Annotated in this window: 48 protein-coding genes and 8 pseudogenes (2 of these 56 only partly in view); 27 read left to right on the top strand and 29 right to left on the bottom strand. The window is 69.1% G+C overall.

What is annotated here, in order from left to right; all coding sequences use genetic code 11:
* Together CES90_RS45055 and CES90_RS45050 are read right to left on the bottom strand one after the other, a co-directional pair.
* Positions 1 to 657, bottom strand: a pseudogene (locus tag CES90_RS45055) (IS256 family transposase); its annotated part reaches 494 nt to the left of the window's first position; the annotation flags it as partial.
* 83 nt (positions 658 to 740) lie between these two features.
* Positions 741 to 950: pseudogene (locus CES90_RS45050) on the bottom strand (IS5/IS1182 family transposase); the annotation flags it as partial.
* A 50-nt stretch (positions 951 to 1000) separates the two neighbouring features.
* On the opposite strand from CES90_RS45050, the gene CES90_RS45045 reads away from it, so the two are divergent.
* The gene (locus CES90_RS45045) at positions 1001 to 2218 is read left to right on the top strand and encodes an ROK family transcriptional regulator (RefSeq protein ID WP_189787922.1); all 1218 of its coding nucleotides are present in this window, start codon (positions 1001 to 1003) and stop codon (positions 2216 to 2218) included.
* Between the two features lie 60 nt (positions 2219 to 2278).
* Here CES90_RS45045 and CES90_RS45040 read toward each other — a convergent pair whose 3' ends face one another.
* From CES90_RS45040 to CES90_RS45030, 3 genes and pseudogenes are all read right to left on the bottom strand, one after another.
* The gene (locus tag CES90_RS45040) at positions 2279 to 3388 is read right to left on the bottom strand and encodes a Gfo/Idh/MocA family protein (RefSeq protein ID WP_189787921.1); all 1110 of its coding nucleotides are present in this window, start codon (positions 3386 to 3388) and stop codon (positions 2279 to 2281) included.
* 152 nt (positions 3389 to 3540) lie between these two features.
* Entirely contained in the window at positions 3541 to 4092 is a 552-nt protein-coding gene (locus CES90_RS45035; RefSeq protein WP_189787920.1) for a Gfo/Idh/MocA family protein, read from the bottom strand.
* A gap of 434 nt (positions 4093 to 4526) precedes the next feature.
* Positions 4527 to 4805 (bottom strand): annotated as a pseudogene (locus tag CES90_RS45030) (IS701 family transposase); the annotation flags it as partial.
* 30 nt (positions 4806 to 4835) lie between these two features.
* On the opposite strand from CES90_RS45030, the pseudogene CES90_RS45025 reads away from it, so the two are divergent.
* Positions 4836 to 6220, top strand: a pseudogene (locus CES90_RS45025) (hypothetical protein).
* 97 nt (positions 6221 to 6317) lie between these two features.
* Here CES90_RS45025 and CES90_RS45020 read toward each other — a convergent pair.
* The 4 genes from CES90_RS45020 to CES90_RS45005 all read right to left on the bottom strand — a co-directional run bounded on the left by CES90_RS45020 (position 6318) and on the right by CES90_RS45005 (position 11715).
* Positions 6318 to 6977 carry a flavin reductase family protein gene (locus CES90_RS45020; protein WP_189785334.1) on the bottom strand — a complete coding sequence of 220 codons (660 nt, stop codon included), beginning with the start codon at positions 6975 to 6977 and terminating at the stop codon, positions 6318 to 6320.
* A gap of 53 nt (positions 6978 to 7030) precedes the next feature.
* Positions 7031 to 7855, bottom strand: a complete 825-nt coding sequence (locus CES90_RS45015) for an enoyl-CoA hydratase/isomerase family protein (RefSeq protein ID WP_189785335.1) — start codon at positions 7853 to 7855, stop codon at positions 7031 to 7033.
* 154 nt (positions 7856 to 8009) lie between these two features.
* A complete protein-coding gene (locus CES90_RS45010) occupies positions 8010 to 10262 on the bottom strand; it encodes an acetate--CoA ligase family protein (RefSeq protein WP_189785336.1) in 2253 nt (750 codons plus the stop codon).
* A gap of 232 nt (positions 10263 to 10494) precedes the next feature.
* On the bottom strand, positions 10495 to 11715 hold the full coding sequence (locus CES90_RS45005) for a flavin-containing monooxygenase (protein WP_189785337.1): 1221 nt from the start codon (positions 11713 to 11715) through the stop codon (positions 10495 to 10497).
* 419 nt (positions 11716 to 12134) lie between these two features.
* Here CES90_RS45005 and CES90_RS45000 point away from each other — a divergent pair, with 419 nt between their 5' ends.
* Genes CES90_RS45000 through CES90_RS44985 form a run of 4 tightly spaced genes read left to right on the top strand, consistent with a single transcriptional unit; the run spans position 12135 to position 14577 of the window.
* Positions 12135 to 12581, top strand: coding sequence for a DoxX family membrane protein (locus CES90_RS45000; RefSeq protein WP_189785338.1), 447 nt, complete (start codon positions 12135 to 12137; stop codon positions 12579 to 12581).
* Positions 12581 to 13024: a Zn-ribbon domain-containing OB-fold protein gene (locus tag CES90_RS44995; RefSeq protein ID WP_189785339.1), complete on the top strand. Its 444-nt coding sequence runs from the start codon at positions 12581 to 12583 to the stop codon at positions 13022 to 13024. Before CES90_RS45000 ends, CES90_RS44995 begins: the two co-directional genes overlap by 1 nt.
* Positions 13025 to 13048: 24 nt before the next feature.
* Positions 13049 to 13672 (top strand): GNAT family N-acetyltransferase, encoded by a 624-nt coding sequence (locus CES90_RS44990; RefSeq protein WP_189785340.1) that lies wholly within the window; start codon positions 13049 to 13051, stop codon positions 13670 to 13672.
* 50 nt (positions 13673 to 13722) lie between these two features.
* Positions 13723 to 14577 carry a class I SAM-dependent DNA methyltransferase gene (locus tag CES90_RS44985; protein ID WP_189785341.1) on the top strand — a complete coding sequence of 285 codons (855 nt, stop codon included), beginning with the start codon at positions 13723 to 13725 and terminating at the stop codon, positions 14575 to 14577.
* A 13-nt stretch (positions 14578 to 14590) separates the two neighbouring features.
* Here the strand turns inward: CES90_RS44985 and CES90_RS44980 are convergent, their stop codons facing one another.
* From CES90_RS44980 to CES90_RS44965, 4 genes are all read right to left on the bottom strand, one after another.
* Entirely contained in the window at positions 14591 to 15304 is a 714-nt protein-coding gene (locus CES90_RS44980; protein ID WP_189785342.1) for a pyridoxine/pyridoxamine 5'-phosphate oxidase, read from the bottom strand.
* Positions 15305 to 15314: 10 nt separating this feature from the next.
* Positions 15315 to 15893, bottom strand: coding sequence for a YrhB domain-containing protein (locus CES90_RS44975; RefSeq protein WP_189785343.1), 579 nt, complete (start codon positions 15891 to 15893; stop codon positions 15315 to 15317).
* Positions 15890 to 16315, bottom strand: coding sequence for a pyridoxamine 5'-phosphate oxidase family protein (locus CES90_RS44970; protein WP_189785344.1), 426 nt, complete (start codon positions 16313 to 16315; stop codon positions 15890 to 15892). The genes CES90_RS44975 and CES90_RS44970 overlap by 4 nt, the downstream gene beginning before the upstream one ends.
* Positions 16316 to 16421: 106 nt before the next feature.
* Entirely contained in the window at positions 16422 to 17624 is a 1203-nt protein-coding gene (locus CES90_RS44965) for a thiolase C-terminal domain-containing protein (RefSeq protein ID WP_189785345.1), read from the bottom strand.
* Here CES90_RS44965 and CES90_RS44960 point away from each other — a divergent pair.
* Genes CES90_RS44960 through CES90_RS44950 form a run of 3 tightly spaced genes read left to right on the top strand, consistent with a single transcriptional unit; the run spans position 17623 to position 19770 of the window.
* Positions 17623 to 17934: a hypothetical protein gene (locus tag CES90_RS44960; RefSeq protein WP_189785346.1), complete on the top strand. Its 312-nt coding sequence runs from the start codon at positions 17623 to 17625 to the stop codon at positions 17932 to 17934. The two genes, CES90_RS44965 and CES90_RS44960, sit on opposite strands and share 2 nt — an antisense overlap.
* A gap of 40 nt (positions 17935 to 17974) precedes the next feature.
* Positions 17975 to 19279 carry an acyl-CoA dehydrogenase family protein gene (locus CES90_RS44955; protein WP_189785376.1) on the top strand — a complete coding sequence of 435 codons (1305 nt, stop codon included), beginning with the start codon at positions 17975 to 17977 and terminating at the stop codon, positions 19277 to 19279.
* Positions 19279 to 19770 carry a nitroreductase/quinone reductase family protein gene (locus CES90_RS44950; protein ID WP_189785347.1) on the top strand — a complete coding sequence of 164 codons (492 nt, stop codon included), beginning with the start codon at positions 19279 to 19281 and terminating at the stop codon, positions 19768 to 19770. The genes CES90_RS44955 and CES90_RS44950 overlap by 1 nt, the downstream gene beginning before the upstream one ends.
* 141 nt (positions 19771 to 19911) lie before the next feature.
* Here the strand turns inward: CES90_RS44950 and CES90_RS44945 are convergent, their stop codons facing one another.
* Positions 19912 to 20559, bottom strand: a complete 648-nt coding sequence (locus tag CES90_RS44945) for a TetR family transcriptional regulator (RefSeq protein WP_189785348.1) — start codon at positions 20557 to 20559, stop codon at positions 19912 to 19914.
* A 317-nt stretch (positions 20560 to 20876) separates the two neighbouring features.
* Between CES90_RS44945 and CES90_RS44940 the strand changes: the two genes are divergently transcribed.
* The 7 genes and pseudogenes from CES90_RS44940 to CES90_RS44910 form a co-directional block, all read left to right on the top strand.
* Positions 20877 to 21752, top strand: coding sequence for a VOC family protein (locus CES90_RS44940; protein ID WP_189785349.1), 876 nt, complete (start codon positions 20877 to 20879; stop codon positions 21750 to 21752).
* A 348-nt stretch (positions 21753 to 22100) separates the two neighbouring features.
* Positions 22101 to 24479 (top strand): outer membrane protein assembly factor BamB family protein, encoded by a 2379-nt coding sequence (locus CES90_RS44935; protein ID WP_189785350.1) that lies wholly within the window; start codon positions 22101 to 22103, stop codon positions 24477 to 24479.
* A 15-nt stretch (positions 24480 to 24494) separates the two neighbouring features.
* Positions 24495 to 24944 (top strand): Scr1 family TA system antitoxin-like transcriptional regulator, encoded by a 450-nt coding sequence (locus CES90_RS44930; protein ID WP_229914085.1) that lies wholly within the window; start codon positions 24495 to 24497, stop codon positions 24942 to 24944.
* A 10-nt stretch (positions 24945 to 24954) separates the two neighbouring features.
* A complete protein-coding gene (locus CES90_RS44925; protein WP_189785351.1) occupies positions 24955 to 25146 on the top strand; it encodes a DUF397 domain-containing protein in 192 nt (63 codons plus the stop codon).
* 146 nt (positions 25147 to 25292) lie between these two features.
* Positions 25293 to 25814, top strand: a complete 522-nt coding sequence (locus CES90_RS44920) for a hypothetical protein (RefSeq protein WP_189785352.1) — start codon at positions 25293 to 25295, stop codon at positions 25812 to 25814.
* A gap of 11 nt (positions 25815 to 25825) precedes the next feature.
* Complete coding sequence (locus CES90_RS44915) at positions 25826 to 26410, top strand: hypothetical protein (protein ID WP_229914086.1); 585 nt, start codon at positions 25826 to 25828, stop codon at positions 26408 to 26410.
* Between the two features lie 149 nt (positions 26411 to 26559).
* Positions 26560 to 26676: pseudogene (locus CES90_RS44910) on the top strand (acyltransferase family protein); the annotation flags it as partial.
* 94 nt (positions 26677 to 26770) lie between these two features.
* Here CES90_RS44910 and CES90_RS44905 read toward each other — a convergent pair.
* Positions 26771 to 27316, bottom strand: a complete 546-nt coding sequence (locus tag CES90_RS44905) for a hypothetical protein (protein ID WP_189785353.1) — start codon at positions 27314 to 27316, stop codon at positions 26771 to 26773.
* 189 nt (positions 27317 to 27505) lie between these two features.
* Here CES90_RS44905 and CES90_RS44900 point away from each other — a divergent pair, with 189 nt between their 5' ends.
* Entirely contained in the window at positions 27506 to 28444 is a 939-nt protein-coding gene (locus CES90_RS44900) for an ISAs1 family transposase (protein ID WP_232791379.1), read from the top strand.
* A gap of 107 nt (positions 28445 to 28551) precedes the next feature.
* Here CES90_RS44900 and CES90_RS44895 read toward each other — a convergent pair whose 3' ends face one another.
* The 5 genes and pseudogenes from CES90_RS44895 to CES90_RS50795 all read right to left on the bottom strand — a co-directional run.
* Positions 28552 to 30237, bottom strand: a complete 1686-nt coding sequence (locus CES90_RS44895; RefSeq protein ID WP_189782656.1) for a ribonuclease J — start codon at positions 30235 to 30237, stop codon at positions 28552 to 28554.
* A 150-nt stretch (positions 30238 to 30387) separates the two neighbouring features.
* Positions 30388 to 31287: a 4-hydroxy-tetrahydrodipicolinate synthase gene (gene dapA, locus CES90_RS44890; protein ID WP_189782655.1), complete on the bottom strand. Its 900-nt coding sequence runs from the start codon at positions 31285 to 31287 to the stop codon at positions 30388 to 30390.
* 211 nt (positions 31288 to 31498) lie between these two features.
* A pseudogene (thyX, locus tag CES90_RS50805) lies at positions 31499 to 31948 on the bottom strand (FAD-dependent thymidylate synthase); the annotation flags it as partial.
* A 3-nt stretch (positions 31949 to 31951) separates the two neighbouring features.
* Positions 31952 to 32878 (bottom strand): annotated as a pseudogene (locus CES90_RS50800) (HNH endonuclease); the annotation flags it as partial.
* Positions 32858 to 33148: pseudogene (locus tag CES90_RS50795) on the bottom strand (FAD-dependent thymidylate synthase); the annotation flags it as partial. The pseudogenes CES90_RS50795 and CES90_RS50800, both read right to left, overlap by 21 nt.
* Positions 33149 to 33335: 187 nt before the next feature.
* On the opposite strand from CES90_RS50795, the gene CES90_RS44880 reads away from it, so the two are divergent.
* A complete protein-coding gene (locus tag CES90_RS44880) occupies positions 33336 to 33890 on the top strand; it encodes a hypothetical protein (RefSeq protein WP_189782653.1) in 555 nt (184 codons plus the stop codon).
* Between the two features lie 80 nt (positions 33891 to 33970).
* On the opposite strand, the gene CES90_RS44875 is transcribed toward CES90_RS44880, so the two are convergent.
* From CES90_RS44875 to eccD, 6 genes are all read right to left on the bottom strand, one after another.
* Positions 33971 to 34423, bottom strand: coding sequence for a tetratricopeptide repeat protein (locus CES90_RS44875; protein WP_189782652.1), 453 nt, complete (start codon positions 34421 to 34423; stop codon positions 33971 to 33973).
* Between the two features lie 5 nt (positions 34424 to 34428).
* Positions 34429 to 35181, bottom strand: coding sequence for a 4-hydroxy-tetrahydrodipicolinate reductase (gene dapB / locus CES90_RS44870; protein ID WP_189782651.1), 753 nt, complete (start codon positions 35179 to 35181; stop codon positions 34429 to 34431).
* Between the two features lie 23 nt (positions 35182 to 35204).
* A complete protein-coding gene (locus CES90_RS44865) occupies positions 35205 to 36584 on the bottom strand; it encodes a M16 family metallopeptidase (RefSeq protein WP_189782650.1) in 1380 nt (459 codons plus the stop codon).
* The gene (locus CES90_RS44860; protein ID WP_189782649.1) at positions 36581 to 38803 is read right to left on the bottom strand and encodes a polyribonucleotide nucleotidyltransferase; all 2223 of its coding nucleotides are present in this window, start codon (positions 38801 to 38803) and stop codon (positions 36581 to 36583) included. The genes CES90_RS44865 and CES90_RS44860 overlap by 4 nt, the downstream gene beginning before the upstream one ends.
* 390 nt (positions 38804 to 39193) lie before the next feature.
* A complete protein-coding gene (rpsO, locus tag CES90_RS44855) occupies positions 39194 to 39481 on the bottom strand; it encodes a 30S ribosomal protein S15 (protein WP_033529274.1) in 288 nt (95 codons plus the stop codon).
* A gap of 197 nt (positions 39482 to 39678) precedes the next feature.
* Positions 39679 to 41148, bottom strand: a complete 1470-nt coding sequence (eccD, locus tag CES90_RS44850) for a type VII secretion integral membrane protein EccD (RefSeq protein WP_189782648.1) — start codon at positions 41146 to 41148, stop codon at positions 39679 to 39681.
* Positions 41149 to 41310: 162 nt separating this feature from the next.
* On the opposite strand from eccD, the gene eccCa reads away from it, so the two are divergent.
* From eccCa to CES90_RS44815, 7 genes are all read left to right on the top strand, one after another.
* Positions 41311 to 45273 (top strand): type VII secretion protein EccCa, encoded by a 3963-nt coding sequence (gene eccCa / locus CES90_RS44845; RefSeq protein ID WP_189782647.1) that lies wholly within the window; start codon positions 41311 to 41313, stop codon positions 45271 to 45273.
* A gap of 69 nt (positions 45274 to 45342) precedes the next feature.
* Positions 45343 to 45861, top strand: coding sequence for a hypothetical protein (locus CES90_RS44840; protein ID WP_189782646.1), 519 nt, complete (start codon positions 45343 to 45345; stop codon positions 45859 to 45861).
* Entirely contained in the window at positions 45861 to 47387 is a 1527-nt protein-coding gene (locus CES90_RS44835) for a WXG100 family type VII secretion target (RefSeq protein ID WP_189782645.1), read from the top strand. Before CES90_RS44840 ends, CES90_RS44835 begins: the two co-directional genes overlap by 1 nt.
* 105 nt (positions 47388 to 47492) lie before the next feature.
* On the top strand, positions 47493 to 48830 hold the full coding sequence (mycP, locus tag CES90_RS44830; protein ID WP_308437852.1) for a type VII secretion-associated serine protease mycosin: 1338 nt from the start codon (positions 47493 to 47495) through the stop codon (positions 48828 to 48830).
* A 69-nt stretch (positions 48831 to 48899) separates the two neighbouring features.
* Positions 48900 to 49322 (top strand): hypothetical protein, encoded by a 423-nt coding sequence (locus CES90_RS44825; protein ID WP_189782643.1) that lies wholly within the window; start codon positions 48900 to 48902, stop codon positions 49320 to 49322.
* Between the two features lie 5 nt (positions 49323 to 49327).
* Entirely contained in the window at positions 49328 to 51106 is a 1779-nt protein-coding gene (locus CES90_RS44820; RefSeq protein ID WP_189782642.1) for an alpha/beta hydrolase, read from the top strand.
* On the top strand, positions 51103 to 51678 hold the full coding sequence (locus CES90_RS44815) for a hypothetical protein (RefSeq protein WP_189782641.1): 576 nt from the start codon (positions 51103 to 51105) through the stop codon (positions 51676 to 51678). Before CES90_RS44820 ends, CES90_RS44815 begins: the two co-directional genes overlap by 4 nt.
* 443 nt (positions 51679 to 52121) lie before the next feature.
* Here CES90_RS44815 and CES90_RS44810 read toward each other — a convergent pair whose 3' ends face one another.
* Positions 52122 to 52430, bottom strand: a complete 309-nt coding sequence (locus CES90_RS44810) for a hypothetical protein (protein ID WP_229914372.1) — start codon at positions 52428 to 52430, stop codon at positions 52122 to 52124.
* A gap of 724 nt (positions 52431 to 53154) precedes the next feature.
* Here CES90_RS44810 and CES90_RS44805 point away from each other — a divergent pair.
* Positions 53155 to 54216 (top strand): zinc-binding dehydrogenase, encoded by a 1062-nt coding sequence (locus CES90_RS44805; protein ID WP_189787558.1) that lies wholly within the window; start codon positions 53155 to 53157, stop codon positions 54214 to 54216.
* Between the two features lie 763 nt (positions 54217 to 54979).
* Complete coding sequence (locus CES90_RS44800) at positions 54980 to 55570, top strand: TetR/AcrR family transcriptional regulator (protein WP_189787557.1); 591 nt, start codon at positions 54980 to 54982, stop codon at positions 55568 to 55570.
* Between the two features lie 140 nt (positions 55571 to 55710).
* Here the strand turns inward: CES90_RS44800 and CES90_RS44795 are convergent, their stop codons facing one another.
* Complete coding sequence (locus tag CES90_RS44795) at positions 55711 to 56517, bottom strand: class II aldolase/adducin family protein (protein ID WP_189787556.1); 807 nt, start codon at positions 56515 to 56517, stop codon at positions 55711 to 55713.
* 40 nt (positions 56518 to 56557) lie between these two features.
* Positions 56558 to 57184: the final stretch of an aldehyde dehydrogenase family protein gene (locus CES90_RS44790; protein ID WP_189787555.1), read on the bottom strand. Its footprint extends 915 nt past the window's final position; the window shows 627 of its 1542 coding nt (coding positions 916-1542); its start codon lies off the right edge, out of view — the gene reads right to left on this strand; it ends in the stop codon at positions 56558 to 56560.

Genomic DNA, 57184 nt, shown 5'->3' with positions numbered 1-57184 from the left:
CAGCCAGTACTTCGCGCCCTCACCGCCGTCGCCGGCCCAGATCCCCAGGATGTCCCGGGTCCCTTCGGTGGTCACGGCCATCACGACGTAGACCGGCCGGTTCGCGACCTGACCGTCCCTGATCTTGACGTTGATGGCGTCCACGAACAGGACCGGGTAGACGCGGTCGAGCGGCCGGTTCTGCCATTCGGCCATTCCCTCCATCACCTTGTCGGTGATCGTGGAGATGGTCTGCTTGGACACCTCCGCCCCGTAGACCTCGGCCAGGTGCGCGGAGATCTCCCCGTGGGTGAGGCCCTTCGCGGACAGGGAAAGCACCATTTCGTCCACGCCGGACAGGCGGCGCTGCCGTTTCTTGACGATCTGCGGCTCGAAGCTGCCGGCGGTGTCCCGGGGCACCCTGACCTCGACCGGGCCGACGTCGGTCAGCACTGTCTTCGCACGAGTGCCGTTGCGGCTGTTGCCGTTGTTCTTTCCTGCCGGATCGTGCTTCTCGTAGCCGACATGGTCGGTGATCTCGCCCTCCAGCGCGGACTCCAGCACTCGCTTGGTCAGCTGTTGCAACAGCCCACCCTCGCCAGTCAGCTGCAGGCCCTCGCTGCGGGCCCGGTCGACCAGCATCGCGACGAGCTGTTCGTCCGACGCGGCCGACGGCATCGCACCACCGGCTGGCTCCTCGACAGACTCGCGCTCGATCGTCATCTCTCCCACTTGGCGTCTCTCCTTGATCAGCAGATCCGCGGGTTGCGTTCGACGATCTCGACATCGATGCCCAGACCGGCGCCGTGCGCGACGACCTGGTTCTTGAAGCCCTGGTCGACCAGGGCCTTGCGGACGGTGCCGCCGGTGTGCCCGGCGACCTGGTCCAGCAGGACGATGCCCGCAGTGTTGACGTGGGTGTTCGCGGCGAGGACGACGACCGCGATGACCAGGCCGAGGACGTCCACTTGAGGAGCAGGTCGGCGCATCCTTCGGCGAGGCAAAACGATAGCCTTGGCCCATGCCACCCGAGACCCGTGAGCCGATGCGCCATGCCGGTATGCGCGAACGGAACCTGGCGGTGCTGCTCGGTGTGATCGCCGCGAACCAGCCGGTCACCCGGGCACGGCTCGCCGCGCTCACCGGTTTCACCAAGACCACCGTCTCGAACCTGATCGCGGTGCTCGCCGAGGCCGGCCTCGTCCACGACGGGGACATGCTGCACGAGGGGGACCGAGGGCGCCCGGGCATCGGGGTCTCGGTCAACGGCACCGGCGCCGCGGGGCTCGGGCTCGAGGTGAACGTCGACTACCTGGCGGCCGCCGTGCTCGACCTCGGCCGACGGGTGCGCTATCGGCTCCTGGTGGCGGCCGACAACCGCAACCGGAAGCCCGCCGAGATCGCCGTCGCGCTGGCCCGACTGGCCGGACAGGCGTTCGACTCGGCGGCGGAGCAGGGTCTGCCGGTGATCGGGGCGACTGTGGCGCTGCCCGGTCTGGTCGACCGCTCCGGGATGTTCCGCGCCCCCAACTTCCCGTGGGACGACGTGCCCGCTGCGGCCTTCACCGACCTCGGCCTGTCCGGGCTGAAGCTGCCGACCAGGGCCGAGAACGAGGCCAACCTGGCGGCGCTCGGGGAGCTGTGGTTCGGGGCCGGGCGCGCCAACCTGGGCGACTTCGTGCACGTCTCCGGAGAAATAGGCATCGGCGCAGGCGTGGTGCTCGACGGCCGGGTGTTCCAGGGGGCGCATGGCTACGCCGGCGAACTCGGCCACCTGCAGGTCGACCCGGCCGGCGAGCCATGCGCCTGCGGCGCCCGCGGCTGCCTGGAGCGCGCCGCGGGCCGGGACGCCATCCTGCGTGCGGCGGGCCTCGGCGACATGCTCGCCGACCACGCCCTCGCGGGACCGCTGGAGCCGTTGTCCGCGCTGACCACGCTGCTGGACTCCGGCGACCCGGCCGCGACCGAGGCGGTCGGCCGGGCCGGTGAGGCGCTGGGGCGGGCGCTCACGGACGTGGTCAAGGTGATCGACCCGGACACGATCGTGCTCGGCGGGATCTTCTCCACGATCGCCCCCTGGACTCTGCCCTCCGTGGAAAAGGCGCTGCGGGCCGGCGGGCTCTACGGGCAGGTCCCGACTGTGGTGGTCTCGTCGCTGGGGGAGCACGCGGCCGTGCTCGGCGCCGCGGGACGGATCATCGAGCACCTGTACTCCGATCCGGCGCTGCTGCTGCGCTGAACGCGCGACGGCCCGCCCCGGCCCGCAGGTGCGCGTCGTTCCGCGCGCGGCAGCTGCGCCTCACCCCTGGCCCAGTTCCTCCGGGCGCGCCGCGGCGGGGATCGGCTCGGGGAGCGGGGAGTCGCTGACCACAGGGCGGCTGTCACCGGACTTGGCCGCGGCGAGCAGGGCCTCCATCACGTCAAGCACGTGGTAGGCGAGTTCGGCGCTCGCCCGGTGCGGCCGCCCCGTCGCGATGGCGTGCGCCATGTCCGCGACGCCGATGCCCCGCTCGCCGTCCGCGTAGCCGCCGAGAACCGGCGCCGTATGCCAGGCGGGGTCCGCGGCGTGACGGACCCGGACGTCGCCGGTGAAGCTGTTCGGGTCGGGCGCCGACACGGTGCCCTCCGTGCCGTACACCTCGATCCGGGGCAGCGTGCTGTCCCACACCTCGAAGCTCATCATCAGGGTGGACAGCGCACCGCCCTGGTGTTCCAGCACGCCGGTGACATGGGTCGCCACCTCCACCGGGAATGTCGTGCCCGCGCGGGGACCGCTGCCGATCGTGCGCGTCCGGCGGGGGCTGCCGGAGAGGCCGGTGACGCGGCGGACCGGTCCGAGCAGCAGCACCAGCGCGGTCAGGTAGTACGGGCCCATGTCCAGCAGCGGCCCGCCGCCCGGCCGGTAGTAGAACTCCGGGTCGGGGTGCCAGCGTTCATGACCGGGCGTGGTCATGAAGGCGGTCGCCGCGACCGGGACGCCGATCTCGCCCTTCTCCACGCACGCCCGAGCCGTCTGGATGCCGGTGCCCAGGACGGTGTCCGGAGCGCAGCCCACCCGGACCCCTGCGGCGCAGGCGGCGTCGAGGATGGTGCGGGCCTCCTCGACGGTGGGTGCGAGCGGCTTCTCCCCATACAGGTGCTTGCCCGCCGCGATCGCAGCCAGGGAGATCTCCAGGTGCGCCTCGGGAGTGGTGAGGTCGAGGACGAGGTCCACCTCGTCCGAGGCGCAGAGATCCTCCGGGGTCGTAGCGCGCACCTCCGGGAACCGTGCGGCGACGGCCCTGGCCCGTTCGGGGCGGCGGGCCGCCACCTGCACGGGACGTACGTTCGGCAGCCGGGACAGTGTCTCCAGGTACGCGCCGCTGATGTTGCCGGCGCCCACCACGCCGATCCGCAACGGGCCGCTCATGTCGTCTCCTCCTGTGGAATGGCCGTGAGGCAGTGAACCTATCGGCGAAGCGGTCCTCCCCGGCCCACTCGGCCGGGGAGGACCGGTGGCCGTCGAGCCGGCCGACACGGAACGGGCGGACGGGACGGCCGGGACTGCCGGGACGGACGGCGTCAGGCCGGACGGGACGGAGGCGGCACCTCCTCCATAACGCCCCGGCCCTCGGAGAGCCGGAGACTGACGTCGAGCACATGGAGGCAGAAGCCTGCGCTCAGGAAGGGCTCCCCCTTGCTGAGGACCGCCGAGGCAAGGTCGGCCACGCCCGCGCCGACCGTGAGGTCGTGGGTGTCGTCGTAGCGGTAACGGGTGGGCGGCGCCACGAAGGGCAGCTGTTCGGGCTCGCCGAGATAGGCGTTGGTCTTGCCGCTGGTGGGGACGTTGCGGCGCAGCACGACCGGCGCCGAGGCCTGCCACACGTCGCCCACCGACAGCACGCCCCGGTCGCCGATGACGGTGAGTGACAGATCGGTCGGCGCCACCCAGCCGACGCTGAGTCGGCACACGGCGCCACTGGCGAACTCGAGGAACCCGAGGGAGACATCCGGGGCGAGCTCGCCCGGGTCCGGCCACTCGCCGCCCAGCTGGAGCGAGGTGTGCGCCGCCATCCGCACCACCGGGCCCAGCATGGCCACCAGCCAGCTGAGCTGGTAGCCGGCGTGCTCCATGACGCAGCCGTTGGCGACCTCGTCCCGGTAGGACCCAGCACCGGTTCGTGAGTGGGCTTGCACCGGTAGGGGAGCCCCCGGCGGGAGCCGACGAGCAGGCGTGGCTCGCGCCCTGACGGAACGTACCGCAGTGTTCCCGCGGCGTCCCAGGTGTAGCGTCCGCCCCGGCCCTGGGTGAGCAGGGCCATCATGTCGAAGAAGGCGAGCCCCATGCCCCGCACCAGCGCGTCGGAGCCGGGCGGTAACACCGAGAGGTCGGTCTCGGCCACTAATACTGCAACGGTGTCTGTTCTGAGTGCTGGGCAGTTTTCAGGGGCTGTGGCCTCGTCGCTTGTAGTGGCTGATGCGGGCTTGGTGTTGGCGTCGTCGTCGCCAGTGTGACCAGTGCAGGATGTGGTCGGTCGGGGTGGGACGGCGATCGGTGAGGCGGGTGATCAGGCGTCGGATCTCGGCGAGGCTGAGGTGGATGAGCTGGGAGGATCCGTTTCTGCTTTGTCCGTGTCGAGCTGGCGGGCCCGCAGGACGGTGAGGCAGGCGTGGGCGGCCATGGCGAGGGTCATGTGGCGGTGCCAGCCGGGATAACGGCGGACCTGGTAATCGTCCAGGCCGCACTCCTGCTTCGCCGTCTGGAAGCATTCCTCCACGGCCCATCGGCTGCCCGCGATGCGGATCAGCTGATCCAGGGTGGTCTCGGCGGGACAGTAGGCGATGTACTAGTAGTGCTTCGTTAGGTTGTGGGCTGTCTGCGGCTGCTCCGAGGGCTGGGCAGGGGGTGTCCGCAGGTGGTGCAGGTACCCCAGCTCGCGCACATCCAGAGCCTTCAGGCCGGGATCGAGACGATCGCCCACCGGCTGTCTGTGCCCGTGGGTGAGAAGGGCACCAGGCAGGCTCCAGGCGGCTACCGCAGCACGCGGGAGTGGTTCGCCAAGTCACGCCGCCTGTGTGTGCTCGAAGACCGGCTTCAGGCAGTGCGGGCGGACCGTGAGGCCGGGGTCGTGCGCGTGGTGCGTGGCGGGAAGCGGCTGCTGAACACCCGCCACCATCTTCAGCAGGCGCAGCTCACCGAGGAGCAGTGGCGCTTGCGGTGGCAGGCCGGGCGCCGGTTCCTCGCCGCGACGGCGAGTCCGGCAAAAGGTTCGGCAACGAGACGATCCGCGTCACCCCCGGCGGCGAGGTCTCGATCAAGCTGCCCGCGCCGCTGGCGCACCTGGCGAACGCCCCGCACGGCCGGTACGTCCTGGCCGCCCGGGTGTCGTTCGCGCACCGGGGTGAGCAGTGGGCCGACCGCGTCACCGCCAACCGGGCCGTGGCCTACCGCATCCACGAAGACACAGCCCGGGGACGCTGGTATGTGACCGCCTCCTGGACGATCCCCCCGGTGCAGACCGTGCCGCTGGAGGCGGCCCGCGCCAGGGGCCTGGTCGGCGTGGACACCAACGCCGACCACCTGGCCGCCTGGCGCCTGGACACCCACGGCAACCCCGTCGGCGAACCACTCCGCTTCGGCTACGACCTCACCGGCACCGCCGCCCACCGCGACGCCCAGGTCCGCCATGCCCTGATCCGCCTGCTGCACTGGGCCAAACGCCACGGCCTCGCCATCGCGGTCGAGGACCTCGACTTCACCGCCGAGACCACCCGCGAGAAGCACGGCCGCCGCAAACGCTTCCGCAACCTCATCTCCGGCATGCCCATCTCCAGGCTGCGGGCCCGGCTGGTGTCCATGGCGGCCGAACTCGGCATCCCCGTCGTCGCCGTCGACCCGGCCTACACCTCCAAGTGGGGTGCCCAGCACTGGCACAAGCACCTCACCACCAAGGACAGGAAGACCACTCGCCACGACGCGGCAGCGGTGGCGATCGGAAGGCGCGCCCTGGGGCACCCGATCCGGCGACGGACGGCACCGCCCCCGCACGACCGGAGTGATCGTGCGGGGCATCGGACCGTCCAGGCTGGCTCGGTGGCCCCGGGGCGTGAGGGAAACCGCCCCCGTATTCCCGGACCACGGACACGATCCGTGCGCGCCGGACACAGGGCGAACGCGGTGGACCAGAACGCCCAACACCGTTCGGGGCGTTCGGCTGAGCACGGGTCCTGGAAACAGGACTCGCTCCCGCTCAGACTTTAGGAACGGTGGGTTGGTGGTGATGGGTTAGGTGGGCTGGTCGGGGGCTGGTTGGTCGGAGAGGCGGGCCGAGGAGGCTTGGAGAAGGCCTCGGGGATGCCTAGACGAAGCCGCCGAACCGGCCCCGGTGGAACAGCAGCGGTGCGTTCGCCTCGCTGTCCTCGCCGTCCTCGCTGTCCTCGCCGTCTTCTCCGGTCGTGCCCAATGCCTCCACCCTGCCCACCACGATCAGGTGGTCGCCGCCGGTGTGTACGGCGTGGATCGTGCAGTCGATCCAGGCGGGGGCGCCGGTGAGGCGGGGGGAGCCGGTGGCGGGGGCCGGGTCGTGGGGGACCCCGGCGAACTTGTCCGCGCCGCTCACGGCGAAACGGCGGCACAACTCGCCCTGGCGGGCGCCGAGCACGTTCACGCAGAAGACGCCGGCGCGGGCGATGCGGGGCCAGGTCGTCGACGTACGGCCGACCATGAACGCGACCAGCGGCGGGTCGAGGGAGAGCGAGGAGAAGGACTGGCAGGCGAAGCCTGCGGGGCGGTCGTCGTCCGTCGCTGAGGCGGGGGCCGTGATCACTGTGACGCCGGTCGCGAAGTTGCCCAGTACGCGCCGGAATTCGGCCTGGTCGACCGGTGCGCGTTCGTCCTCTCCGACGCAGCGCAGGTCGGGGCGCGGCAGTGCTTCGACGACCGGTTCCGTGGCCGTCATGCGGCCTCTGTCCGCCCTCAGGTAGCGGACGGCGGCGGCTGCCATTCCCGCATGTCCCATCACATCACCCATTGAAACTGACGAACCGTCAGAAGTGAAGCGTCAGGCGGGACTCAGCGGCCCTCGAAGCGCGGTGCCCGTCGCTCCACGAAGCTCGCCACGCCCTCCTGCGCGTCCGCCGTCGTCATGTTGATCTCCTGCGCGGCGGCCTCGGCGGTGAAGGCGGTGGTGCGGTCGGTGTCGAGGGAGGCGTTGACGAGCTGTTTGGTGAGGGCGAGGGCGCGGGTGGGGCCGGTGGCGAGGCGTTCGGCCCACTCGCGGGCGGTCTTCTCCAGGTCCTGGGCGGGGACGACACGGTTGACCAGACCGAGGCGTTCCGCGTCGGTGGCGGGCAGGGCGTCGCCGAAGAACATCAGCTCCTTGGCGCGCTGGGGGCCGATCAGGCGGGGGAGGAGGTGGGCGCCGCCGCCGTCCGGGACGAGGCCGCGGCGTACGAACACCTCGATGAAACGGGCCTCTTCGGCCGCCAGGACGAGGTCGCAGGCGAACGCGAGGTGCGCGCCGATGCCGGCCGCCGTGCCGTTCACCGCCGCGATCACCGGTTTCTCGCAGTCGAGTACGGCGGCGACGAGGCGCTGGGCGCCGAGGCGGATGGTGCGGGCGACGTCGCCGGGGAGGAGTTCGGTCGGCTGGGGTGCGCCGCGCAGGTCGGCCCCCGCGCAGAAACCGCGGCCGGTCCCGGTGATCACGACCGCGCGTACGGCGGGGTCGGAGGAGGCGTCCGAGAGCAGCTGGATGAGCCGTTCCCGCTGGTCAGGGGTAATGGCGTTCATCGCCTCGGGGCGGTTGAGGGTGATCCACGAGACGGCGTTGTCAGTGGCGTGCAGTATCAATGAGTCACGGGATTTTTCGGGAGGTTCAAGGGGGGAAGCGGACATGTGGGTGCTCCTGTTCTTACGTGGAGTGATCGTCGGGCTCGGCGTCGGGCTCGGCGTCGGGCTCGGGGTCGGGCTCGGCGTCGGGCTCGGAGTCCGGTGGCCGGTCCGGTCGGTCCGGTGGTGGTCGGCCCGGTGGTGTTCGGTCCGGTGGTGCTCAGCGGCACACCGCCAGCGCGTCCAGCGCCACGGCCCCCTGCCCCCTCGGCAGCACCATGAGCGGGTTGATGTCCAGCTCCGCGATCTCGTCCCCGAGTTCGAGCGCCATGCGCTGGACGCGGAGGACGACCTCGACCAGGGCGTCCACGTCGGCCGGGGGAGCCCCGCGGACCCCGTCCAGCAGGGCCCGCCCGCGCAGTTCGGTCAGCATCGCGCGGGCCTGGTCCTCGCCGAAGGGCGGCACGCGTACGGCGGAGTCGCGCAGCACCTCGACGAGGACACCGCCGAGCCCGACCGTGACCGTCGGTCCGAAGAGGTCGTCGTGGGTGACGCCCACGACCATCTCCACGCCCTGCTCGACCATCTGGCAGACCAGTACGCCGTCGAGGGAGACGTCCTCGTAGCGGGCGATGTCCGTCAGTTCGCGATAGGCGTCGCGGATCTGGCTGGCGGAGGTCAGGCCGATCTTCACCAGGCCGAGCTCCGTCTTGTGGGCGATCCGTGCCCCGGACGCCTTCATCACCACCGGGTAGCCGACCAGGCTCGCGGCGCGTACGGCCGCCGCCGCGCTGGTCACCAACTGCTCGCGCGGCACGCGTATCCCGTACGCGCGCAACAGCTGCTTCGCGGCATGCTCGCTCAGCTGCTGCCCCGGCCGCATCAGAGCCTGTGCCTTACGGAAGGAGGGCGAGGGGGAGCGGGGGGCCTCGTCGAAGGGGGAGCGGTAGGCGGCGGTGAAGCGGCTGTGGTCGAGGTGGGCGCGGACAGCGGTGATGCAGTTGGCGAAGGTACGGAAGGTCGCCACCCGGGACGACCCGAGCAGCGTCTCGCGGTACGCGGCCTCGGTGCCCACCGGCGACCCCCACACCACGCACACCAGCTTGTCCGTCCGCTCCGCCGCGTCCACCAGATCCTGGGCGAGCTTGTCGCTCATCGGCGGGAAGGGGCCGGTGATGGGGCAGATCAGCACGCCCACCGCCGGGTCGTCGAGGATGGCGTCGAGGATGCGGGGGCCGCGCCAGTCGCCCACGGGGTGCCCGCCGTTGTCGACGGGGTTGGCCACGCTCAGGTAGTCGGGGATCCACTGGTGCAGCTCGGCCTGCTTGGTCTCCGAGAGGGTGGGCAGGGGCAGCCCGGCTTCCGTGGCCAGGTCGGCGAAGTGCGCGCCCGTGCCGCCCGAGATCGAATAGACGACGACGCCGTCGCCGTGCGGTTGCGCCGACTCTGGGGCGCGTGTCCGCCGGGCTCGTGCCAACAGGGTGGCCGTGTCCTGGAGTTCGTCGAGCCCGTCGACCCGTATCACGCCGTACTGCCGCATCGCCGCGTCCACCACCGCGTCCGCGCCGGTCAGCTTGCCGGTGTGGGAGGCGGCGGTGCGGGCGCCGGTCTCGGTGCGGCCGACCTTGACGGCGACGACGGGGACACCGCGCCGGGCGGCCCGGTCGGCGGCGAGGAGGAAGGCGCGGCCGTCCTTGAGGCCCTCGACGTAAGCGGCGATGGCGCCCACCTCGGGCCGCTCGGCGAAGTAGGAGATGAAGTCGGCGGTCTCCAGATCGGCCTCGTTGCCGGTGGGGGCCCAGTGGGAGAGGCGGATGCCGAGTTCCTGGAGGGAGAAGACGGGGCGGCCCTGATGCCCGGACTGGGTGATGAGCGCGATCGCCGGCCCGTCGAGGTCGTCGCGGAACCGCTCGAAGGCGTTGAGGTTGGTGTTCGGCCCGAGCAGCCGCATTCCACCGGACCGCGCCACAGCGGCCGCCAGCCGCTCCTGCGCGGCCGCGCCCTCCGCACCGGTCTCGGCGAACCCGGAGGCGAAGGCGACGGCGAACTTCACCTTGGCCTCGGCCAGTTCACCGATGAGGGGAAGGGGATCGGAGACAAGGAGCACGGCCAGATCGACCTGCTCGGGCAGATCGGCGACGGAGGGGGAGCAGGGGATGCCGAAGACCGACTCACGTGTGGGATGCACGGGGTGCAGCCGGGCCCCGACCCGCTCGGCCCAGGCGATCAACTGCCGGGTGATACCGGTGTTCGGCCGCCCCTCCGCGTCCGAGGCGCCGACGACCGCGACGGACTCGGGCCGGAAGAACCGGTCCAGATCGGGGACGGCGGCGTGCAAAGGCCGCCCGCTGACGTCCAGATCACCATCCTCGGCAGGCCTGCCGTGTACGACCTGCTGCGGATGCTCGCCGCAGGCGATCACCCGGGCCCGGCGGGAGTCGGTGGTGAGGGTGCCGTGGGTTGATCCAAGCATCGGTCCGCCCGCTCCTGTGTGACAGCCAATTCACTGACGTGACGCGCTCACGTTTCCCGTAACTGACACAGCGTCAGATTTCAGGCTACTGAACTGATTCGATGTCAGGAATGGGGCGCGCAGGCAAAGTTACGCGGCGGTACGGGTGGTGTACGGGGGTTGTACCCACCGTGCGCGATCGGAACCGAGGACAGATGGGGCGGATGGGAACACTCGCGTGCCGAGGCGGCGTTCAGCGTGCGGCGCGGCCCTCCACGGTGAGCGCGTCGCGTGTGGCGACGCCGCCCCTGCGGGCGACGGTCTTGGCGATCTTCTCGGCGTCGATGGCTAGTTCGCGGAACATACCGCTGATCGGGTTGGTGTAGCCCTGGAAGTAGAGACCTAGCGCGTTGGCCGGGGTGCGGGCGCCGTGGACGAGGGGTCTGCCGCGCCCGTCCAGGACACCGAGGTGTCCGACGAGCCCCTCCAGGGCCCGCCGGTAGCCGGTGGCGGCGATCACGGCGTCGGGCTCGATACGGCTGCCGTCGGCCAAGGCGACCTTGCCGTCCTCGAATCCTTCCACAGCCCCCACGACCTCCACCCGCCCCTTCCGTACGGCGTCGATGAGGCCGACGTCCTGGACGGGGATGGACCCCTCGTTCACGCGGGAGTAGAGGCCGGTGTCGGGGCGGGCCAGACCGTGCGCGGACAGGTCGGGCACGCTGAGCTTCGCCATCGGCTTGGCGAGCCGGTCCACCAGGGCGACCGGGAGGTGCCGTACGAGGACGCCGGTGTACTGGGCCGCCCAGCCCGCCGTGGACCGGCGCACGATGTGCGGGGCGGTGCGCACGGCCAGCCGTACGCGCTCCGCGCCGCCCTCGACGAGGTCGACGGCGATCTCGGCGCCGGTGTTGCCGATGCCGACGACGAGGACGTCGCGGCCGGCGTAAGGCTTGGCGTTGCGGTACTCGGAGGCGTGCACCAGCTCACCGCGGTACGTCTCCCGGCCCGGCCAGTCGGGTACGTGGGGGGTGTGGTTGTAGCCGGTGGCGACGATCACCGCGCCGCCGGTGAGCTCGCGCCCGCCGGTGGCGTGCAGCAGCCAGCCGGTGCCGTCCGCGCTCCGCTCCACCCGGAACACCTCGACGCCGGTCACGATCTCCAGTTCGTGCACCTCGGCGTACTTCTCCAGGTACCGCACCACGTTGTCCCGCGACACCCACCGCCCGAACCGGCGCGGCATGGGCAGACCGGGCAGCCCCGACAGCCGCCGGGTCGTGTGCAGGTGCAGCCGGTCGTAGTGCCGCCGCCAGGACGCGCCCACACCGTCCGCCTTCTCCAGCACGACGGCCCGTACACCCCGCGCCCGCAACGCGTACGCCGCCGCGAGCCCGCCGGGGCCGCCACCGATGACGTAGACGGGGCGCTCGGAGGCTGGGTTCGCGGATTCCGTGGATGCTCTGGAGTCAGCCATGTGCCCGAGGGTATTCGCGCCCTCACTTGATGGGTCTCGGTCAAGACCGGAATTGGTTGCGGATTCATCACGGCTGTAGGAGGGGTGGGTGGGGTCTGTGGCGTAGGTCTCCCGGAGTGTGGGAAGGCGATGACGTACGTGGTGACGGTGCGAGGTCAGCCGTAGTCGCCACGGCTCGGCCAAGCCCCCTTACGCGGTCGTCCTCGTCGGGGAGCGGCAGGACGCCACGAGCTCACGTCCTCGGCGGACAGGCCCGGGCCTTGGTAAGCACTACACCCCTTAGGGGTGCAGTCCTGAGGTGGCGTATTGCCCTGTGAGGTTCCGTCCGTCGGTCCTTGTCTCTTGCGCATCCACCCCCCATCCGCTGAACTGACGTACCGTCAGATACTCCACGCGGATGCGGAAGGGCGGCGACGTCCATGGACTCGATCTGGCTCACCGGTGGTGAATGGCTGGCCGTCCTTCGGATCGGGCTCGGGCTGTGGTGGCTGGAGAGTTGGCGGCACAAGGACAAGAAGACCTGGTTCGAGGGGGCCGGGATCGCGTGGGCGGCGGATGTGGCGGGGAAGCATCGGTGGGAGGCGGTGCGGAGCGGGTTCGACGTGGTGGTCAAGCCACGGCCGAAGACGATGGCGTACGTCGTCGCCTACGCGGAACTCGCCCTCGGGCTCGGCCTGATCCTCGGCTTTCTGACCCCGATCGCGCTGGTCGGCGGGCTGTTGCTCAACCTGCTCTACCTCGTGCTGATGATCCACGACTGGGCCGAGCAGGGGCAGAACTCGATGATGGCGCTCATCTCGGTGGTGGGGCTGTTCGGGATGTCCTGGCAGTCGTGGTCGGTCGACGCCGGGCTGGGGCTGTTCTGATGGGCGGCGGCGGTGGCGGCGCCGTAGGCGGTGGTGTTGGCGGTGGTCGGTTCGATCTGCCGGAGGTCGACGGCTTCACCCGTACGTACTGGGACGCGGCCGCCGGCGGGCGGCTGCTTCTGCGGCGCTGCGGGGCGTGCGGACGGGCCCATCACTATCCCCGCGAGTTCTGCCCGTACTGCTGGAGCGAGGACGTGCGGTGGGAGGATGCCTCCGGGCGCGCCACGCTCTACACCTGGTCCGTCGTCCACCGGAACGATCTGCCGCCGTTCGGTGAGCGGACGCCGTACGTCCCCGCGGTCGTCGATCTCGTCGAGGGGCCGCGGATGATGACCGAGATTGTGGAGGGGGAGGAAGGGGCGCTGCGGGTGGGAATGGGGCTTCAGGTGGTGTTCCGGGACGCGGGGGAGTTCGCGGTGCCGGTATTTCGGGCGCGGGAGTGACGGCGTACGGGTTTCAATGGCCGCGTGGCCCGTACTGATGATCGATCCTCCGCCGTTCCCCGTCCGTACCCCCGCTCCGATGTGCGCGGGCACGGTCTGCGGCTCTGTTCCTGGGACCCCGAGTCCGACGCGGATGTCGACGCGTGGTTCCGGGGGCGTGATGATCCGGAGTTCCGGCGGTGGAACACGCCATGGGTGCTGGACGAGGGGCTCGACGGGGCTCGAGCCTCGTTGCGGCAGCGGGCCGAGTCCGACGCGGAGGGGCGGACGGCGACCTTCCGGGTCGTGGACGAGGCGAGCGGGGTGACGCTCGGGCAGGTCGGGTTCAGCGCCATCGAACCGTTCATGCGCAGGGCCATGGTCGGCTACTGGGTGCTGCCCGAGGCCCGAGGCCGCCGCGTCGCCACCCGGTCCCTCCACCTCGCCGCCCGCTGGGCCTTCGCCGAACTCGGCCTCCACCGCATCGAACTGGACCACGCCCTGGGCCACGACGTGTCCTGCCGTATCGCCGAGCGGTGCGGGTTCCCGGCCGAGGGGACGTTGCGCGACGCGATGTTCGAGCAGGGGCGGCACGACGCCTTCCGGGACTCCCACCTGCACGCACGGCTGGCCACGGATCCGGACCCGGAGCCGGGAGGGGTCGAGTAGCGGCGGAAAATCGCGTGCGGCTGCCGGCGGGGCGTCGGTACGGTCCCAGAATGCGCGAAACGGGATATCGCGAGCAGGAGCACCGCGAGCAGGAGCACCGTGAACAGGAGCACCGCGAGCAGGGATACGGCGACGACGGATACGCCGAGGTCGACGACCCCGACGGCTACTTCGGTGAAGCCATCGCCGCCCACTACGACGACACCTCCGACGAGATGTTCAGCCCCGAGGCCATCGACCCGGCCGTGGAGCTCATCGCCGGTCTCGCCGAGGAACATGGCAGCCCCGGCACCCCCCGCGCCCTCGAGTTCGGCATCGGCACGGGCCGTATCGCCCTCCCCCTTGCCGGCCGGGGCGTCCCGGTGCACGGCATCGACATGTCGCGGGCCATGGTGGAGCGGCTGCGCGCCAAGCCGGGCGGCGCGGACATCGGCGTCACCATCGGGGATTTCGCCACGACCAGGGTGGACGGCGACTTCACCGTCGCCTACCTCGTCTTCAACACGATCAACAACCTGACCACGCAGGACGCCCAGGTGGACTGCTTCCGCAACGCCGCCGCGCACCTCGTACCCGGCGGCTGCTTCGTCATCGAGGTCGGCGTGCCGGACCTGCGCAGACTGCCGCCGGGGCAGAACGCGGTGCCGTACCACGTGGGGCCCGATCGGCTGGGGTTGGACACGTACGACGTGGCCACGCAAGGGATGCGCTCGCACCACGTGTGGGTCGTCGACGGGCGGACGGAGTACTGGTCGCTGCCGTTCCGCTACGTCTGGCCGGCCGAGCTGGACCTCATGGCCCGGCTCGCGGGAATGCGGCTGCGCGACCGCTGGGCGGACTGGAACCGGGAGCCGTTCACGAGCGAGAGCACGAAGCACGTGTCGGTGTGGGAGAAGGTCACCTGACTGGGCAGTACAGCTAGGGCCACAGCATCTCCGTGGACCAACCATCCTCCTTCCGCCGGTAGTTGAGCCGTACGTGCCGCCGCCGGGCGTCCCCCTGGAAGAACTCCACCTCGTCCGGTTCCACCACGTACGCCGTCCAGGAGGGCACCGGCGCATCCGGCTCGCGCTCGGCCCGGGCCCAGGCGGCCTCCGACGCGCGCTCCAACTCCTCGTAGGAGGAGAGGACTTCGCTCTGCCGCCCGGTGAGGGCGGCGGCCAGCGCACCGGTGGACCGGGCGTGCAGGTCGGCCTGCGCGACCGAGGCGGGCTCGATGACCACGCGGCCCCGCACCCGTACCTGGCGGCCCAGCACGGGCCAGTAGAAGCCGAGCGCCGCGTACGGGCGGGCGGTCAGCTGTCGTCCCTTCCGGCTGCCGGAGTGCGAGGCGAAGTGCCAGCCGCGCGCGTCCACGTCGTGCAACATCACGATACGTACGTCCGGCTGTCCCTCCCCATCCGCTGTGGCCAGCGACATGGTGTGCGGCTCCATCTGCCCTGCCGCCACCGCCTCCGCGAACCACCCGACGAACAGCGCCGACGGCTCGGCGGGCGCGGCGGCCGGGTCGAAGGCCGGCAACTCGGTGACCTGCGGATCCCACACCCGCAGCGCCCGCAGGGACCGTAGGAACCCGGAGGAGAGGGAGGAGGGAGCCGGGGATGGCGAGAGGGAAGGCGTGTCGGCAGTCATGCCCCGATTGTCATCCCTCGGCCTGCCGCTCCGCCCGCGCCTCCCGGAGGGTCCGTACCGCGTCAACCGGGTTGAGAGGCAGCACGAGTTCCCTGCCGGCGAGGGCGACCAGCCGCGCGGGCACGTCCTCGCCGCCCCGCAGCGCGGTCACGTAGGCGACGGCCTCCCCGGGGCGCAGTGTCGGCACGGCCGCCCGCAGCACGCGCGTGGCGTGGAGCCGTCCGCGCGTGGCGGCGATCTCGCGGATCTCGTCGTGCAGGTCGTCCACGGCGGTGCGTACGGTCTGCCCTCGGACACGGACGCGGTAGTCGTCCTCCCAGGCCCCGGTCATGGCGGAGACCACGCCGACCGAGTGCAGCCCACCGTCGACGCGGTCGACCAGGTACGGTCCGTTGCCGATCAGCATGGTGTGCCGGTCCCCTGTGCGCACGTACTCTGCGGACTGGTAGCGGACGATCCAGACGAGCTCGTGCCGTTCCGCATCCGTCACGGTGACGGGGATGGGGTCCAGCCCCCGTGCCAGTTGCTCCTGATCCTCGCGGGCCAGCTGTTCCTCGACGATCCGGATCGCGGCGTCCCGTTCGATCACACCGTGCCCAGGTCGGAGGAGACCCACCGCTCGGGGCGCATGCGGATGATGACCTGTTCGCCGTGGTTCTTCGCGGCGAAGTCGACGTAGCCGTCGACTTTTTCGGGCGGGAGGTAGCGGGCGGAGATCTCGCGGAGGTGGTCGTGGGTGGCAGGGGTGGTGTCGATGACCGGGCCCTCGACGGAAACGTAGCGGATGGTGGGTTCGAGGCGGTCGATCATCAGGGAGAAGCGGCCCGCCGCCTGGATCAGCCGGTTCTTGCGGGTGTCCAGCCCGGTCATGATCCAGACCTCGCCCCCGGGTTCGTACTGGTACCAGATCGGGACCGTGAGCGGCGCCCGCCCCTCCCCGGCGTCCACCGCCAAGGCGGCCACATGCGCCTCGGCCAGAAACTCCTCGCGCTCCTTGCGGGACAGTGCCATGTCACTTCCTCCGGGGAACCGCTACGGGGACGTCGTCAAGTCTGCCGATTCCGTTCAGCGCGCCGTCCCCATGTCCTATTCCGGAGAAGGGGGGCCGAAGCCAACCTCACCCACGCCCCAGCACCACCGTCCCCGAAGAGCAGAACCACCCGCCCGTCCCGGACGCCACCGCCAGCCGGGGCAGATGGCCGTCGGCGGCCCGGACCTGGCGTTCGCCCGCCTCGCCGCGTAGTTGCCGTACGGCCTCGACGAGGAGGAAGAGGCCGCGCATGCCCGGGTGTTGGGCCGACAGCCCGCCCCCGTCCGTGTTCACCGGCAGATCCCCGGTCAGGGTCAGGCGGTTTTTCTCCATGAAGGCGCCGCCCTCGCCCTTCGCGCAGAAGCCGAGGTCCTCCAGGGTCACCAGGGTCATGTAGGTGAAGGCGTCGTAGATCTCGGCGAAGTCGATCTCGGAGGGGTGGACGCCTGCGCGTTCGAAGGCGAGGCGGCCGCTGATGGCCGCGGGGGAGGTGGTGAAGTCGGGCCACTCGGACATGGTGGTGTGGGAGACGTGCTCCCCGGTACCGAGGATCCAGACCGGAGCCGTGGGGCGGCAGTCGCGTACGTACTCCTCGGCCGCCAGGAGGACCGCCGCGCCGCCGTCGGAGCGTAGGCAGCAGTGGAGCTTGGTGAAGGGGTCGGCGATGGGAGGCGAGGAGAGGACGTCGTCGACGGTGATCGGGGTGCGGAACATTGCCTCGGGGTTCGCCGCCGCGTTCGCGCGGGCCTGGACGGCCACCGAGGCCAGCTGTTCCAGCGTCGTGCCGTACTCGTGCATGTGGCGGCGGGCCGCCATCGCGTACTTGGCGATCAGGGTGTGGCCGTAGGGGACCTCGAACTGGAGGGGGCCGCGGGCGCCGAAGGAGAGGTTGCCGGTGCGGCGGCCCGCCTTGATGTCGGCGCGGGCCGTTGAGCCGTAGACGAGAAGGACGACGTTCGCGTGGCCGGCGGCGATCGCGTCCGCCGCGTGGGCCGCCATGACCTCCCAGGTCGAGCCGCCGACGGAGGTCGAGTCCACCCAGGTCGGCCGCAGGCCCAGGTACTCGGCCACCTCCACGGGGGCCAGCGTGCCGAGGCCTGCGGAGGCGAGGCCGTCGATGGCCGTGTGCTCCAGGCCCGCGTCCGCCAGGGCCCGGCGGGCGGCCTGGGCGTGGAGGGCGTACGGGGTGGTCGCGTCGTTCACACGACCGCAGTCGGAGAGGGCCACGCCCACGATCGCGACCTTCCTGCGGCGGTGCTGCCGTGGTCCGCGGTCGGTCACAGAAGCCATGGAAGCCGAGGAAGCCGGGGAAGCCGGGGAAGCCGAGGAAGCCGAGGAAGCCGAGGAGGCCGCCGGGGAAGCCGGGGAAGCCGGGGAAGCCGGGGAAGCCGGGGAAGCCGGGGAAGCCGAGGAAGCCGAGGAAGCCGAGGAAGCCGAGGAGGCCGCCGAGGAAGCCGGGGAAGCCGGGGAAGCCGGGGAAGCCGAGGAGGCCGCCGAAGAAGCCGGGGAAGCCGAGGAAGCCATGAATCTGACGGTACATCAGGTAAGGGGCTGTGCATCCGGGGGTGCCCGGCCTAATATGACGAGCCGTCAGATGTGAGTAAGCAGATGGGATGAGGAACCAGCTGGGGGGCCTGCCCATGGACGCCCGCTTCACCGCCGAGCAGGAGGAAATTCGGCGCACTGTCAGGGAGTTGCTGCTCAAGCGGTGCGGTCCGGAGGAGGTCCGGGCGGCCGTGGGGACGGGCGAGGGGCACGACGCCGCGCTCTGGGCCGCCTTCGGTGAACAGCTCGGGCTGCCGGGGCTCGCTCTTCCCGAGGCGTACGGCGGTGTCGGCTGCTCTCTTACCGAACTTGCCCTGGCGGTGGAGGAGTTGGGGCGGGCGCTCGCGCCTTCTCCGCTCCTCTCCACCTCTGTCCTCGTGGCCCCCCTTGTTCTCGCCCTCGGCACCGAGGCCCAGCGCGCCGAGCTGCTGCCCCGCGTTGCCTCCGGCGAGCTGACCGCCGCCCTCGCCGTACCGGGGCCGTCTCTCGGCGTCGCGCTGGCGCTGACCGGTGACAACCGGGGGGAGTGGGCGGGGGGCGGACGGGCCGGGGGTGTTCAGGCGCGGCGCGTCGAGGGAGGCAGGGGCGGGTGGCGGTTGTACGGCGAGGTCGGGCAGGTGCTCGACGGGCACAGTGCGGGGGTGCTGGTCGTCGCCGCGCATGCCGGGGGCTTCGCTCGGTCGCGGACGTTGTTGTTCGTGGTGCGGGGCCCGGCGGCGGCGCCGGGGCTGGTGCGGGCGCGGCAGACCTCGCTCGACGAGACGCGGTCGCAGGCTCGGCTCGAACTCCGGGATGTGGAAGGGGAGTTGCTGGGCATCGACGACGGTGGCGGGGGCGAGGTGTTGGAGGCCCTCTCCGGAGTGGGCGAGGGGGCCGCCGCCGTGCTGGCCGCCGAGGCCGTGGGGGCCGCCGACCGGGCGCTGGAGCGGACGGTCGCGTATGTGCGGCAGCGGGAGCAGTTCGGGCGGCCGATCGGATCGTTCCAGGCGGTGAAGCACCGGCTCGCGGATGTGTACGTACAGGTCCAGGCGGCCCGCTCCGCGGCGTACTACGCGGCCTGGGCGGCGGCCGGCGACGGCAAGCGGGAGCGGGTCGGCGGGCTGGCGCTCGCCCAGGCCCTGGAAGCGTTGCGGATCGCCGCCGGGGAGGGTGTTCAGCTGCACGGCGGGATCGGGTTCACCTGGGAACACGAGGCCCAGCTGTACTTCAAGCGGGCGGCGGGGGACGAGCTGCTGTTCGGGCCGGTGCATCGGCTGCGCGGGCGGGCGGCCGACGTAGCGGGGGTCTTCGAGTCCGCGTCCGAGTCCGCGTCCGAGTCCGCGTCCGAGTCCGAGTCCGAGTCCGCGTCCGAGTACGAGTACGATTCCGGGTCCGGCGATCGCGAGGAGGTGCGGGGCTGATGGCTTCGAGGAGTGCGCGGGGCATGGGTGTGCGCTGGGTGCAGAAGGTGTCCTCCGCGCCGGCGTTCGCGCGGGTCGCACCGCATGTCATCCCCGCGCTCGACCGGGCGGTGCATCGGGTGACGCGGGGCCGGGTGCTGCTGAGCGCGCAGTTGTTGCCGGGAGTCGTACTGACCGCCACCGGCGCGAAGAGCGGGGTTCCGCGTCGTACGCCGCTGGCCTGTATGCCCGAGGAGGGCGGCGGGAGTTGGATCCTCGTCGGCTCCAACTTCGGGCGGACGGACCATCCCGCCTGGACCGGGAACCTGCTGGCCCACCCCGACGCCGAGATCAGCTGGAAGGGGCAGGACATCCCGGTCACGGCCCACCTCCTGGAGGGCGAGGAACGGGCGGCCGCCTGGAAGGAGTTGCTGTGCTTCTGGCCGCCGTACTCGACGTACCAGGCGCGGGTGGAGCGGGAGATACGGGTGTTCCGGATCGTACGGCGGTGATGTGGGCCGGCGGCCCTGCGGCCCTTCGGCCCTGCGGCTCGTCTGAACGCGGCAGGCGGCACACCTCCCTGAGGGTGCCGCCTGCGTGACAGGAATCGCGTCCGGGGGCGTCCCGGGGATGCGCCTCGTCGCCCCGCCCGGTTACCTCGTGGGCTTCTTGCCCGTGATGCCCAGGTGCACCAACAGGGCGAGGTTCGGCTTGAGTTCGGCCTGTTTGACGCCCCAGGTCTGGAAGCCCTTCTGGTGCGAGGAGACCGAGGCGAGCATGGCGACGAGGGAACCGGCGAGGGCCGCCGGGTTCACGTCCTTGTCGACGCGGCCCTTGGCCTGGAGGTCCCTGACCGTGTCCGCGAGGGAGTTGGTGACCGAGGTCAGGATCTTCATGCGGATCTTGTAGAACCGTTTGTCGCCCTCGGAGGCGCCCAGGTCCACGACTCTGAGGATCGCGTCGTTCTTCCGCCAGAACTCCAGGAAACCGTCGACGAGTTCCTGCGCCGTCTGCCATCCCGCCTTGCCGACCCAGGAGCGGCCTTCGAGGAGGCTGGTCAACGTGGCGCCCTCGGCGGCCATTTGCTCGGCGATCTCGAGGACGGCGCCTTCGACGTCCGGGAAGTACTGGTAGAAGGTTGCGGGTGAAGTGCCCGCTTTTCGGGCGACATCAATGACTTTGACGTCCCGGTAGGGCGACGAGCTGAGCATCTCGCTGAGGCAGTCGAGCAGCTTCTGCCGAGTCGCCTGCCCTCGCCGGCCGGCCACGCGGCCGTCGACGGTACGTACTTGTCCTGTCATGCCGTCAGCTTACCGAGGGGTGATCGAAGCGCTATTCGGCCGACTGCAAATGGGGCGTACGGGCTTCACCAAGGGGTTCTTGTCGGTGGGTGGTGGGGGATTTGGCGGGTTTCTTTCGCCCGCTGCGCCCCTTCCCAGGGGCGCAGCACCCCCTGGCCCCCGCTGATTCCGCGTGCCCGGCGCTCAAGTTGCGCCTCCGGCGCGGGTGTGGTGGCAGGTGCGGCACCCGTGTACGCGATGTGCCCGTGCCCCCCGGCAGGAGCCCAACGGTCGTCTTCAACGCGCGCACCCCCTGAACCCACCGTTAACTTGGCCCTATGGCCGAGAACGCCGCGTACGCCGTGTACGCCGAGGGTGTCCCCTGTTGGGTGGATGCTCAGCTGCCTGATGTGGAGGCGGGGAAGCGGTTCTACGGCGAGCTCTTCGGGTGGGAGTTCCGGGTGGCGCCCGGCGACGGGGCGCACGAGGTGTGGGCGTATCTCGGGGGCGATGCCGTGGCCGCGCTCGCGCCGAAGCCGGACGGACGGATGCCCACCGTGTGGACGCTGTACTTCGCCACGCCGGACGCCGTGGCGCTCGCCGCGCGGATCACCGAGGCCGGCGGCCAGATCGTCATCCCGCCCACCCCGCTCCTCGACCTCGGCACGACCGCGCTGGCCACCGACGCGGAGGGCGCGGTGTTCCGGATCTGGCAGGCGGGGACGCACGCCGGGTTCGGGCGACGGCACGAAAACGGAACGTTCGTGTGGGCCGAGTTGTACACACGGGACACCGCGGCCGCCAACTCCTTCTACGCGCGTCTGTTCCACGAGGCGCTGTTCGGCCCGGACGCCCGCCCCGACTTCGGCCGCGCCGCCCTCACCGACGTGTTCCCGGCCGAGATGCCGCCGCACTTCCTCGTCCACTTCGGGACGGACGACTGCGAGGCGACGCTCGGGGTCGTCAGCCGGCTCGGCGGGCGGGTGCAGACCGGGCCGTTCGAAACGTCGTATGGAAATGTGGCGGTCGTCACGGACAACCAGGGCGCGTCGTTCGCGCTGCTCCAACGGAGTGACGGGAGTGAGTGGCGGGAGGCGCCGCGAGAAGCGGATCAGGCGGAGCGACGCCCGGACGAGCTGCGGCAACAAGGTGACGTGCAGGGGCGTGAACAGGGGCGTGAACAAGGGCGTGAACAGGGTGAAACAGGGGGGTGACCAGGGGAATGACCAGGGGAATGACCCGCGAGGTGGCCCGGGAGCCGACCAGCGCGAGAACGCCGGATGAGCGGTAGGGGCGTGGCTGCGGACGCGCCGGTCGGAGGGGGTGTGCGCCGGTGGTACGCCGGACGCCGTCGTGTTCCATCATCCGGGCTCCCGCTTCCCATAGGGCGGACGACGTGGTTTTGTCCTGAGACACCCCGATCCGCGCCCGGGTTCGCAACCTGCCCCCGGTACAGGAAGAATCGGGGTGCGTGCCGCCATGGCGGTGCGGTGGTGAGACGCTGCACGGGGTCGCGTACACAACGTGGGTGACGCGGGCCGTACGGGGAGGTGGCAGGGCAAGTGGTGGATCAGCTGACGCAGCACGATCCGCGGCGGATCGGGCCGTTCGAGGTGCTGGGACGGCTGGGTGCCGGCGGCATGGGGCTGGTCTATCTGGCGCGCTCGGCGTCGGGTCGGCGCGTGGCGATCAAGACGGTGCGGACGGAACTGGCGGAGGACCAACTCTTCCGGGTCCGTTTCACGCGCGAGGTCGAGGCGGCCCGCGCGGTGTCCGGTTTCTACACGGCGGCGGTGGTCGATGCCGACCCGCGCGCCGCCGTGCCGTGGCTGGCGACCGCGTATGTCCCCGCGCCCTCGCTGGAAGAGATAGTGAATGACTGCGGTCCGCTGCCCGTCCAGGCCGTACGGTGGCTCGCGGCGGGTGTCGCCGAGGCGCTGCAGTCCATCCACGGCGCCGGGCTCGTCCACCGGGACCTGAAGCCCTCCAACGTCCTCGTCGTCGAGGACGGGCCCCGGGTGATCGACTTCGGTATCGCCTCCGGTGTTTCGAACACCCGTTTGACGATGACGAACGTCGCCGTCGGTACGCCCGCATACATGTCGCCCGAGCAGGCCAAGGACTCGCGGAGCGTGACCGGCGCCAGTGACGTCTTCTCGCTCGGGTCGATGCTCGTGTTCGCCGCCACCGGGCACGCGCCGTTCCACGGGGCCAACCCCGTCGAGACCGTCTTCATGCTGCTCCGCGAGGGCCCCGACCTCTCCGGCCTCCCGGACGACCTCCGCCCGCTCATCGAGTCCTGTATGCAGATGGACCCGACCGGCCGGCCCAACCCCGCCGACCTCCAGGCCCAGCTCGCGCCCCACCTCTTCGGCTCCGGTTCGGACGACAGCGGTACGGCGTCGGCGTGGCTGCCCGAGAAGGCGGTGGCCCTGATCGAGACCCGCCGGGGCGGGCGCCCGGCGCCCAAGCCGCACCAGACCTCCGGTAGCCGCGGTGGAGGCGGGGGGCGACCCGCCGCCCCCGTACCGCCACCCCCGCCCTCGTACGACCCCGCGCCCGTGTCCCCCGTGTCCCCCGTGTCCGTCGGCGCTCCCGACGCCGGGCCGGTGCGGCTGGCCGGCGCCCAGGTGCCCATCGGGCCCGGGCCCCGGGTCGCCGACGCCCGCGCGGCCGCCGTGAAGGCGACCCCTCCCGAGGCGGGCCTCGCCGCGTCCTGGTCCCGGCCGCGCGCCGGCGTGAACGGCGCCGACCCCGCCCCCTCCATGACTGCCTCGCCCGCCGTTCCCGCCCCCGAGCCGACCTCCCCCGCCGGCTGGCGCCCCTGGCGGTTCCGTATGTCGAACGACGTCTGGGGCACGCCCTCCGTCGCCGACGACCTCGTCTACGTCACCTCCTTCGAGGTGCACGCCCTGGACGTGGCGACCGGTCGGCGCCGCTTCAAGACCCGGGACGTCGCCTGGTCGATGGCGGTCGCGGACGGCCGTATCCACGCCTCCGACGGCCCCACCCTCTTCGCGCTCGACGCACGCGAGGGCAACGATCTGTGGCGGCTGTCGACGGACGCCTGGGTGTACTCGCTGAAGGCCGACCGGGGCACCGTCGTCACCGCGACCCGGGGCGGCGGCGTACAGGGCTGGGAGGCCTCCAACGGGCAGAAGCTCTGGGAGCTCACCGGCACCCAGACCGACTTCGAGACCCCCGAGGCCGGGCCCGTCGTGGCCGACGGCACCGTGTACGTCTGGAAGGACGCCCGGCTGCGCGCCCTGGAGGCCCGCACGGGCGACGAGCGCTGGTCGTACCCCATCGGCGACGCCGCGTCCTGCGGCGGGGTCCCGGTACGGCTGACCCCGGCCTCGGACGGCTATGTGTACGTCTCGGCCGGCAGCCGGGTCCTCGCCATCGACGTGGCGAGCGGCCACGTCCGCTGGCACTTCGAGGCGCCGGCGGTGTTCCTCTCCGCGCCCACATTCGCGCCGGGCCCGGCGGTGACGGGCGGCGGCGTCTATCTCGCCGACTACCTCGGCACGGTCTACGCCCTCGACGCCACGGACGGTCGCGACCGATGGCGCATCGCGACGGAGTCCCGCTCCTCCCTGGAGCCGGTACTCGTCGCCGCCGGCCACGTCCACGTCGGCAGCGGCAAGGGCCTCTACACCCTCGACGCGGTCACCGGAACGCCGAAGTGGCGCTTCCAGGCGGGCGGCGAGATCGTGGGGGCGCCGTCGGTGGCGGAGGGCCGCATCCACTTCGGCTCAACGGATCACTTGCTGTACACGCTCAAGGCGGACGACGGCCGCCTGCGCTGGAAGCTTGCGACGGGCGGGGAGATCACCGGGTCGCCCGTGGTCAAGGACGGGGTGGTGTACGCATGCAGCAAGGACCGCTGCGTGTACGCCCTGGACGCGGAGAAGGGGACGGGGACGGCGCGGACGTCGTGAACTGACGCCCTACCTGTGCCCGGTCACGTTCCACGCCTGGCTCGACCACGTCCTCGCCTGCGGCGACTGCTCGAGGGACGCCAGGCCAAGATCGAGGAGGGCGGCGCGACGTACGCGGCCATCGTCTGGGAGGCGGTCATCGCGCACCCCATGAAGAGCGTCGAGATCCACCGGGAACAACTGTCCGCGATCCTGGAAGTCGGCAGGCGGAGGAACGTAACCGTGCAGGTACTGCCATTCAGCGGGGCGGCATTGGCTGCCTCGACCTCCGCCTTTTGCGCGTTCAGCTTCGACACGGAACCGACCGTCGAAGCGGTGGCGCTGGAGAACCTCAGGGGCACGTCGGTGCTTGAGGGAACGGAGGACCTCACGGCTTACTCGAACGCGTTCGACCAACTACGATCGGCAGCACTGGCACCGGAGGCGAGCATGGAACTCATCCGGAGCGTACTGCGGAGTATCTAGGAAGCAGATCGTGACCGACGTTATAGGCCCCTTCCGGAAATCCTCGTACTCCGGAACCCAGAGCAACTGCGTCGAAGTCGCCCCCACCACCGGCGGCCGAGCCATCCGCGACAGCAAGAACCCCCACGGCCCCCTCCTCCACCTCGGCCCAGACGGCTGGAGGGCCTTCCTGGGTGGGGTCAAGAACGGCGCGTTCAGCTGACCGTGGACTCGGAGGGATCGAGGCCGTCAACTGCTGGGGAAGCACAGACTTCCCAGTGCTCCACGTGCTGTTAGGGTGTCGTGCGCCTGCCAGTGAGTTTGCGGGTGTGATTCCAAATCGACGCTTCTCAACGGGGGTTGAGCAACGTGCAGCCTCGTCATGTCCGGGCCGTCGCGGTCTTCGGTATCGCCGTGTTCGCACTCACCGGAGCGCGCGGCTCCGGCGGAGGAGGCTGCTCCGGTGGCTCCTCGTCTTCCAGTTCGTCCAGTTCCAGCGGTGGCAGTGACAGCGGCGGTACGACCACTACGGGCGGGAGCACCACCACGGGCGGGAGCACCACCACGGGGACGGGCGGGACGTCCAGCTCCAAGGGCGACGCCAGGGACCTGAAGATCGAGACCTGTGAGTACGACAACGGCCTCGTCGCTCGCGTCCGTGCCACCAACAGCAGCTCGACCAGCACGTACACCTACAAGTTCGAGGTCCGGTTCACGGACGCCGACGGCAAGCACGTCGCCACGACCGAGGGTGGCGCCATCCGGTCCGTGCCCGCCGGTTCCTCCGACGTCCTCCATGTCAAGGTGATCGAGGGCTCGGTGGACGACGACGCCTTCGCGGCGCGTGGCGGCACCTGCAAGCTGACCGGCCTGTCGCGTACCGCCGAGTGAGGGAGCCGCTCATGCGAATGCAAACACGGGCGCGCGGACTGAAGTTCGCGTCGATGACGGTGATCGTCGTGCTCACCTTGACCGGATTCTCGACCCGAAGCAGCGGCGGTACGAGCTCCAGCGGCGGCAGCAGCGGCAGCAGTGACGGCGGCAGCGGAGGCGGCTGCAGTTCCTCCTCGCAGGATCACGACACCTCGTCCTCCGGCGGTACGTCAGGCCTCGGCAAGAGCGACGACTACGACGACTACGACGACTACGAGGACAGCTACGACGACTCGTACGACGACTCGGCCACCGAGGACACCGGCACGGGCGAGGAGCAACTTGAGCCAGCGACGGTGCGGTTGGTGACGTGCGCGTCCGCGAAGGAGCCGTACGCGACCGTCGAGGTCACCAACCCCAACGCGGTCGACGCCGAGTTCTGGGTCGAGGTCTCGTTCCTGGACAAGAACGGAGTCCTGCTGGAGGACGGGAGCTGGAAGGTCGATGTGGCCGCCGGTGACAAGTCGACCGCACGCATCGAGATGGCCGAGGAGACCCTGGCGGAGGCCACCGACCACTGCGAGGTCGAACCGGAGGCCGAGCCGACCGGCTGATTTCACGGCGAGAGTTCACCGCACCCGGACCCACCCGGTCGGCGTCCCGCGAGAGCGTGTGCCCCGGCCGTTTCCCGGGCTGTCCTCTCTCTCCCGCGACGCCCTGGTCGGCCGCGTCCGGTTCGTCGCGGCTCGGCTGGCTGGACGCGCTGCGCGGCCTCGCGGCGCTCGTTGTCGTGTTCGACCACTCGTCGTACTCCTTCATGGCGGAGTTCCGATGGGAGCTGATGCCGGAGTTCAACACCAGCCGCTACGGCATCATGGTGTGATGACGTCACGGGTGCCCGCTGCGGCCTCCGTCTTGCCGGGTCTGGGGTCGATGACCGGGCAATGGCCGGCAGTCGACTTCATGCCGTCCTCTCAGGTGTCCGCGCCGTCGGTGGTCGGCAGGAGTGCGGCCAATTCGGCGTCGTCCGGGCGGTGGGCCGCCTCGGCTGCCTTGCGCAGAACGGCGCGGTCGACCTTGTCCGCATCGGCGATTAGACGAATCACCACGCCGTCGTCGGGCACCGCGTATTCGTGGCTGCCACCGGCCTTGCGGTACCAGGCGTCGCCGTCGCGCTCACAGGTGACCTGCTTCTCTGACACCTCGCCCAGCGGCTGCTTGGGGCAGCTCTCCGCCGTCATCGTGCCACGCCCTACGAAGAGGCCGAACTTGGTGGCACCCTTCTCGGACCGATACGCGGCAACGAACTCGTCGTTGTACTCGCCAACCGACTCCTGGAACACGGTGTAGCCGGAGACCTTGGTGACATAGACGAGTTCCGGCGCGACGCCCCAGTCGCCCGCGGCGGCGTCAAGGTCGGCGCTGTCGGCGGCCGTACCGCCGCTCTTGTCCGCGTCGCATCCTGTTAGGAGAACTGGCAACAAGAGAAGGGGGAGCAGCGCACGCGCGGGTCGCATCATGCGCACATCCTGTCGCATGGGCATGCCACATCAGGGCGGTTGCAAGTTCCGGGGTCGTGCGGCTGGTCGGGTTGTGGCCGGTTGGGGCGCATAGCAGAGCAGGCACGGGCTTCGTGATCATTGTGGTGTCTAAGCCAGATGATCATGAGGTGACCCGTGCCTGCTGCTGCATCCTCTCCCATCCCTGCCGTGCTGGTGAAACTGGGGCCGCTGGACACCGGCCGGATCGCCGACCTGCGCCCCTACTTCGACTCGGTGCCCGACCCACGCGCACGGCGGGGCCGGTGGTACTCACTCACAGCGATCCTGCTCGTGTGCGCCTGCGCGGTCGTCTCGGGAGCGAAAAGCATCGACGAACTCGCCGAGTGGGGAAAGCGTGCCTCGAACGCACTGCTGACAGTCCTCGGGTTCCGCCGCCACCTGCTCAGATGGCGGCGCACTCCGTCGCCGGCCACGATCGGCCGCGTGCTGGGGGCTGTTGACGGTGACGCCCTGGACCGGGCGGTCGGTGCCTACCTGGCCGACCGGCGCCGTGCCGCCACCGAACCCGCCCGGGCGCCGTCGCCCTCCGCATCCGGGCGGACGCGCGCGATCGCTGTCGACGGCAAAGCACTCAAGGGATCAGCCCGTCTCACCGCGATGCGCCGGCATCCGCTCTCCGCGGTCACTCACGGCACCGCCGTGACCCTCGCCCAGGCGGAGGTCGGCGCGAAGACGAACGAAACCACACACTTCCAACCGCTGCTGGCGCGGCTGGGCCTGACCGGCACCGTCGTCACCTTCGACGCCCTGCACTCGGTCAAGGCGAACATCTCCTGGCTGGTCGAGACCAAGAAGGCCCACTACATCGCCGTGGTCAAGACCAACCAGTGCGCCACGAGGCGCTTTGACACATCCCCGCCGCAGGCGGGACAGACTCGAAGGGAGGTCTGCTGGGTCCGATGGCACTCTCGGGCTTTCCTCCGGGCGCTTCCCTTCGGTCTTGCGTTTCCGACTCTATCAGATCGTTTTCCGATCCGATTTCCTCGGCGCTTTCCAGGTTTCCGCTTTCGCGTTTCCCTTTCCGGCGGCTCCGACTTTATCAGAAGTTCTGAGTCGGAATTTCCGCCCGGCTCGGGTGGCTCCTGACGCTCGGTTGCACCGGGTTCCCCCCTGGGCGGAGCCGTAAACGTACTGGAGCGGGGCGCCCCGATGCAAATCGAGGAGCCCCGCTCCAGGCGGGTCCTGACGAAGGGTCAGACCTCAACCACCACAGGCAGGATCATCGGCCTGCGGCGATACGTGTCCGAGACCCACTTGCCGAGGGTGCGTCGGATGAGTTGCTGCAGCTGGTGGGGTTCCACGACGCCGTCCTGCGCGGAACGCTCCAGGACTTCGGTGATCCTCGGGATGACGTCGCTGAAGGCGGAGTCCTCGATGCCGGAGCCGCGGGCCTGAATGTGCGGGCCACCGGTGATCTTGCCGGTGGAGGCGTCCATGACCACGAAGACCGAGATGATGCCCTCGTCGCCGAGGATCTTCCGGTCCTTGAGGGCCGGCTCGCCGACATCGCCCACGGAGAGGCCGTCGACGTACACGTAACCGGCCTGGACCTTGCCGGAGATCTTGGCCTTGCCCTCGATGAGGTCGACGACCACGCCGTCCTCGGCGATGACGATGCGGTCGTGCGGGACGCCCGTCAGGGCACCGAGCTCGGCGTTGGCGCGCAGGTGGCGCCATTCGCCGTGGACCGGCATCAGGTTCTTCGGGCGGCAGATGTTGTAGAAGTACAGCAGTTCGCCGGCCGAGGCGTGTCCGGAGACGTGAACCTTGGCGTTGCCCTTGTGGACGACGTTGGCGCCCCAGCGGGTCAGACCGTTGATGACGCGGTAGACGGCGTTCTCGTTGCCGGGGATCAGCGACGAGGCCAGGATCACCGTGTCGCCCTGGACGATGCGGATCTGGTGGTCGCGGTTGGCCATACGGGACAGGGCCGCCATCGGTTCGCCCTGGGAGCCCGTGCAGACCAGGACCACCTCGTGGTCCGGGAGGTCGTCGAGCGTCCTGACGTCGACCACCAGGCCCGGCGGGACCTTCAGATAGCCCAGGTCCCGCGCGATGCCCATGTTGCGGACCATCGAGCGGCCGACGAAGGCGACCCGGCGGCCGTACTCGTGGGCGGCGTCGAGGATCTGCTGGATGCGGTGGATGTGGCTGGCGAAGCTGGCCACGATGATGCGCTTGCGGGCGCTCGCGAAGACCTGGCGCAGGACGTTGGAGATGTCCCGCTCGTGCGGGGTGAAACCGGGAACTTCGGCGTTCGTGGAGTCGGAGAGGAGGAGGTCGATACCTTCCTCGCTCAGCCGTGCGAACGCGTGGAGATCTGTCAGACGGTTGTCCAGCGGCAGCTGGTCCATCTTGAAGTCGCCCGTGTGGACGACCATGCCCGCAGGGGTGCGGATGGCCACGGCCAGGGCGTCGGGGATGGAGTGGTTGACCGCAACGAATTCGCAGTTGAAGGGGCCGATGCGCTCGCGGTTCCCCTCCGCCACCTCCAGGGTGTACGGGCGGATGCGGTGCTCCTGGAGCTTGGCCTCGATGAGGGCGAGGGTCAGCTTGGAGCCGATCAGCGGGATGTCCGGCTTCTCGCGGAGCAGATAAGGGACGGCGCCGATGTGGTCCTCGTGGCCGTGCGTGAGGACGATGCCCTCGATGTCGTCGAGGCGGTCCCGGATGGACGAGAAGTCCGGCAGGATCAGGTCGATTCCGGGCTGCTCCTCCTCGGGGAAGAGCACTCCGCAGTCGACGATCAGCAGACGGCCGCCGTACTCGAAGACGGTCATGTTGCGGCCGATCTCGCCGAGACCGCCGAGCGGGGTGACGCGCAGGCCGCCTTCGGGAAGGGGCGGCGGTGGGCCGAGTTCAGGATGCGGATGACTCAAAAGACTCTCCTCACCACGCGCGCCACGTACCTCTGTGGCACGTGGCGCGCGTGACGTTCGTGCAAAAGCAGTTGTGGATGGGATGCAGGCACCTGCGTCCTGCCTATTCAGTTGTGAAGTCAGGTGTGCCGCGCTGTGCGAAGTCCGGTGTTAGAGCTGTACCCCGCCGGCGGCAAGATCGATCTTGAGCTGAGCGGTCTCCTCGGGCGAAAGCTCAACCATGGGGGCGCGCAGCGGTCCGGCGGGCAGGCCCTGGAGAGCGAGCGCCGCCTTGGTGGTCATCACGCCCTGGGTGCGGAACATGCCGGTGAAGACCGGGAGCAGCTTCTGGTGGATCTCGGTGGCCTTCTGGACGTCACCGGAGATGTACGCCTCGACGAGGGCGTGCAGCTCGGGGGTGACGACGTGGCCGACGACCGAGACGAAGCCGACTGCGCCCACGGAGAGCAGTGGCAGGTTCAGCATGTCGTCGCCGGAGTACCAGGCGAGGCCGGAGCGGGCGATGGCCCAGCTGGCGCGGCCGAGGTCGCCCTTGGCGTCCTTGTTGGCGACGATGCGGGGGTGCTCGGCGAGGCGGACGATCGTCTCGGTGTCGATGGGGACGCCGCTGCGGCCGGGGATGTCGTAGAGCATGACTGGCAGGTCAGCCGCGTCGGCGACGGCCTTGAAGTGGCGGTACAGGCCCTCCTGCGGGGGCTTGTTGTAGTACGGCGTGACGACGAGGAGGCCATGGGCGCCGGTCTTCTCGGCGGCGCGGGCCAGCTCGATGCTGTGGTGGGTGTCGTTCGTGCCGACGCCGGCGATGATGTGGGCGCGGTCGCCGACGGCTTCGAGGACGGCTCGTACCAGGTCCGATTTCTCCGCGTCACTGGTGGTGGGGGACTCGCCGGTGGTGCCGTTGATGACGAGGCCGTCGTTGCCTGCGTCCACCAGATGCGTGGCGAGCCGCTGCGCGCCGTCGAGGTCGAGTGCGCCGTCCGCCGTGAAGGGCGTGACCATGGCGGTGAGGACCCGCCCGAAGGGGGTCTGCGGAGTCGAGGTCGGAGCCATGGGTAACACGCTACTCGTTGCTCAGGGCGCGGTCTGCCCTCGGGTGGCGGGAAAAGTCAGGACAAATGCGGATCCCGGCACTGCCTGCTCGGGGGTTCAAGCAGTGCCGGGTCCGTTTGATCAGGCTAGATGAACTTCACGAAATGCCGCAATACGGACACTTCGCCCGGCTGACCCGCACATCTGTGCCTGGCCGAAAGTCGGCGCCTCGTTACGGGGCGACCCGGCCGTTCGCGTTGAACGCGGCGTATGTGAGCGGCATGAGCTTCGCCCATTCCGCCTCCATCTTCTCGCCGACCATCTCGATCTCCCGCTGCGGGAAGGACGGCACCTTCGCGAGCTCGTGCTGGGTACGCAGACCGAGGAAGTGCATCAGCGAGCGGGCGTTGCAGGTGGCGTACATCGACGAGAACAGCCCGACCGGGAGAACGGCCCGGGCGACCTCCCGGGCGACACCGGCGGCGAGCATCTCCTGGTAGGACGCGTAGGCCTCCCGGTAGGAGTCCTCCATGACCCGCCCGACGAGCTCCTGCTGCGCCTGGGTCCCCTCCACGAAGACGTACTTGCCGGGGCGCCCCTCCTGAACGAGCTTGCGGGACTCGTCGGGGACATAGAAGTGGGGCTGGAGTTCCCGATAGCGACCCGACTCTTCATTGTACGAATTGTGTACGATAATCCCGTTGGCGAGGAAGTTGTGCCAGGGCCCCTCCACGGAGAGGTCGTACGTCATCTCCTCGCCGTCCTGCTCGATGGCGACGATCCGGTCCGGAACGGCTTTGGCGATCTTGTCGCCGCGCTGGGCCAGGGCCTGCTCTCCGGCGCTCTTCGTTGCATGGCAGGGCTCACACGCGGGTGCGAGGTTCTTCTCGTCGAGGGCCTGCGTCAGGTCACCGGCCACGGGAACCACATGGTCCAGGGCGAGTCCCGCACGGGGGAAGTCCCGGCCACAGAGGTGGCAGGTGTCGATCTCCTTGATCAGCCGCTCTCGCTGCATGGAGGTCCACACGCCGATGCCCCGACGGAGGCTCGGCGGGACAAGCGCCTGCGACGGGCGCGGGGCGGTGCCCGCCACCATTACCGCGTCCCCGACTGTCAGTTCACCGGCCTTGCTCCAGCCCTCCGGAGTGAACACCGCGTGATCGACGGTGCAGCGGAGCGTTTTCCCGGACTCTGTGGTGATCTTGATGAGCGACTTGACGCCGGACTGAATGACGTCGACGATCCTGGCCCGCTGGGCGAGCAGTGTCTCCTCGTCGTAGCAGCGCACATGGTCGCGGCGGACTGATTCGAGTTTGCGGAGACGGGTGCTGGGGTGCAGTTCCCGAAACTCTGCCACGGCCGACTCTGCCGCCTCACGGCTCTCATAGAGGCCGAGGTAGTGGTTCTGCTCGCCGCGCCGGACCTGGGCCGTCCACTTTCCGGCCCGGCTGTGCCAGGTCACACCACCGGCGGAATGCGGAAGCCGGTCCTCGACGCCGAGGTGCCAGAGCTTGTACAACTCCGCGATGGTGCGTCGACGGAGATTGCCGGCCTCGCTCTCCAAGGTGATCTCGGTGTCACCGGCGATGCACCAGCCCACCCTGTGCCGCATGAACTCGCGGAAGACGAAGATCGGGGCGTTGATGAAGAAGGTCATCGAGTTGTGCTCGAAGGGGCTGCCGTGCCGGTCGCGCATGAGGTAGTTGATGAGGCCCTTGGAGCGCTCGGGGTCCTTCTTGAGCTCGTCCAGGGACTGCTCGCCGGCGGTGGAGACGCGGGCGGCCCACAGGACGTCGGAGTCCGACGCGCTGTGCTTCACCAACTCGACGGTGACATCGCTGCGGAAGCTGGGTTTGAGATCGTCGGCGGGGGTGTCGGTCACGGCTCGGAGGGTCCTTCCCATTGCTGCTCGGGCGGCGCCTACTCTACGGCCCGGCACTGACAAGGGGTCCGGATGGTCCGAGTTGCACCTTCGTGTGCCCCCGTTGGCCCCCCGAAGGTGGTGAGTGGGCACCCGGCTCGGTAGCCTCACCCGGCGAAACCCGTGCGTGGATGAGTGAGGATCAGTCGTGCCCCTGCCCTTCCTGACCGCCGACCGCGCCTTCGACCAGGCGGTGGACGAGCCGCTGCCGTTCGAGGACCGCGACCGCTGGCGGCGTCCCTACCGGCCCGGGCCGTGGCGGGTGGGCGCGGCGGCGCTTCTGCTGCTGCTCTCCTCGTATGTGCTGGCGGCGGCGGTCATCATCGCGTTCGCGGGCACCCTGACGGCGGGCGCGGCCTGCTTCGGCGGGGCGCTGTTCGTCATCGCCTGCGCGCTGCGGCTGCTGCGGGTCGGTGTCTGGGTGAGCGCGCGAGGGGTGCGTCAGGTGGGCTTCTTCCGGACGCGTACGGCGTCCTGGGAGCCGACCGTCTCGGTGCGTACCGTGCAGCAGCCGGTGCGGTGGCTCGGGCTGCCGCGGTCCGTGCAGGGGCAGGCGCTGCTCCTCGTCCGCACGGCCCATGCGCAGGAGTACGTGACACCGCTGATGACCACGCACAACGCCGACTTCCTGGCCCGTACGGAGGCCTTCGACCGGGCGGCCGACACGGTCGAGGCGTGGGCAGCGGAGTACCGGCGGCGCTGAACAGGGCGACGACACGATGGGGCCGGTCCGTATGTGCGGGTCGGCCCCATCGCCGTACCGTCCGAAGGGACCGGTACGGATCAGGCCTGGACGGGCCTGCCGTCGTGGAGGGCGATCGCCCGCTGCATCGCCTTGCGGGCCCGGGGGGTGTCGCGGGCGTCGTGGTAGGCGATGGCGAGGCGGAACCAGGCGCGCCAGTCGTCGGGGGCGTCCTCGGTTTCCGCCTTGCGCTGCGCGAAGACCTCGTCGGCCGAGTCGCGGTCGATGCGGCCGCTCGGGGTGCGCTTCAACTCGTCGACGGGGAGGCCGCCTTCGGCGTCGAGCTCGGCGGCGAGCTGGTTGGCCTTGCGGACGAACTGGGTGTTCTTCCACAGGAACCAGACGCCGATCACCGGGAGCACGAGGACGGCGACACCGAAGGCGATCGTGATCGGTGTGCCGGTCTCTATGAGCATGACCCCGCGGCTGCCGACCAGGACGAAGTAGACGACCAGGACGGCTGCCGTGATGGCGTACGTGATCTTCGCGCGCATGGCGGTCAGCCCAGGTCGAGGAAGTGTTCGAGGCCGAAGGTGAGGCCCGGGGTCGTCACCACACGGCGGGCGCCGAGGAGGATGCCCGGCATGAAGCTGCTGTGGTGCAGGGAGTCATGACGGATCGTCAGGGTCTCGCCCTCGCCGCCGAGCAGGACCTCCTGGTGAGCGAGCAGGCCCCGCAGGCGTACGGCGTGGACCGGGACGCCGTCGACGTCCGCGCCCCGGGCGCCGTCCAGGGCCGTGACCGTGGCGTCCGGTGCCGGGGCGGTGCCGGCCGCGCGGCGGGCCTCGGCGATGAGCTGGGCGGTGCGGGTGGCGGTGCCGCTGGGGGCGTCGACCTTGTTCGGGTGGTGCAGTTCGACGACCTCGACGGACTCGAAGTAGGGCGCGGCGATCTGCGCGAACTTCATGGTGAGGACGGCCCCGATGGAGAAGTTGGGCGCGATGAGCACGCCGGTCTCCGGGGACTGGGCGAGCCAGCCGTTCAACTGTGCGAGGCGCTCGTCGGTCCAGCCGGTCGTGCCGACGACCGCGTGGATGCCGTGGCGTACGCAGAAGTCGAGGTTGCCCATGACCGAGGCGGGGGTGGTCAGTTCGACGGCGACCTGGACGCCTTTCTCGGCGAGCGTCTCCAGTTTGTCGCCCCGGCTCAGGGCGGCGACGAGTTCCATGTCCTCGGCGGCCTCGACGGCCCGTACCGCCTCGGAGCCGATACGGCCCTGGGCGCCGAGGACCGCCACGCGCAGCTTGCTCATTGCTTGGTTCCTTAACTCGGGTGTTAGGCGACGGCTTCGTGCAGACGGGACGCCTGTTTGTCCTTGAGCGGGCCGATCACCGACAGGGAGGGACGCTGTCCCAGGATGTCCCGGGCCACGGCACGGACCTCGTCCGGGGTCACCATGGCTATCCGGGTCAGCATCTCGTCGACGGACATCTGCTCGCCCCAGCACAGCTCACTCTTGCCGATGCGGTTCATGAGCGCACCGGTGTCCTCCAGGCCGAGGACCGTGGAGCCGCGGAGCTGGCCCACGGCGCGTTCGATCTCGTCGTCGGGCAGTCCGTGCTCGGCGACCTGGTCGAGCTCGTCGCGGCAGATCTTCAGCACGTCGTGCACCTGGGACGGGCGGCAGCCGGCGTAGACGCCGAAGAGGCCGCAGTCGGCGAAGCCGGAGGTGTACGAGTACACGCTGTAGGCGAGGCCCCGCTTCTCGCGGACCTCCTGGAAGAGGCGGGAGGACATGCCGCCGCCGAGCGCGGTGTTGAGCACGCCGAGGGCCCAGCGGCGCTCGTCGGTGCGGGAGAGACCGGGCAGGCCGAGGACGACGTGCGCCTGCTCGGTCTTGCGGCCGATGAGCTCGACACGGCCGGCCGTACGGAGGCTGCGGCGGCCTTCACGCGGGGCGATCGGCGTGGCGTCGGTACGGGTCAGTGCACCCGCCTTCTCGAAGGCCGCACGGACCAGTCGTACGACCCTGTTGTGGTCGATGTTGCCGGCGCAGGCGACCACGAGGTGGGTCGGGTCGTAGTGCTTCTTGTAGAAGCGGCGGATGCGGTCGGCGGTGAGGGCGTTGACCGTGTCGACCGTGCCGAGGACCGGGCGGCCGAGGGGGGTGTCGCCGAACATCGTGTGCGCGAACAGGTCGTGCACACAGTCGCCGGGGTCGTCCTCGGTCATCGCGATCTCTTCGAGGATGGCGCCGCGTTCGACGTCGACGTCCTCCTCGCGGATGAGCGAGCCGGTGAGCATGTCGCAGACGACGTCGATGGCGAGCGGGAGGTCACTGTCGAGCACGCGCGCGTAGTAGCAGGTGTACTCCTTCGCCGTGAACGCGTTCATCTCGCCGCCGACCGCGTCGATCGCGGACGATATGTCGAGCGCGCTACGACGGGAGGTGCCCTTGAAGAGCAGGTGCTCCAGGTAGTGCGTGGCGCCGTTCAGGGCGGGGGTCTCGTCGCGGGAGCCGACGTGGGCCCAGATGCCGAAGGTGGCGGAGCGCACGGACGGCAGGGTCTCGGTGACGATGCGCAGGCCGCCCGGGAGGGTGGTCTTACGGACCGTACCGATGCCGTTCATGCCCTTGATCAGGGTTTGGGTACGGGCGACGGCCCGCGCCTCCGAGGAGGTGCGGGCCGTCGCCTTGGAGCTACGCGACGTCACTGGTCGGCGTCGTCCTTCTTGTCGTCCGAGGAACCTTCCTCGCCCTCGATCACGGGGATCAGGGAGAGCTTGCCGCGGGAGTCGATCTCGGCGATCTCGACCTGGACCTTCTGGCCCACGCCGACGACGTCCTCGACGTTCTCCACGCGCTTGCCGCCGGCGAGCTTGCGGATCTGCGAGATGTGCAGCAGACCGTCCTTGCCCGGGAGCAGCGACACGAACGCACCGAAGGTCGTCGTCTTCACGACGGTGCCCAGGTAGCGCTCGCCGACCTCCGGCATGGTCGGGTTGGCGATGCCGTTGATCGTGGCGCGGGCGGCCTCGGCGGCCGGGCCGTCGGCGGCACCGATGTAGATGGTGCCGTCGTCCTCGATCGTGATCTCGGCGCCGGTGTCCTCCTGGATCTGGTTGATCATCTTGCCCTTGGGGCCGATGACCTCGCCGATCTTGTCCACGGGGATCTTGACGGTGATGATCCGCGGGGCGTTCGGGGACATCTCGTCCGGGGTGTCGATCGCTTCCATCATCACGTCGAGGATGTGGAGGCGGGCGTCACGGGCCTGCTTGAGGGCAGCGGCCAGGACGGAGGCCGGGATGCCGTCCAGCTTGGTGTCGAGCTGGAGGGCGGTCACGAACTCCTTGGTGCCGGCGACCTTGAAGTCCATGTCGCCGAAGGCGTCCTCCGCACCGAGGATGTCGGTGAGGGTGACGTAGTGCGTCTCGCCGTCGATCTCCTGGGAGATCAGACCCATGGCGATACCGGCGACCGGGGCCTTCAGGGGCACACCGGCGTTGAGCAGCGACATGGTGGAGGCACAGACCGAACCCATGGACGTCGAGCCGTTGGAGCCCAGGGCCTCGGACACCTGACGGATCGCGTAGGGGAACTCCTCGCGGGTCGGCAGGACCGGGACCAGGGCGCGCTCGGCGAGGGCGCCGTGGCCGATCTCGCGGCGCTTCGGGGAGCCGACGCGGCCGGTCTCACCGGTGGAGTACGGCGGGAAGTTGTAGTTGTGCATGTAGCGCTTGCGGGTCACCGGGGAGAGGGTGTCCAGCTGCTGCTCCATGCGGAGCATGTTGAGGGTGGTGACGCCCAGGATCTGGGTCTCGCCACGCTCGAACAGCGCGGAGCCGTGCACGCGCGGGATGGCCTCGACCTCGGCGGCGAGCGTACGGATGTCCGTCACGCCACGGCCGTCGATGCGCTTCTTCTCCTTGATGACGCGCTCACGGACCAGGGTCTTGGTCAGCGAGCGGTACGCGGCGGAGATCTCCTTCTCGCGGCCCTCGAACTGGGGGATCAGCTTCTCGGCGGCGAGCGCCTTGACGCGGTCCAGCTCGGTCTCGCGCTCCTGCTTGCCGGCGATGGTGAGCGCCTGGGCGAGCTCGTCCTTGACGGCGGCCGTGAGGGCCTCCAGGACGTCGTCCTGGTAGTCGAGGAAGATCGGGAACTCGGCGGTCGGCTTGGCGGCCTTCGACGCGAGGTCGGCCTGGGCCTTGCACAGGACCTTGATGAAGGGCTTCGCGGCGTCCAGACCGGCGGCGACGACCTCCTCGGTCGGCGCCTCGGCACCGCCCTGGACCAGCTTGATGGTCTCCTCGGTGGCCTCGGCCTCGACCATCATGATCGCGACGTCGCCGTCCTCCAGGACGCGACCGGCGACGACCATGTCGAAGACGGCGGCCTCCAGCTCGGAGTGGGTCGGGAAGGCCACCCACTGGCCGTTGATCAGCGCGACGCGGACGCCGCCGATCGGGCCGGAGAAGGGCAGACCGGCCAGCTGCGTGGACGCGGACGCGGCGTTGATCGCGACGACGTCGTACAGGTGGTCGGGGTTGAGCGCCATGATCGTGGCGACGACCTGGATCTCGTTGCGCAGGCCCTTCTTGAAGGACGGGCGCAGCGGGCGGTCGATGAGGCGGCAGGTGAGGATGGCGTCCTCGGAGGGACGGCCCTCACGGCGGAAGAAGCTGCCGGGGATCTTGCCGGCGGCGTACATCCGCTCCTCGACGTCCACCGTGAGGGGGAAGAAGTCGAGCTGGTCCTTGGGGTTCTTGGAGGCGGTGGTGGCCGACAGCACCATGGTGTCGTCGTCCAGGTAGGCCACGGCGGAGCCGGCGGCCTGGCGGGCCAGACGGCCCGTCTCGAAGCGGATGGTGCGGGTGCCGAAGGAGCCATTGTCAATGACGGCCTCGGCGTAGTGGGTCTCGTTCTCCACTAGCGGTTTCTCCGTTACGTATCGTCTTTTGTCCCTGGGCCTGCCCGTGTGGCAGGGGGACGGTGGCGGAGAAGCGCGCCGTCTGGTGCGGGCCGGTCTTCGATCGAAGCCCTCGGGGTTCGTTATCCCCGGGGGCCACTACCGAGGACCGGCGGCGGCGAGGTGCGCTTCTCCTCGTTCGGTGCGTTCGGTCACCCGGGTACGGGGCCCTCACGCTGTGTCATGCATGGTGCGTCGTACATATTGCGTTGTGCTACCACACTACAAAGGGGTGGTGACACTCCGCACGTTTCCGCATGTACGGCAGCTTCCGTATGTACGGCAGCTGCCGCATGTACGGCAAAGGGAGCGGCCCCCGATCGTTTCGGGAACCGCTCCCTTCACGGCGTCTTACTTGGCGCCCGCCGCACCACGGCGGATGCCGAGGCGGTCGACCAGCGTACGGAAGCGCTGGATGTCCTTCTTGGCGAGGTACTGCAGCAGGCGGCGACGCTGACCGACCAGGATCAGCAGACCACGACGGGAGTGGTGGTCGTGCTTGTGGGTCTTGAGGTGCTCGGTCAGGTCAGAGATACGGCGGGAGAGCATCGCGACCTGGACCTCGGGGGAGCCGGTGTCGCCCTCCTTGGTACCGAACTCGCTGATGATCTGCTTCTTCGTAGCGGCGTCGAGCGACACGCGATACTCCTCATGAGTCTCTTCGATGCCACCGAGTGCCCCTGGTCTTCGTCTCAGGGGGGCTTCTGTGACTCGGGTGGCGGGATCCGTCGGCGCTGCCTCCGGGTCCTTGAGGGAGTCCGGGGTGCGTACACAGACGGCCGGTGCAAGGGTACCAGGCTGGTGGGACGCGCTCGGTCGGGCGGTCGGGGCGGCCCTCAGCCGGTCAGTGACCGGACCGTGGTGAGGACACCCAGGACCGCCAGGCACAGCGGGATCAGGGTGAGCAGCACGAACGCCTCGGCGATGTCGAGGAGGCGGCCCCAGAATGGGGAGAGACCCTTCTGGGGGATGATCAGGCCGATCGCCGTGAGCAGCGCGGCTCCGGCGGCGACGGCGGCCGTGAGCCAGATGGTGCGGAGGTTCAGGGCACCCCGGTCGCCGTGGAGCACGAACTCGGTGAGGGCCTCGGCCGGCGGGTTGAGCGCGAGGCCGATCAGCAGGAGGGCGAGGGCCGCGACACCGGCGACGAGGGCGCAGGCCACCTGCGAGGTGTAGCGGAACAGACGGGCGCGGATCAGCATGGCGAGACCGGCGGCGAGGCCCAGGAGCCGGCCCCACAGCCCGTCCGAGAAGCCGAGTACGGCGGTGGAGGCGACCACCACCGCGGAAGTGCCGCCGACGAGGCCCAGCAGCATCTCGTGCCCGCGCCGGGCCTGGGCAGCGATGCGCTCGGCGTCGAGGGGCTCGGTGTCCGGGGCCTGGGAAGGGTCCAGGTCGAAGTCCTCGTACGCGGCGGAGCGCGGCGAGGCGTAGCCGATCGGCAGCCGGGCGAAGCGAGCCGACAGACCGGGCAGGAAGGCGACCAGGCCGACGGAGACCGGGGCACACACCGCGGCGATGTCGGTCGCGGAGCCGTCGGCGACGATCGCCACGAAGGTGGCCACGGCGCCGACCGCCGCCGCGAAGGTGGTGGCCACGAAGGCCGCGTCCCCGCTGGGGGCGAGCGCGACGAGCGCGACGGAGGCGACCAGCACCGCCACGCAGCCCAGCATGAACTGCAGCTTGCCCGGCCCCTGTCCGCCCGCCGGGCCGATGATTCCGGAGCCCGCGAGTAGGAGCAGGGGCAGGGCGGCGAGCCCCATGGCCGCCGCGCCCACGCGGTCGGCGTACACCCGTGCGCGCACGGCCGCGTAGGCGGTCAGGAGCACGCCCAGGCCACCCGCGATGACGCCGGGCAGGCCGTGCATGTCGTGGCGGACCGGGTCGGCGTACCAGAGCACGAAGGCGACGAGCAGCAGGAACAGGGCGCCGCCGATCAGCCCGGCGACACGCAGCAGGTCGTCACTCCACAGGTGGCGGTCGCGAACGACCGCGGAGGCGACCGCGTCGGAGACGTCGTCGTGGACGGCGGGTGGCAGCGATTCGGCGAAGGGTCGCAGGCTGAGCACCTCGCCGTCGAGCACCCGTTCGTCGGCGAGCGTACGGGCGCCGTCGAGAGTGGTGCCGTCGCGGCGTACCAGGTGGTAGCCCGTCGGAGTGCCGACCGGTTGGGTCTGGCCGGTCAGGCGCAGGATCTCCGGATAGACGTCGGCGATGGTGATGTCCACCGGGAGGGCGACGTCGATGCGGCTGTCGGGTGCCACGACAGTGACTCGGCAGAACCCGGTCGTCGCGGTCGTACTCACCTTTACTGACCCCCTGCTTCGCGGATGCGTACGCTGCGGGCGTCACCCTACCGGTAGGGGCCGTCAGTGGTGACAAGTAGGATCCGGGCGAGTGGAGGGCGACCGTCACCACGGGGGTGCCGGTACGGAACTGCCTGTCCGCATAAGGGGATTGATGCAGCGGTGAGCCAGATCGTCATCAAGCGCCCACCGCGTTCCCTGCCGCCCGAAGTGCCCTCCGACGAGCTGCGGTTGGAGGCTCCTCCGGAGCTGCCGCGGGGTCAGCAGGAGGGCATGCTGATGCAGATCCTGCCGACGCTCGGCATGGGCTCGTCGGTGGTGTTCTACTTCGCGTCCCCGAACGCCCATCCGTTCATGAGGATCATGGGTGTGGTGATGCTCGTGTCGACGGCCGCGATGGTGATCGCGCAGATCGTCCGACACCGTCGCGGTACGCAGGGGCAAATGGCCGATGTGCGCCGGGACTATCTCAAATACCTCGCGCAGACCCGGCGTACGGTCCGTAGGACCGGCTTGAAGCAGCGCGACGCGCAGCTGTATCTGCACCCCTCTCCCGAGCAATTGTGGTCGGTGGTCGCCGAGGGCAGCCGGGTGTGGGAACGCCGGGTCGGGGACGCGGACTTCGGGCAGGTGCGGATCGGTCTGGGCCCGCAGCAGCTGGCCTCTCCCCTGGTGGCTCCCGAGACCGCGCCCGTGGACGAGCTCGAACCTCTCTGCGCCGGTGCCATGCAGCGCTTCCTCGCGGTGCACGGTCAGTTGGACGGGCTGCCGGTCGCGGTGTCGATGCGCGCCTTCTACCACGTGACGGTGTCCGGCGAGCCGGAGAGCGCACAGGCCGCCGCACGCGCCCTGGTGGCCCAACTCACCACTCTTCACTCTCCCGACGATCTGCTGCTGGCCGTGGTCGCCGCCCCGAACGCGGTCGGCCGCTGGGACTGGACCAAGTGGCTGCCGCACAGCCAGTTGACCGGGCAGTTCGACGGGGCCGGCACGCGGCGGCTGTTCGGTGACGATCTCGGTGAGCTGGAGCAGTTGCTGTCGGCCCGCCTCGAAGGCCGCCCGCGTTTCAGCCGGGACGGTCAGCCCGTCCTGGACCAGCCGCACCTCATTGTCGTCCTCGACGGCGGAATCGTGCCCCCGACCTCCGCCTTCGCGGCCGCCGAGGGTCTGCAGGGCGTGACCATCATCGAGGTCGTCCCGGGCGAGCTCGACCAGCCCCGGGGCGGCCTCTCCATCGTCGTACGGCCGGACCGGCTGTGGCTGGACACGGGTGCCGAGGTCGCCTACGAGGGCACGCCCGACGGGCTGTCCCTGCCCGCCGCCGAGGCGCTCGCCCGGCAGCTGGCCCCCCTGCGCATGGGCGGCGGCAACGACGACGAACCGCTGCTCGCCAACCTGGACTTCACCGATCTGCTGGGGCTCGGCGACGCCGCTTCCGTGGAGGTCACCCGCACTTGGCGACCGCGGTCGACACCGGAGCGCCTGCGGGTGCCCATCGGTGTCGGCGAGGACGGCCGGCCCGTGATGCTGGACCTCAAGGAGGCCGCGCAGGACGGCATGGGCCCGCACGGCCTCTGTGTGGGCGCGACCGGCTCCGGCAAGTCGGAGCTGCTGCGCACGCTGGTGCTCGGCCTCGCGGTCACCCACTCCTCCGAGACGCTGAACTTCGTCCTCGCGGACTTCAAGGGCGGCGCCACCTTCGCCGGCATGTCCCAGATGCCGCATGTCGCCGCCGTCATCACCAACCTCTCCGACGACCTGACCCTCGTCGACCGCATGGGCGACGCGATCCGCGGTGAACTGCAGCGCCGTCAGGAGCTGCTGCGCTCGGCGGGCAACTACGCCAACATCCACGACTACGAGAAGGCGCGGGCCGCCGGTGCGCCGCTGGAGCCGCTGGCCTCGCTCGTCCTGGTGATCGACGAGTTCAGCGAACTCCTCACGGCCAAGCCGGACTTCATCGACATGTTCATCCAGATCGGCCGCATCGGGCGCTCCCTGGGTGTGCATCTACTGCTCGCCTCGCAGCGCCTGGAGGAGGGCCGGCTGCGCGGGCTGGACACCTATCTGTCGTACCGGATCGGTCTGCGTACGTTCTCGGCCGCGGAGTCGCGTGCGGCGCTGGGCGTTCCGGACGCCTACCATCTGCCCTCCGTGCCAGGTTCCGGGTATCTGAAGTTCGGTACGGACGAGATGACCCGCTTCAAGGCGGCGTACGTGTCGGGTGCGTACCGCTCCGGCGGCCCCGACGTCTCCCGGGACCGGATGCCGATCGAGCGCCGGCCCGCGCTGTTCACGGCGACGCCGGTGCCGGTCACCTATGCGACTCCGGACCCGGCGCAGGGCCAGGCTCCGCCCTCCAGGCAGGACGACGACGCGCTGGCCGACACGGTGCTCGACGTCATCGTGCAGCGGCTCGAGGGGCAGGGTGTGCCCGCCCACCAGGTGTGGCTGCCGCCGCTGGACCAGGCGCCGACGCTGGACCAGTTGCTGCCGCCGCTCGCCTCGACGGCCGAACGCGGCCTGCAGGCCGCCGAGTACGCGCGGCCGGGCGGACTGACGGTCCCTCTCGGTCTGATCGACAAGCCGTTCGAGCAGAAGCGCGAGGTGCTGTACCGGGACTTCTCCGGCGCGGCGGGTCACATGATGGTCGTCGGCGGCCCCCAGTCCGGCAAGTCCACGCTGCTGCGCACGCTGATCGGTTCGTTCGCCTTGACCCACACGCCGCACGAGGTGCAGTTCTACTGCCTCGACTTCGGCGGTGGCGGCCTGTCGTCACTGTCGGACCTGCCGCATATCGGCGGAGTCGCCTCCCGGCTGGACCCCGAACGGGTCCGGCGTACGGTCGCGGAGGTGTCGGGCATCCTCAACCGCCGCGAGCAGTTCTTCCGCGCGAACGGCATCGACTCCATCGGCACATACCGTCGACGGCGCGCGGCCGGCGAACTGCCCGGCGAGGCCTGGGGCGACGTCTTCCTGGTCATCGACGGCTGGGGCAACTTCAAGGGCGACTACGACGCCCTGGAGGGCGTGGTCAACGACATCGCGGGCCGCGGCCTCGGGTACGGCATCCACGTCGTGCTCTCCGCGTCGCGCTACATGGAGGTGCGGTCGGCGCTCAAGGACCAGATCCTGGGCCGGCTGGAGCTGCGCCTCGGTGACGTCATGGACTCCGAGTTCGACCGCAGGGTCGCGGCGAACGTTCCGGCAGGTGTGCCGGGCCGTGGCCAGGTCCCGGAGAAGCTGCACTTCATGACGGCACTGCCGCGTATCGACTCCTCGTCGGACGCGGACGGCCTGTCGGACGCCACGGCCCAGCTGGTGCAGGCGGTCAAGGGCAACTGGCAGGGGCCCGCGGCTCCGACGGTCCGCCTTCTGCCCCGCAGGCTGCCGGCCGACCAGTTGCCCAAGGGATTCGAGTTCCCGCAGCACGGCATCGCGATCGGTATCGACGAGGCCAACCTCGAACCGGTCTTCATCGACTTCGACACGGACCCCTTCTTCCTGGTCTTCGGGGAGAGCGAGTCGGGCAAGACGAACCTGCTGCGCCTGATCGCGAAGCAGATCGCCGAGCGCTACACCCCCTCGGAAGCCCGGATCGTCGTCGGCGACTACCGCAGGACGATGCTGGAGGCGGTCTCCGAGGACCATTTGCTCGAGTACGCACCGATGGCATCCGCGATGGACGTCCACATGGACGCCATACGGCAGTTCATGGAGATGCGCGCGCCCAAGCCCGACATCACGCCGCAGCAGCTGCGCGACCGCAGCTGGTGGAGCGGACCGCAGCTGTTCGTCATCGTCGACGACTACGAGCTGGTCGCCACGAACTCCGGGAACCCGCTGTCGGCCCTCGTCGAGCATCTGCCCTTCGCCCGTGACGTGGGCGTGAAGTTCATCATCGCCCGTAACGCGGCGGGGGCCTCGCGTTCCATGTACGAGTCGTTCATGCAGCGAGTGAAGGAGCTCGGCGCGCAGGGAGTCGTCCTGTCCGGCGACCCCATGGAGGGCGACATCCTCGGCAACGTCCGGGCGCGGCCCATGCCTCCGGGGCGGGGCACATTCGTGTCACGGAAGCGCGGAGCCCCACTTATCCAGGTGGGCTTGCTTCCGCAACGCCATTAGAGTGATGAACAGCGTTGAAACAGGCCTTGGTTGACTTGGGTGAACGGGGAGAACGGGGAGGCGGCCGACATGAGTTCGGACGGGGGCGAGGGCAGGGGCGGGGACGCGCCGGACACCGGCAAGTCCTTCGACAGCCTGTACGGCGTGAACCCTCAGATGGCGCTGGACATCCAGCACGACGCCATGAAGAACTTCAAGAAGCGCGTCGACAACCTGCTGATCGAGCTGGGCAAGTCCGAGGCTTCCCCCGACAAGGTCGGCCAGGACCGTCTCTCCCGCGCCCAGCTCGGATCTGCCGACTTCAAGGAAGCACAGTTCCTCTACGAGTCGTACGCCATCGTCCACGACGAGTTGGAGAACCTCTCGAAGGCGCTCAGCGCACAGATCGAAGGGGTGGGACTGGCCGTGCACGCGTCACGGGTGGGCTTCGAGAACCTGGACGAGGACATCAAGGCGCGGATGCGGGAGGTCAACGCGGAGGTCGACAAGTACTACGACGTCGACCGTGACCCGTATGCCCGACAGCAGGCACAGCAGCAACAGGACGAGCCGATCGCGGAGGTCACCGAAGCGGAGAAGGGCCTGTAATGAGCGAGCAGCCCCAGCGAAAGCAACCCACGCCCCAGCACACCGACTTCGAGTCCATGACCCACGCTCAGCTCGCGGCGATGCTGGACTCCGCCAACGCAGAGGGCGCCTACGACCTCGCCGCGAAGCTCTCCAAGGCCGCCTCGACGATCACCAAGATCGGCGACGACCTCATGACGTACGTCAAGGGCCTGGAGTGGCAGGGCGAGGCCGGCGACACCTTCCGCGAGTGGGGCGGGCAGACTGCGAGCGCCACGCTCCACCTCGGCGAGTACGCCGAGGTGGCGTCCCGTTGGATGGGCATCGTGTCCCAGGCCATCGCGGAGGCGAAGGCGGTCATGCCGGCCACCTCCGAGACCACGGCCGCGCAGGCGGACCTGCGCACCGCGGAGAAGTCCCTGGCCGCAACCAAGGAGCCGGGCGCCCGCAACGACCCCGACGCCCGAAAACTGGCCCAGACCGCCCAGTCCGACGCGACGGCGGCACAGTGGCGAATCGACGCGGCCCGGTACGAGGCGGCGCAACAGATGCGGAAGCTGGCGCAGACTTACCAGCAGTCGGCTGCGCAGGTTAATTCTGTGGAGCCGCCTACGTTTGTGCCGCCGGCAAAGAGCATGAACCGTGGCCAGTGGGTGGACGACGATCGTAATTACGAATCGATCACTTCTCCGTCCGGTGGAAGTGGCAACGGGACAGGTTCGTCCACCACTTCTGGTCTCAACGGTCGCGAACGCGACTCCACTTCGCAGTCGACCCCAACTGAGCCGGGCAAGGAGCGGATTTCTCGTCCCGAGCCAGTCAACATGGGTCTTGACGGCCTGAACACCCTCCCGAAATCTTCGGGACCAGACCTCACTCAGCCTTCGGTTGTTCCCGGCGGCTCAGAGCGTCCCGACCCACGTCTTCCGTCGCAACCGGTCGGTATCCCGCCCTTCGACGGCACCAGAAGCAGCACTAGTCCGACTGCCCCCGGCCGCGTTCCGTCGGCCACTCGGGCACCATTCCTGCCTGGCCAGGGCGTGGCCAACGGCAGTGCTCGCATGCCGCGCGAGACCGGAATCGTAGGGGGACGCCCTGTGCCCCCGACCTCAGGCCGTCCGACTGGGGCCCTTCCGAGGGGGACCGTCATCGGCGAAGGCGCGCAGGGACGTACGGCGATGGGGCGTGGTATCACTCCCGGCATGCCCTTTGGAGGCAATTCAGGTGCTGGGCACAGCAATGGTGCATCCGTCGGCCGACGTCTGGCTTCTGAGGCTGGCGGAGTGTTCGGCAACCGTCCGAACCAGCCTGGCAATGGCGGATCCCGTCCTTTCACCCCAGGAGGATCGGGTCTCACTCGGCATGCTGGTGGATCCGCGCCCGCACAGAGCTCAACGCAGCGCCGCGACGGCATAACTGCACACATGGCCAGTTCGTCATCAACACGACGCGACCCCCGTCAAGGCGATCGACCCGACTATCTGACCGAAGACGAGGAGACCTGGCAGCGTGGCAATCGTCGCCCGCTGCCACCAGTTGTCGACTGACTCCTCATTCGGTTGCGACCCGCCCCTGGAAGGCACATGCGAACCAGTAGTAAGCAAATAGCGCGACCCGCGTCGGTAGTCGCAGGTGCCCTCGGACTGCTGCTGGTGGGCATCACCCCAACTCCTGCGCATGCCGACTCGATTCGCTCCCGGCAATGGCACCTCGATGCCATGCAGGCTGACGAGATGTGGAAGATCAGCACCGGGCGTGGCATAACCGTTGCTGTCATCGACTCCGGAGTAGATGACAGTTTGGCCGATCTCAAAGGCCAAGTCCTTGAAGGTAAGGACTACTCGAAGCAGTCCGGAGACGAAAAAACCGACCTTGAAGGGCATGGGACCGGCGTGGCCGCTCTCATCGCGGCAACTGGCGCGCGCGGGGAACTCAACGGCTCCTATGGCCTCGCGCCAGGGGTGAAGATCCTCCCCATCCGCATGAGGTACGCCACCGAAGACTACGGAAAGGTGGATACAGGAGCCGAGTATTCCAGAAAGATGACGGAGGCGATCCGATTCGCGGCGGACTCCAGAGCTCAGATCATCAACATTTCCATGGCCAGTGAAAACACTCCAGGAATGCAGAACGTCGGAACCCCGGAACTTGCTGCAGCCGTGAAGTACGCCCTCGCTAAAGGTAAATTGATCTTCGCCGGTGTCGGCAACCGCGGCGACAAAGACAACCTACCCATGTATCCAGCAGCCACACCTGGCGTCATCGGCGTCGGAGCGATCAACGAGGACATCGAACGAAGCTCCTTCTCCCAGTGGGGAAAGCAAGTAGATATCGCCGCCCCCGGTGAAAATATGGTCCACGCGTGTCCTGGTGGCACTCAAGTCTGTAACTCCGACGGAACCAGCGACGCCACCGCGATCGCCTCCGCCTCCGCCGCCCTCATCTGGTCGAAGCACCCCACGTGGACGAACAACCAGGTTCTGCGTGTCCTGATCAACTCGATGAAGGGCAACGAGAAGAAGTGGACCTGGAACAACGCCATCGGTTACGGCATTGTCCGTCCGCGTATCGCGCTGCAGAACCCTGGCGACCCGGGACCTGCGGACGAGTATCCGCTGCCCGACCTCGCTGCGGCCGCGGAGTCAGCCTCTCCGTCTCCTGGGGCTTCGAAGTCCAGCGGCTCCTCCGGCGACGAGAATGCGGACGCGGACGAGTCGACCACCAGTGCCTCGCCCTCGGACGATGACAACGCAGTCCTTTGGATCAGCCTGGGCATCGGAGCAGCAGCACTGCTCGGCGCGGCGATTGTCGTCCCGATGATCCTCGCGCGCCGGCGACGATCCACGATTCCGTCGATCTCGACGATCCCTCCTGGGTACGCGCCTCCCACTTCACAGCCTCCCCACACCTACGGGACCTATGGCCCGCCTCAGGCGCCCTCGAACTCCCCTTATTCGCCGCCACCTCCTGGGCCCGGCCCGTCTTCTTGAACTGCTCTGTCGGAGCAGCCATCGAACCGCCCGGTCAAATAGGCAACTGTTGTCACCAAAGAGGTCTCTGTGTCCTTCGAAGAACAGTGGTCGTCAGCCCGCAACCAGGCCACGACCAACAGCACTACGTCCGCTGCCGCCGACTCGGGGCAAGGAGAGGCCGGTGGACGCATGGTCTACATCGACTTTCCATGGCTCAAAGGTGCCAGGGTCCTCACTGAATTGCGCGCGACCACGGCTTCCGGCGTGACACAGCTCAGCGACGAGGACAGCACTTTTTCCCCGAGCACCAAAGCGCTGGCAACAGTGTTGGCCATGGATGCCGTACGGGACTCATGGCATCGCCGCCTGAAGGCGGTCCGGGACGAGTGTGAGAATCTGGATTCGCCGATGCGCCAGGTAGCCCGGGACCAGGGAGAGAACGAGGCTGCCCTCACATCAGCCATCGCCAGTGAACGCATGTCGGCATCACGATTCCCCGGCGGGAAGTAACCACCTTGATCTCTCTACAGGAACTAAAGGACCTCAAACTGACGGAACTGGTCGACGCTGCCCGAGGCTGGTCAGAGATCAGCAAGAAGGCCTACTCCTCTCGCGACCGGGTCAACAACGAGATCGTCGCAACCCTGACCGATACGCAAGAGAGCATGTCAGCGGTGGCGGCTGTCATACGCCTGGGAACACTCTCACGGAACTATCAATACATTCATACGGAGTGCGGCCTGGTGAGCGCCGCTCTGCACGGACTCGCCGAAGAATTGGCGGCTCCACAGCGCCGACTGCTCGACGCTCTCGCAGAGGCCGAGAGTATGAATTTCGAGGTGTTCGACGATGGCTCGGTACGCTACCCGGCAGCGAAATCCAGCGATACGGAACTCCCCGGAGACACAGTTTCGGGGGCTGACGACTTCTTCTCCCGAACTCTTCGCACCACGGTAGCCGCAGCCACCATGAATCCGAACGCAACACTCGCGCAAGGGATCGCCAACAGGATCGCTACTGCGCTGAGTGAAGCGAACTCCATTGACGAGCAATACTCTGCGGCAGTCAGCAAACTGAAGGCCGCAGAAGGCCTCGAGGTTACCGACGCGACGTGGGCAGATGTGAGCGCCGATGCCTCTGCCGTTCACGGAGCTGTCGACGACGTTCTCAAAGACGATATTCCCACGGACAAGTCGGCAGCAGAACGGAAGGAGTGGTGGGACGGCCTCAGCGAAGAGGACCGCATCGCCTATATGGCAATCTATCCAGACACCATCGGCAACATGGACGGCATCCCGGCAGTGGCCCGCGATGAGGCCAATCGCACTTACCTGCCGCAGCTCATGGGAAAATTGGAAGCCCAGGGCAGTGAGGATGCTCAGACAAAGCTCGCAGGTCTCCGTAAAATTAACGATCAACTCCTGGCGGGAAGCAACCCACCCATGTTCCTCCTCGGTATCGGAGATGAAGGACAGGGAAGAGCGATCGTTTCATACGGAAACCCTGACACATCAAGGAACGTATCCGCCTACGTACCCGGCTTGAGCACGAAACTTGATGGAGAGTTCGCCGACGGCACATTGAAGCGCGCACGAGACACTGCCATTGGAGCTCGAAGAATCGATCCTTCAAGCGCTTCAATCGTTTGGCTCGGGTATGACGCGCCATTGGGTGCCGATGTAGGATTCACTGACGACGCCGAAAGAGGTGCACCCGCGTACCAGAATTTCATGAGTGGAATCGCAGCGGCGAATGAAAATGCCGACCCCCACGTGACCGCCATCGGCCACTCATACGGTTCTCTGACCGTGGGTACCGCCAGCCAGCAACCAGGCGGCATGCCTGACGTCGATGACTACATCCTGCTCGGCAGCCCGGGTGTGGGCGTGGACCGCGCCGAAGACCTTGGTGTCAGCAAGGAGCATGTCTTCGTCGGAGCAGCCGGCAATGACCTCGTCACACACGCGCCGTCCGGCGGTTCGGTTGCTGGTGGAGCTATTGGGGCAGCCGCAGGCTTCGCTGTCGGTGGGCCAGTCGGCGCGGGCGTGGGCCTTGCCGTGGGCTCGGACCTGGGCGACCCAGGCGATGACGACAACTGGTTTGGCACCGACCCTGTGAACGAAGAGTTCGGCGCCATTCGTATGCGAACAGACGATGGACCGTTCCCTATCCCTCACGCTTTCGACGCCCACTCCAATTATTTCGACCCAGAAATAGATCTCACGTCTGCTGAAAACATCGCTAAAATTGTCGCCGGAAATGGAGACGAAGTCATCCGGGAGGATCATCGATGAAAGTACGCGCCGGATTGACTGTAATGGTCATCGCGCTCGCTACGGGCTGCGGCGTGCTGGGAGATAACGGCAGCGAAGGTAAAAACATGTCCGACATGACAATGCAACAAGCAGCTGAAAGAGCAGACAGCATCCTGACCGAAACGATGACGGCAATCAAGCCTCAAGTGAAATGGGTGCACGGGATCTCCACAGACCTGACGTGCTCAGTATCACGCAGAGTCTCGGTGACCACTATTATCTCCCCAGAACGAAGGGGTAGTTTTTTTGGCGTCGTGGAACGCTACTGGAAAAAGAAAGGATTTACCCATCGCGTCTCGAGTAATGGCAGCAAGAATCCGTCAACGCACTTCCTGACTACGGATCAGTTTCAGATCCAATTGCTATTCGGCTATCAAGGCCAGGCCCACTTTCAGGTCACAACCCCCTGTGTCAAAAAATCCGCGGTAGCACCACCGCAGCCAGTTTCCGGCGTTCCAGAATATGACGGAAGCGAGCCGCCACTCCCTAGCGAGACTTCGGATTTCTGGTCGGCAAACACACCAATTTCGTCTGCCTCGCCCAGCTCATAAGAACGTGGCGGTGTTCCAGCAAGTCCAGTGGCAGAAAAGCCCTCGGCACCAAGGTACTCCGGGGGCTTGTTGTCAACTGGCAGGGGCCCGCGGCTCCGACGGTCCGCCTTCTGCCCCGCAGGCTGCCGGCCGACCAGTTGCCCAAGGGATTCGAGTGCGCAGGCTGTCGCTGGCCAGAACCATACACACGACATTGTCACTCGACAATGTCGCTCGATTGTGACGAGTGACACAGTCGACTGAGGGAACGTTCGAAGGACGTGAGACGTCAGGCCGGACCAAGGCCGGGGGAAACACCGCTCCCCCCACCGGCCCGCCACAGGGCACGAAGCCCCTCCCACGACTCCGCCGTCGCCGGAGGGCCTTCTCAGACCTTTGCCGGACCACGTCGATGTCCGGACCCGTTCGATCGAGCCGCGGCCCTGGGCCGGCGTCAGCGGGCATCAGGAGGTGAGCACAGACCGGATCGGGCCGCCGATCCTCTTCTCCAGCCGGGTGACGGCGTCGACGGCCTCGGCCGGCGGGATGTGCGCAGCGACGGACGGGGCCAGATCGATCCGTCCGGCGCAGGCCAGGCCGATGAGCTGTTCCACGTGCTCGAACCCGGAGCCGTGGTGGCCGCGGATCTGGTTGCCCCGGAAACTGAACCCGGTGCTGCCATGGACGACGATCGACTCCGGAGCGAGCCCTGCGAGAACCAGGATTCCGCCGGCCCCCAGCGCGGCAGCCGCCTGAGTGCGAGCGGCCGGCACGCCGGCGAAGTGGGTGGGGCACGGCGGTCGCAGGCTGAACGCCGCCGCGGGCGGGTGTCGTGCGGTCCCACTCGCCCTGAACCCGTACTGACGATCGCGATGGGTCATGCCGCTGAACGGCCGCCTGCAGGCCACGACCAGTTCGACGGGCACCGAGTATGTGGTGCCGGTGTCCCCGCCGGCGGAAGCTGGCCCGCCGGCGTCCGGGGCATATCCGCTCGGCCGGTGATGCCGGCAGCAAGCAGCACGAGTCAGGTGGCTGGCGCCCACTTTCGGTGCAGGTGGGTGTGGTGACCCAGGCGGTGAGGCGGTGAGGCGGTGAGGCAGGACAGCCGGCCAACCCCCCGGGACGGTACGGGGCCCTGTCGCGCCCGAGGGCAGGCGTGCGCCGACAGGGCCGTCGGTGCGAGAGCCGATCGGCCTCCCCGGTATCGGGGAGGCGCGGACGCAGGTGGTCGCCTCGCTGGACGCCGACGTCCGGCGGCTCGCCGGTGACGCTCCGGCCTGCCTGGAAGGGGAAGCGTTCACGCAAGCGAGTCGACCAACTCAATCAAAGGACATTGTCGATTGACAATGTCGGCTGTATGTTGGCTTCATGCCGCCGCGTCCTGCGGGCACAAAGGCAGACCCGTGATCACCAAGGCCTGCCTTCCCCAGTGCGTTACCGGGGTCATGGCGACCTCGCGGCCCTGCCCATCGACATCCAAGAAATCGAGGTCACACCATGCCCACCATGCTCGCCGGACGTCTCCACCTGGACACTCAGACGTTTGCAGTGGAGGAGGTGGCCATCCCCGTTCCCGGCCCTGGAGAGGTGCTGGTCGAAGTCAGGGCCGCCGGAGTCTGTTTGTCCGACGTCCACTTGATCGACGGCAGCCTCAGCTCGTCCTTCCCTGTCGACGAGGTGGTCCGCTCGCGTGCGGTCACCCTCGGGCACGAGGTCGCGGGCGTTGTCCACACCCTCGGCCCGGACCTGATGGGGGATTGGGCCCCCGGCATGCGTGTCGCCCTGCAGGCTGGGCAGGCGTGCGGCCAGTGCGACGACTGCATGCGGCGCTCATCGTGCCGGATGCCGCTGACCCGCGGAGTCGACTACGACGGCGGCTGGGCCGAGTACGCGATCGCCCGCGAGGACACGCTCGCCCCGATCCCCGACCACTTGCCGTTCGACCAGGCCGCGATCATCCCCGACGCGGTCTCCACCCCCTACGCCGCGATTGTCGAGACGGGTGCTGTCCGCCCGGCGCAGGCCGTCGGCATCTGGGGTGCGGGCGGCCTGGGCGCGCACGGCATCCGGCTCGCCCGCCTGGCCGGGGCGACCCCCGTCATCGCCATCGACCCGCTGCCGAAGGCCCGCGAGCGCGCCCTCGCCTTCGGCGCCGACTTCGCGCTCGACCCTGCCGCGGCGGACTTCGCCGCTGCCGTGGACCTCGCCACTGGTGGCCGTGGCCTGGACGCCGCCTTCGACTTCGCCGGAGTCCCCGTGGTCCGTGAGCAGGCCGCGGCCGTCCTGGGCCCCGGCGGGGTGCTGGTACTGGCTGGACTCACCCCCAAGCCCCTCACCGTCACCGACAGCACAGAGTTCTGCTTCCGCGGCAACCAGATCCGTGGCCACTACGGCTCCGGACCTGAACACGTGACCCAGCTCATCGGCCTGGCTTCCACCGGCCGGCTCGACCTGGCCCCCTCCATCACCGCCCACATCCCGCTGGCCGAAGCCGCCGACGCCGTCAGCCGGCTGGAGAAGAAGATCGGCGACCCGATCCGGTTCGTGCTCACCCCGTGAGCGTCTGCCCTACGTGCTGAGCGGGGGCCCGGACGATCGGAGCACAGGGTCGGTGGTGCCCAGAGCTCCACGTACCCAGTGCTCACCGCCGTCCGATGGCTACACGGATGAGCCGCAGGAGAGGAATGAGCCTGTGCCCGTCCCCTCCCCGGCGAGTGCCCGGATGGTGTCAGGCGGGTCGGCGATGGCGGACCAAGCCGCGCGCCGACGCCTCCTCAAGGTCCGGATTCGGCGCGCGTCTCAGCCCCTGTTGCCCCGGGGCCGCGGCTGAGCGGCTCGTGGCCCCGGACCGCGCCGGGACCGTTGGGGCGGGACCGGCGCGGCATAGGAGCCCGGCGGTGGCCTGGTGAGGTCATGTGCCGCCGCCGGGCACTCCTTTGCACTCGCCGCACAGACGGATTCCCCTCCCGGTGCCCTCCGGTCCGGCCGGGGTGTTCGGCTCCGGGACTGTGCCGATACTCCGTCGGCTGGGCGGGCCGTCACCCGGCTCGCAGCCGGATCTGCATACGGCGCCGCGGAGAAACCGGGGTGCCAGGCCGCTCCGGATCCTGCGGAGCTTGGTGGGAAATTCCTTCGAACCACCTTCAAGAGACCCGCCGCCCCCTCGACGGCGGGAGACCGAGCCCGTGGGGCCAGTCAGCGAGACATCGCCACCGTATCGGGTCACCTGACGACCGAATCATAGTTGGTCGATCGTCCAAGACGCCGGTTAGCATGGAGTGAGCATTTCACTCTTGATGAAACGGTGGACCGAATGTCTCGCATGGCAGCGAAGGATCGACGGGAAGAACTCATCGCCGCGGCGTTCCGTGTCATGGTCCGCGACGGAGTCGTCAAGACCACCACACGCGCTGTCGTCAACGAGGCGAAGATGCCGCTGGGCGTTTTTCACTACTGCTTCAACTCACGTGAGGAGCTCCTGCAGGAGGTCATCACCCGCATCACGGACAGCGGCGTGGCCAAGGCCCGGAACGTGTTCGAGGGAGAGGGCGACCTCGGCGCACGCATCGCCAGGAGCCTCTACACCTTCTGGGAGGGAGTCGAGCTCAGCCCGGGAGAGCATCAGGTGGGGTACGAACTCACTCACTACGCGTTGCGCCAGGAGGGCTTTGAGGATCTGGCTCGCCGGCAGTACGCGCATTACCTGGAAGTCCACGAGCAGCTCCTGGCTGAAGCCGCCGAGAGCGCGGGCATCACGTGGACGGTGCCCCTTCCCGTTCTGGCCCGCTACCTCAACGCGGTGCTGGATGGCGTCACGCTGTGCTGGCTGGCCGACCGCAACAGCGAGAACACCCGTGAGGTGCTCCGCCTGGCCGGCGAGCACCTCATGAGCCTCGCCGTCAAGGACGCGTGAGGTGAGGCGCCGGTGAGCGCACGCTCATGGACACCGGCCGCCCCGTCGTCGGACGGCGGCCACACCAGGAAGTCGGGTGGGTACGGCGGCCGTAGCAGCCGTACCCACCCGACGTGGCTTCCTGGGATCAGCGCGTCATGTCAGTCGAACAGGTCGGGCTGGTCTGCGGTGATCTGGTCCCACAGGGGGCGGAACTGGAACCAGCCCGGCAGGGGGCCGGAGATCTGGTCCCGCACCATCCGCGCCGTCTCGGCATCGATGAGCTTCGGCTCACCGGCGGCCATGGCCAGCAACTGGGCCTGGCAGGAACGTTCCATGGTGATGAAGTACCAGGCCGCCTCGGCGACGGAGGACCCGACCGTCAGCAGCCCGTGGTTCTGCAGAACGACGGCCTTGCCCTCCCCCAGCGCCACACCGATCCGCCGGCCTTCCTCGGTGTCGTTGACCACTCCGCGGTAGTCGGAGTAGATGCCGTGGTCCTCGAAGAAGGCGCAGGCGTCCTGGGTGATCGGCTCGAGCGGGACGCCGAGGCTGGAGAAGGCCTTGCCGTGCAGGGAGTGGGTGTGTGCGGCCGCGACCACGTCCGGCCTGGCCCGGTGCACCTCGGAGTGGATGCAGAACGCGGCGTTGTTGACCGGGCGCTTGCCCTGAAGGAGCTTGCCGTCATGGTCGACGAGGATCAGGTCGCAGACGCGGATCTGGCTGAACGACATCCCGAAGGGGTTGACCCAGAAGGCCGAGGGGTTCTCCGGGTCGCGGGCCGTGATGTGTCCGGCCACGCCCTCGGAGAAACCGAAGCGGGCGAACAGGCGGAAGGCGGCCGCGAGTTCCTGCTTGCGGACCTGACGCTCCTCCTCGACGCTCAGGTTCTGCGGGGGCAGCGGCAGGGTGACGCCCTCGGGCATGGCGCCGACGGACATGTGCGGGGCGGCGGCTGTCGTGGTCATCGGGATCTGGCCTTTCGTGATCTGGTGAGCGATGGCGCGGTTACCTGCTCCGGCGGCGCAGGCGGTTGCCGTACATGAGGTCCACCAGGCGCAGGATGGACCGGTAGGCCGAGGGGTCGAACGGGATCATGTGAAGGTCGCGGCGGGTCGGGAAGCGGTTCACGCTGACGGCCTGGAGCCTGGTGTACTTGCGGATTCCTTCGGCGCCGTGCCGTACGCCGAGGCCCGACTCCTTCCAGCCGCCCATGGGCAGGCCGAAGGCCATGTAGTTGGTCTGGGCGTCGTTGATGGTGACGCAGCCTGCCTCGAGACGCTCCGCGAGGTGTCGGGCACGCTTCATGTTCGAGCTGATGATGGAGGCTTGCAGGCCGTAGGTGCTGTCGTTGACGAGCCGGACGGCCTCCTCGGCACTTGCGACCTTCATCACGGGCAGCGTGGGTCCGAAGGTCTCCTCACGCATGCATGTCATGGTGTGGTCGACATCGACGAGCAGCGTGGGTTCGAAGAACCGGCCCGGGCCGGGGGCGGCGTGGCCCCCCACGAGGACGCGCGCTCCTCGGCTCACGGCGTCCTTGACGTGGTCCTCGACGATCGACATCTGCGGCGGGAAGGTCATGGCGCCCACATCGGTGCTGCCCAGCCCTGCCGGCCTGCCGGAGGTGACCTC

Source organism: Streptomyces capitiformicae, assembly GCF_002214185.1.
In the GTDB taxonomy this organism is placed as follows: Bacteria; Actinomycetota; Actinomycetes; order Streptomycetales; family Streptomycetaceae; genus Streptomyces; species Streptomyces capitiformicae.
The sequence above is the reverse complement of the archived record's forward strand: the minus strand, read 5'-3'. Positions and strand labels throughout refer to the sequence as shown.

What these genes read in the sequence shown, in the direction of transcription:
- CES90_RS45045 (WP_189787922.1), top strand. Translation starts at nt 1,001, where the DNA reads ATGCCACCCGAGACCCGTGAGCCGATGCGCCATGCCGGTATGCGCGAA.
- CES90_RS45040 (WP_189787921.1), bottom strand. Translation starts at nt 3,388, where the DNA reads ATGAGCGGCCCGTTGCGGATCGGCGTGGTGGGCGCCGGCAACATCAGC.
- CES90_RS45035 (WP_189787920.1), bottom strand. Translation starts at nt 4,092, where the DNA reads ATGGAGCACGCCGGCTACCAGCTCAGCTGGCTGGTGGCCATGCTGGGC.
- CES90_RS45020 (WP_189785334.1), bottom strand. Translation starts at nt 6,977, where the DNA reads ATGGGACATGCGGGAATGGCAGCCGCCGCCGTCCGCTACCTGAGGGCG.
- CES90_RS45015 (WP_189785335.1), bottom strand. Translation starts at nt 7,855, where the DNA reads ATGTCCGCTTCCCCCCTTGAACCTCCCGAAAAATCCCGTGACTCATTG.
- CES90_RS45010 (WP_189785336.1), bottom strand. Translation starts at nt 10,262, where the DNA reads ATGCTTGGATCAACCCACGGCACCCTCACCACCGACTCCCGCCGGGCC.
- CES90_RS45005 (WP_189785337.1), bottom strand. Translation starts at nt 11,715, where the DNA reads ATGGCTGACTCCAGAGCATCCACGGAATCCGCGAACCCAGCCTCCGAG.
- CES90_RS45000 (WP_189785338.1), top strand. Translation starts at nt 12,135, where the DNA reads ATGGACTCGATCTGGCTCACCGGTGGTGAATGGCTGGCCGTCCTTCGG.
- CES90_RS44995 (WP_189785339.1), top strand. Translation starts at nt 12,581, where the DNA reads ATGGGCGGCGGCGGTGGCGGCGCCGTAGGCGGTGGTGTTGGCGGTGGT.
- CES90_RS44985 (WP_189785341.1), top strand. Translation starts at nt 13,723, where the DNA reads ATGCGCGAAACGGGATATCGCGAGCAGGAGCACCGCGAGCAGGAGCAC.
- CES90_RS44980 (WP_189785342.1), bottom strand. Translation starts at nt 15,304, where the DNA reads ATGACTGCCGACACGCCTTCCCTCTCGCCATCCCCGGCTCCCTCCTCC.
- CES90_RS44970 (WP_189785344.1), bottom strand. Translation starts at nt 16,315, where the DNA reads ATGGCACTGTCCCGCAAGGAGCGCGAGGAGTTTCTGGCCGAGGCGCAT.
- CES90_RS44960 (WP_189785346.1), top strand. Translation starts at nt 17,623, where the DNA reads ATGGAAGCCGAGGAAGCCGGGGAAGCCGGGGAAGCCGAGGAAGCCGAG.
- CES90_RS44965 (WP_189785345.1), bottom strand. Translation starts at nt 17,624, where the DNA reads ATGGCTTCTGTGACCGACCGCGGACCACGGCAGCACCGCCGCAGGAAG.
- CES90_RS44955 (WP_189785376.1), top strand. Translation starts at nt 17,975, where the DNA reads ATGGACGCCCGCTTCACCGCCGAGCAGGAGGAAATTCGGCGCACTGTC.
- CES90_RS44950 (WP_189785347.1), top strand. Translation starts at nt 19,279, where the DNA reads ATGGCTTCGAGGAGTGCGCGGGGCATGGGTGTGCGCTGGGTGCAGAAG.
- CES90_RS44945 (WP_189785348.1), bottom strand. Translation starts at nt 20,559, where the DNA reads ATGACAGGACAAGTACGTACCGTCGACGGCCGCGTGGCCGGCCGGCGA.
- CES90_RS44940 (WP_189785349.1), top strand. Translation starts at nt 20,877, where the DNA reads ATGGCCGAGAACGCCGCGTACGCCGTGTACGCCGAGGGTGTCCCCTGT.
- CES90_RS44915 (WP_229914086.1), top strand. Translation starts at nt 25,826, where the DNA reads ATGCGAATGCAAACACGGGCGCGCGGACTGAAGTTCGCGTCGATGACG.
- CES90_RS44905 (WP_189785353.1), bottom strand. Translation starts at nt 27,316, where the DNA reads ATGATGCGACCCGCGCGTGCGCTGCTCCCCCTTCTCTTGTTGCCAGTT.
- dapA (WP_189782655.1), bottom strand. Translation starts at nt 31,287, where the DNA reads ATGGCTCCGACCTCGACTCCGCAGACCCCCTTCGGGCGGGTCCTCACC.
- CES90_RS44875 (WP_189782652.1), bottom strand. Translation starts at nt 34,423, where the DNA reads ATGCGCGCGAAGATCACGTACGCCATCACGGCAGCCGTCCTGGTCGTC.
- dapB (WP_189782651.1), bottom strand. Translation starts at nt 35,181, where the DNA reads ATGAGCAAGCTGCGCGTGGCGGTCCTCGGCGCCCAGGGCCGTATCGGC.
- CES90_RS44840 (WP_189782646.1), top strand. Translation starts at nt 45,343, where the DNA reads ATGAGTTCGGACGGGGGCGAGGGCAGGGGCGGGGACGCGCCGGACACC.
- CES90_RS44835 (WP_189782645.1), top strand. Translation starts at nt 45,861, where the DNA reads ATGAGCGAGCAGCCCCAGCGAAAGCAACCCACGCCCCAGCACACCGAC.
- CES90_RS44815 (WP_189782641.1), top strand. Translation starts at nt 51,103, where the DNA reads ATGAAAGTACGCGCCGGATTGACTGTAATGGTCATCGCGCTCGCTACG.
- CES90_RS44805 (WP_189787558.1), top strand. Translation starts at nt 53,155, where the DNA reads ATGCCCACCATGCTCGCCGGACGTCTCCACCTGGACACTCAGACGTTT.
- CES90_RS44800 (WP_189787557.1), top strand. Translation starts at nt 54,980, where the DNA reads ATGGCAGCGAAGGATCGACGGGAAGAACTCATCGCCGCGGCGTTCCGT.
- CES90_RS44795 (WP_189787556.1), bottom strand. Translation starts at nt 56,517, where the DNA reads ATGACCACGACAGCCGCCGCCCCGCACATGTCCGTCGGCGCCATGCCC.